A 57,671-nucleotide genomic window follows, 5' to 3' on the forward strand; every position below is an offset into this window, starting at 1 on the left:
CTGATGCTGGCGCAGGATCTCCATCCCGATCGTCCCCTGGCCGGCGATCACGTCCGGGTCGTCGAACGGATGGACGAACGTGTATCCGTGGGCCGTGCAAAGCTCCAGCGCGTGCAGGTGGGCGTCCGAGTAGCTCTCGCCGTGCAGGACGACCTCGCCCCCCAGCCCGCGCACGGCGTCCACCTTCAGCGAGGGCGTGGTCACGGGCATCACGATCGTGGCGCGGCACCCCAGCCGGCGGGCGCTGAGCGCGACCCCCTGCGCGTGGTTGCCGGCCGACGCGCAGACGACCCCGCGCTCCCGCGCCTCGGTCGACAGCAGCGCCATCTTGTTGTAGGCCCCGCGCAGCTTGAAGCTGAAGACGGGCTGCTCGTCCTCGCGCTTCAGCCACACGTCGTTGCCGATCCGCGCCGAGAGCTTCGCCGCCCGCTGGAGCGGCGTCTCCACCGCGACGTCGTACACGCGCGCCGTGAGGATCTTCTGGAGGTATCCCAGCCGGTCGAGGGGGGCGTCGATTCCGTCCACGGAGGTCGTTCGAATCCTTGTGGGGGCGGGGCAGGGCGTGGGGACGCGATCCGGCCCCTGCTTACAGCGTATCAACTGACACGCCCGTTGCCAAAAGGTTCGAGCTTCACCGGGGCTCGCCGGGGGAGTTCAGCGTCCCGTTGACGCGCGCCATGAGCTGCGAGAAGACGTCCGGGTTGTAGCCCACGGTGAAGCTGAACAGCGACGACAGGCCGACCAGCCGGATGTACCTGTCCAGCGACAGGTTGATGAACGCCTGGTCGGACAGGGCCACCGTCCCGGACAGGAAGACGAGGAAGACGAAGAACCCCCGGATCACCGCCGAGAGGTACGCGGCGCGACGGCTCGACGCATGGGCGATCTCCGGGTTGGGGATCGAGCCGAGGACCCGGTTCCCCAGCACGCCCAGGAACGCCGAGACGCAGCAAAGCATCGCCGTGTTCGTGACCGTGTGGCAGGTCGCGATCACCAGCAGGCAGCCGACCACCTCCGCCGCACCCGAGGCCGTCATCTCGCGGATGGGGTCGATGTAATCCTGCGCCGCGACCGTGATGCCGGCCGTCATCAGCAGGATCCAGACGACGAACGCCAGCAGCCCGGACGCGATCTCCAGCGGGTCCAGCGGGGGCGTCCGTCCCCCGTTCGTCCCGGCGGCCTCTCGCGCCGCCGCGCCGTCCGTCCCGGACCCGACCCCCAGCGTGGAGCTCGCCATGACCCCGCCCTCGACTCGGTGTCTCGTCCGGGAAAGCGACCCGCGGCGGCCCGGGAAATCCTAGGCGCGAGATCGAGATTCGCCGTCCCGCCGCCCCACCCGCTCCATCACCGCGAACCAACCCATCATCGCGGGGATCCCGATCAGGAAGACCCCATACAGGGAGGAGAGCGGACCGCCGAGGAAGCCCGCGCGCGCCGGCATGCCCCCTCGTCCCGTTAACCCAGCCTTGACGGCGTCGGGCCCGAAGGCGTGCAACGCCACGACGGCCAGGAGCCCGGCGACGCCGCACGTCGCCATCAGCGCCTGGATCGCCGGGTACGGCCGCGTCCGGTCGCGGCGACGCCACATCCCGAAGCCGACGGCGTTCGCCGCCAGGAAGCAGGCCGCCCACCAGGCCGCGAGCCAGGGCGCGCGCGGCGCCATGAAGATCGCGCCGACGAGCAGCCACGAGGTGCCGCCCACCAGGGCGCCGAACCACCCGCCGGTGTTCCACTGGAACTGGCCGGCGCCCGCCATCGGATGTTTCTCGGCCATGCGACCGCCTCCGGATCGATTGTGTCGCGTCGAGCCGCCGCGAAGTGTCGTCGATCCATCATCCCGCGCGGCGCGCTCCCGTTCAATCGATCCCGCGGGAGCGTCACAAAGGCGGCTTGCCCTGCCGCGCGCGGCGCTCGTTGCGTTTGTCCAGCCGCCGCCGCTGGCGCTCCTCCTTCTCGAGCTGGCGAGCCTCGGGCGTGCGCGAGTAGGGGACGCGCATGCCGGGGAGCTCGATTTCCAGGTCGGGGTCGACGCGCGGGGCGGGCGGCGGGGGGACGACCAGGGGGTCGGCGGGGGCCCCGGGGCGGGGAGGTTCCAACGCGGGGCCCCGGATGACGGGCGGCGGCGGGGCGGGGCGGATCCGGCCGGGGCCGCGTCGGAAGATGTCGCCGATCCCGGCGCCGATCCCCAGCGTCGTCTCCAGCAGCGACTCGCCGAAATCCTGGAAGCGCTCCTTGATCCGATCGCCGTCGATCCGCGGCTGGTCCAGCGTCCCCGTCAGCGGCACCTGGATCTGGGCGTTCCGAAGGACCGTCGAGACGAAGGGGATGTCCTGGTCGGGGGGGACGGCGGCGAAAGTCGCCAGCATGTCGATCCGCTTGTCGAAGTCCATCCACCCTTCCAGGCCGATCACCGCCACCTCGCCCACCGGGAGGATCAGCCCCTCCTGATAGATCGTCCGGCCCATGACGCGGACCGACACCGGGTCGCGCAGGACGAATATCGCCCTGCGTTGCAGGTTGAAGACGTCGATCAGCTGGTCGACCAGCGGGCCCGGCATGAAGCGGACCTCCTCGAACGCCACGTCCCCCTCGACCCTGGTCTTCGAGGCGTCGCCGTCCAGGTCGAAGCGGGCGTCGACGAGGTCGAACGACACCTTCCCCTCCACCCGCGTCGCCTGGTCGAGCACCGGGGCGACGTAGGAGAGGAAGCGGTGGGACACCTCGTCGTTGACGATCGCGTCGGCGAGGCTCGACCCCCTCCCCAGCGTCAGCCATCGGCCCCCCTCGTCGTCCGTCACGATCGCCGGGTCGAGCTGGAGCCGGCCGCCGTTGAGCACCGCGTCGATCGGGTCGATGACCGGTCTGCCGTCGACGGCGCGGAGCGCCAGGTTGGTCTTCTCCAGCCGCATCCCGAAGATGTCGACGAGTTCGAGGCTCAGGCCGACCTCGCCGTCGAGCGTCGATCGCTCCAGGCCCCCTTCCTCCAGCGGCGCGCGGCCCGAGAGGTTCCAGGCGTGGGGCTTGCCGTGGATCGAGGCCCGGGGCTCCACCCGCGCGGCCAGTTCACGCGAGAGGCGGTCCCAGTTCGGCGCGAGCATCCCCTTCATGTCGACCGTCGCGGCTCCCTCGGGCGCCGCGAACGTCCCCGCGCCGTCGGCCGCGCCGAACGGCGTCTCCAGCCGCAGCGCCGCCACGTCGAGCCGACGCTCCGGCACCGCGAGCCGCGAGTCGAGCGACAGCGTCATCATGCCGAGGTCCGTCCGCGACCCGTCCTTCTCGATGAGCTTCAGCTCCTGGCCCTGCGCGGTCCCGTCGAGATCCCAGGCGTCCCCGGCCTGCCTGCCGTCGCACTCCACGGCCAGCACGCCGACCACCGGGAGGTCTTCCAGCCCGTAGGCGTCCCGGATCGAGTCGAAATCTCCCGAGGCGCGGACGCGGAACCACGTCGAGCCGTTCGAGCGCAGGCCACCCGCGAGCACGTCGTCGATCGAGACGGCCGGCTCGCGCTCGTCGGCCTCCGGGGGGGCGTCGCGGCGGGTGATCTTCAGCTCGTCCTTGCCCACGTCGTACCGGGCGGCCCCGCGCCAGACATAGGGCGCCACCGCGGCGAGCCCGCCGCCCGGCCCGGCCTGGCGGCCGACCGCCAGCCGAAGGTTGCTCGCGTCGATGGCGTCGGGGCCGGCGACGACGCTGCCGGCGGCCTCCATGACCCGCTTCGCCCCCCCCAGGTCCACGACCGTCCGCGCCGACGCCACGACCCCCTCGGGGGTCTGGCGATCGACGGGGGAGGTCGTTTCCAGCTTCAATTCATCCTGGGCGCTCCGGGCGGCGAGCGAGGCTTGCCGCCAGTCGCGCGGCAGGCCCGATGGATCGGCCTCGCCGCTCACGGCCAGCTCCGCGCGGATCTCCTCGCGCGTCACCGTCTCCACGATCGGCAGCCCGGAGAGGACCAGCCCCCGGATGCCGCCGTCCCCCGCCAGATGATAGCGGCCCTCTTGCCTCGTGTAGCGGAGCCCGAGCGTCCCCGCGCCGGTGGCGTCGAACGCCCCCAGGTCCACCCAGTCGCGGACCCTGGCCCGCGCCGCGGCGAGGTCGAACGTGGCGTCGACGGTGATGCCGGCGTCCAGGTCGCCCTGCCCGCTGGCGCTCAGGAACGGCGTTCGGAGGTCGAGCCGCTCCAGCGCGATCGTGTCGGCCGAGCGGTCGAGCAGGACCGTCATCGAGGTCGGGTCGTTCCAGGCGATGGCCGTCTCCCCCTTCCGCGCCGCCAGGTCGGAAAGCTCGGCGCGGATCTCGATCCGCTGGCCGGGCCCCGCGGGCCCGTCGCCGCGGGCGTCGGCCTCGGCGGTCAGCACGACGGCGCCCTTCTCGACGGTCACGTCGTCCTGGAGGCGGAGCGTGCGGCGGAGGAGGTTGGCGAGCGTCAGGTCGACGCGCCCCTCCAACTTCGCCGAGCGGTCGGGGGCCGGCGGGAAGTCGCCCGAGGCCGTCAGGGTCGCCACCGGAGCGTCGAACGCGAACCGCTCGACGTGATACACGCCGTCGCGGCCCTCGGCCTCCCACCCCAGCTTGAGGGCGTCCTGGACGACGACGTCGCCGGAGAGCCTGGGCCCCTCGGCGGTGAACTCGCCGATGGTCGCGTCGCCGGCGGTCGTCAGCGCGCCCTCGACGACCTTGAGGTCGAGCGAGCCGGAGAACAGGCCGGAGGTCCGCAGCCCCTCCAGGTCGCCGAACGTGGGGGCGATCCGCCACGGCCAGTCCTTGCCCTTCACCGCCAGCGCCATGTTCTTCATGGGGCTGACGCCCCCCTCGACCCGGCCGAGGCTCCCGGCGATCGCCATCTCGCCGGGCGTCGCCCCCTCGCGGTCGCGCGCCAGCTTGAGGTCCCAGGAGATGGGCTCGGGGTATCGCGTCAGGTCGAGCGCGATGTCGGCGTGGTCGGCGTAAAACGGGTCGGCGACCCCCTGCTGCGTGAACCGGAGCGTCGCGTCCTCGATGCGGATCTGGATCGTGTGCTCGGGCCGGTCCTGGAGGATCGGGCGGAGGGTGTCGATCAGGTCGACGTCCCCGGTGGTCGATCGGCCGATGTCCACCGCGCCGTCGTGGAGCGTGAGCGTCCCCACGACCGGCCGGGCGAACAGGATCTGCCACAGGCTCCAGGAGAACGTCCCGGTCGGCGCCTCGACCAGCTTCCGGTCGTTCGCGTCCAGGAGGGCGGGGGCCTTGATGGTCGTCGGCCGGAACCACGACAGGCTGACGGCGTCGAACGACACCCCGCCGGGGTCGAGGATCTCGTTCGCCTTGGCCTCGATCCTCGCCTTCGCCCAGCGCGAGCTGGCGACCCAGGGGACCGCCGCGAACACCAGCGCCGGGACGACCACCGCCGCCCCGACCGCCCAGGGCCACCACCGCCGACGCCCTCGCGGACGCCCCGGAACCTCGCTCGCCATGCTCATGAAGTCCGCCCCATTCGACCCCCACGCGACGGGGCGACCGGCCCGTTCGTCCGCGTCCGTCCAATGTACCGAACGCCGCCAGCCCCCGCGCCGACGATTTTCCGCGCGCCGGCCCACGCCACGACGCGAATGGCATGCCCGGGCGGTCGCGGACGACCCGTCGGCGAGGCCACCATCTCGTTCTCCCCCCCGCGGCGCCCCGTCGAAAACACCGCGGGGAGGGCTCGTCGCGGCTGGTCCCGGAAAAATCTGGAGAACTTGCCGGAAACCTGAAATCTCCGATCCTACCCCGCGGACTGTTACGGATGATCGTGGACCCCGCTCCTTGGCATCCCGGAATCGGTAAGCACGGCGAGGAAAGGCCATCGCCGCGCGGGCTCCTGCTCGGTGGACGCACGGCCCGACTTCCGCCGACGGTAGGTGGACCTCGCCCTCCTCGCCCACGGCTCCCCCGGCGGTCCTCATGGACACGACCGCCGGGGACGATCGAAAACCCATTCGAAAACGACGAACGAAGCCAACTTGCCATGGCCGCATGGCTATTGGTGTAAGGGGGTTATGCGAAATTGTGGTGGGAAGCGCGACGACGAACGAAGCCAGGACCGGGCGGACCCGCGTCGACGCCATCCCGGGGGCGGCTACGCCGGATCGATGGCCCCCGGCCGGCTTTTCGGCCCCGGTCGGGGACCACCCGAGAGGACGAGCCTTGACCGGAGCCGGGGGCGGGTTCGACAATGAACCTTCGGCTCCGATCGCCGTCCAAGAAAGAAATCGACCCCGCCCGTGGGCCGGGGCCGGCCCTGATCTCGACCCCCGAAGGATCGCGTATGTCCGCCGCCTCCTCCTCCCCCGAGTCCACCGCGTCGCAGTCGGGCGCGCCGGGCCCCGACGCCCTCGGCCGCTTCGGCGCGTTCGGCGGTCGGTTCGTGCCCGAGACGCTGATGGACGCCCTCAACCAGCTCGCCGCGGCCTACGAGGAGGCCAAGGCCGACCCTGAATTCGTCCGCGAGCTGGAACACTACTGGCGCGACTACGTCGGCCGACCCTCGCCGCTGTACAGGGCCGAGCGCCTGACCCGGTACGCCGGCGGCGCCGACATCTACCTGAAGCGCGAGGACCTCAACCACACCGGCGCGCACAAGATCAACAACGCCATCGGCCAGGTGATGATCGCCCGCCGCATGGGCAAGAAGCGCGTCATCGCCGAGACCGGCGCGGGGCAGCACGGGGTCGCCACGGCCACCGCCTGCGCCCTGTTCGGCATCTCCTGCACCATCTACATGGGCGAGGAGGACATCCGCCGCCAGAAGCTCAACGTCTTCAACATGCGGACGATGGGCGCGACCGTCGTCCCGGTCGGCAGCGGTTCGAGGACGCTCCGCGACGCCACCAACGAGGCGTTCCGCGACTGGATGGGGTCGTCCAAGGAGACCCACTACACCATCGGCAGCGTGGTGGGGCCGCACCCGTTCCCGCTGATCGTCCGCGAGTTCCAGTCGGTCATCGGCCGCGAGGCGAGGGCGCAGATCCTGGAGAAGGCCGGGCGGCTGCCGGACGGCGTCGTGGCGTGCGTCGGCGGCGGGTCGAACGCCGCGGGGATCTTCCACCCGTTCGTCGAGGACGCCTCCGTCGAGCTGATCGGCGCCGAGGCCGGCGGCCGGAGCGGCCAGGTGGGCGAGCACGCCGCCAGCCTGACGCAGGGCCGGCCGGGCGTGCTCCACGGCAGCTTCAGCTACGTCCTCCAGGACGAGGACGGCCAGACCCAGGACGTCCACTCGATCTCCGCCGGCCTGGATTATCCCGGCGTCGGCCCCGAGCACGCCTACTGGAAGGACTGCGGCCGCGTCCGCTACGAGAGCGTCACCGACGCCGAGGCCCTCGACGCCTACGGCGTGGCCGCCCGGCACGAGGGCATCCTCCCGGCCCTGGAATCCAGCCACGCGCTGGCGCAGGGGTTCAAGGAGGCCAAGCGCCTGGGCGCGGGCAAGATCCTGATCGTCAACCTCTCCGGCCGCGGCGACAAGGACGCCTTCGAGGTCGCCCGCCTCCGGGGCGAGCCCATCAACTGACCGTACCGGACGGATGTGAGTGAGCGAGCCGGCCGACGCGGACGTCGGCCGGCGTCGCGAGGGGGTCTCGCCCGTCTCCCCCCCGCGATCTCGCCGGAGCCGACGACCAACCCACCAGACGGGCCGCCTCGCGCACCGGCCGGCACCCCCCATGAACCGCATCGACGCCCTCTTCGCCCGCCTCAAGTCCGAAGGCCGCCGCGCCCTCATGCCCTTCCTCACCGCCGGCGACCCCGACCTGGCGACCACCGCCGCCCTCATCCCCGAGCTGGCGCGACGGGGCGCGGACATGTTCGAGATCGGCGTCCCGTACTCCGACCCGGTCGCCGACGGCCCGGTCATCGCCGCCAGCTACCATCGGGCGCTCACGAAGGGCCTCCGCGTCGGCCACATCTTCCAGACGCTCCGCACCCTCCGCGCCGAGGGAGACGCCGCCGTCCGCGAGGCGCCGATGGTCTCGATGGTCTCGTACTCGATCGTCAATAAGATGGGCGTCGACCGCTACCTGGACGAGGCCGCCGCCGCCGGGCTCGACGGCCTGATCGTCCCCGATTTGCCGGTCGAGGAATCCGCCGCGCTCCAGGAGAAGGCCACCGCCCGCAACCTGAAGCTCATCCAGCTCATCACGCCCACCACCCCCCGCGACCGCGCCGTGGAGATCGCCCGGCTGACCACCGGCTTCATCTATTACGTCTCCGTCGCGGGCATCACCGGCGAGCGCAAGGCGCTGCCGGAAGACCTCAAGGAGAACGTCGCCTGGCTGCGGACCCAGACCGACCTGCCGATCTGCATCGGCTTCGGCATCGGCTCGGCCGAGCAGGTCCAGGAGCTGGCCGAGGTGGCCGACGGCCTGATCGTCGGCTCCGCGCTCGTCCGCCGCCTCGCCGACGCCGGCAACCGCCCCACCGCCGACGTCGTGAAGGAAGCCGGAGATTTCATCGGCGAGCTGGCCGGGCCGCTGCGGCCGAAGGCCTGAGCCACGCCGACGGGCGCCGGAGCCGAGATCCATGCCGACGCGATGGGCGGTCTTCCACGTCGCGAGCGGCCAGGCGTTCTTCACCGGCGCCGCCTGCCTGATCGCCGTGGCGTGCCTGTCGGCCTGGATCACGCGGCGTCGGGGCCGAATGGCCCGGAACGTCCTCATCGCTCTTGGCGGGCTGCTGGTCTTCGTGTCCGCGACGCCGCTGCCCCCCTGGCTCTACCTCCTGTTGTTGATCGCGTCACTGGCCTGGCCGGCGGTCGAGGCCCTGGGGGAGTGGGTCCCGTCCCGGCTCGTCGTCGGCGGGCGGCTCGCCTTCGCCGCCGCGTGGATGTCGGCGGCGCTCGTGGAGTTGCCGTATCACCGATTGCCGAGGCTCCCTCGACAACCCGGCCGCCCCGTGCTCGGGATCATCGGCGATTCGCTCACGGCCGGGATGGAGGACCGGGAAGCCGTCACCTGGCCGCGAATCCTCGCGGATCGTCATGGCGTCACGGTCCGCGACCATTCGGTGGCGGGGGCCGGCGTCGTCTCCGCGTCGCGACAGGCGGCCTCGGTTTCGCCCGACGAGCGGCTCGTGCTGCTGGAGATCGGCGGGAACGACATCCTGGGCGGGACCAGCCCGGCGGAGTTCGAGGCGGGGCTTGCTCGGCTGCTCGCGGAGATCCGCCGACCCGACCGCGTGGTCGTGATGCTCGAATTGCCGTTGCCGCCGACCTACAACGCCTTCGGCCTCGCCCAGCGACGCCTCGCCCGGCAATACGGCGCGATCCTGGTCCCCAGGCGGTCCCTCCTCGGCGTCCTCCTCCAAAAGGACGCGACCCTCGATTCGATCCACCTCAGCCCGGGGGGCCATCGAGAGATGGCAATCTCCGCGTGGCGCGTGCTCCGGTCCGCGTACGAGGACCAGCCGTGACGCTCGCGAGGCGCGCCGGGCGATCGTCTCCAGGCCGTGACCGCGGCCGGCACGATATTACCGGGCGACCTCGGGTCGAGCCTTCATGCGATCGACCGCCTGGTCGCAGAGGACGTCGAACCGGGCGCGGTTCTCGTAGGTCGGCCGGAACTCCTCCCGCATCGCCTTGAGCGACCGCAAGACGCCGTCGGCGTTCCCGGCCTCCAACTCGTCGACGGTCGCTCGGACGAGGGACGCGGCGGCCGACCCGTACCATTCGTTGGCGTTGAAGTGCTCCGCCCCGCCGACGAGCACGGCCATCGAGAGGCTCGACAGCAAGGCGACCGTCCCGAGGGCGACCCGGAGCCATCGCCGTCCCTGGAACTCCGACGCCAACCAGGCCAGCCAGGCCAGGGAAGGGATGCCGACCACCAGGGCGATGACGACGCGGAAATCCCCGAGCATGCGACGATCTCCTCAGGGGACGTCGCGGCCGAGCCTCAGCAGCAGGCGTTCGACGCGGTACACGACCTCCACGTCCTTGTCGCGGAGGGCCTCCTCCAGCGCGGGGACGGCGGCGGGGCCGAGGGCCTGGAGCCGGGCCTCCGCCTCCTGCCGGGCCTTCCACGAGCCGTCGCCGAGCTGCCGGACGAGGAGCTTCGCCCGGTCTTGCAGCTTGGGGTCGACCCCCCGGACGACGACCAGGGCGACTCGCGTGAACTTCGCGGGCGGCGGGAAGACGTCGAGCGTCACCGCCTCGTCGATCGCCTCGCGCGAGAGGTGCGCCAGGACGATCAACTCGCCGGGCTCGAAGAGGTCCTTGCCGTACACGTCGAGGATCAGGGCGATCACGTCCTTCCTCGCGCCGCGGCCTTCGAGCCGACGCGCCAGGGCGTCGCGGGTGAACTCGCGGTAGGACTCGTCGCCCGCCTTGAGCGGCTGCGAAAGGCCGACCGCGATCGGCGGCCCCTCGATCGGCCCGCCCCCCTTCTCGGCGGCGGCGGCCAGCCGGGCGGCGGTCGTGATGTAAAGCCGGCCCTGGTCGGTGACGCGGTAGCTGAGATTCACCGGCCCGAGGAGATCGGCCAGGAGGTCGCGGGCGGGCGCCTCGGCCGCCTTCAGGCTCGTCGGCTTGGCGAGGTCCACCTTCTCCTTGGTCAGCGTCCCCTCGTCGAACTCCAGCCCCAGCCGGGCCTCCGAGCCGACCATCCCCAGCAGCTCGCGCCTGGGGGCCGACTCCACGGCGAAGGTGAGGCGGCGGTTCAGGAACTGATCGACGCGAGCCTTCATGTCGGCGTCCCCCTCGGCGGGGAGGGGAGGGGGGGCGTCGTCGGCCTCCTTCTTCTCGGGCTTCTCGGCCTCGGCGAAGACGGCCTCGGCCTGCTTCGCCGGGTCGGCCTTCTCGTCCGGCGGCTTCTTCGCCTCGGCCTCCTTCTTCTCGGCCTCGGCGGCGGCCGAGGGCAGTTCGTCGATCCAGCCGACGCGCAGGCCGGCCTCGGTGGGGACGACCACGGCGACATCGACGAGAGGGCGGCTCGTCATGTTCTGGAGCGTGTATTCATCCGGGCCGCCGCGCAGCCGGATCGGGGCCGCGATGCTGGGCTCGGCGTCGTAGGCGAGGAAGCGCTCGAAGCGGGTCTCGTTCTTGAGGTAGAGCGCCCCGGACGCCTCGCGGAGCTTGCTGAACAGGCCGCCGTCGTCGGGGAGATAGGTCGGGGGGATGTCGGCGGGCGGCTCCGCCAGTAGGTCGGAGCCGAACCAGCGGATGCGGCCGGCGTGCTCCTTGCCGATCGGCCAGTGGGCGAGGAAGCTCCCGGCCTTCACCTTGAGATCCACGTCCACGCCGCGGGAAGGCTCGCCGAAGAACTGCGTGAACGAGACCGGCGCGATGGGGAACAGTTCGGCGGCCTGGTCGCCCTCGCGACGCGGCCGGCTGGTGCCGACGGCGCCGGGCATCGCGTTGCGGTAGATACTCGCCGTGTTGAGCGTGGTCCGGGTCGGGTCGGCGATCCAGATCGAGACGTCGCTGACCTCGACGGGGATGGACGCCGCTTCGTCGCGAGGTCGCGCGGGGGCGTCCTGGGAAACGGCCCCGGCCGGGAGGAGGGCGAGGGCGAGGACGGCGACGGCCGTCGCGGGGAAGATCGGGCGGCGAATCATCGCGAGGGCTCCGTGGCGTCGGCGCGGAAGAGGCGGGCGTCGGCGAGGATGACGCGGTCGCCCACGTCCTGCCCCGCGCCGAAGTCGACGACGATCTTGAGCCGCGAGGCCCCCGCGACCTTCAACTTGAGCGGGACCGGCGGGGCGTCCCCGCGCATGTCGGGCGCGGCGTGGATCTCCTCGTCGTCGGCGAGGACCCGGAAGTCGACGCGACCCCTGCCGCGCGCCTCGTCGTCGAAGCCGACGAGCGCCTCGAACGTGTCGTACCCGCCCCCCAACTCATAGGTGAGGACGCAACGCGAATGCACGGCGATCCCGCGATCATGGGCCCGGCCGTCCATCTTGAGCTTGCCGCCGGAGAGGCTCGCGTCGCGGCGCCAGGGGACGAGGCGGCCGAAGAACGACGCCTCCTCCACCTTGCTCGGCTCCAGGTCGGACAGGTACGTCAGCTTGCCGCCGCGGAGGCGGACCTCGCGGATCTCGGCGGCGGGGAGCTTCACCTCCTGGCCCCAGGGCGTCTCCAGCTTCCAGTCGGCCCCCTCGATCGCCTTCCAGCGGCCCGTGACGGCGACGTCGCCCAGGAGCAGGAACGTCGCCAGCACGCCGTCGTCCGACGCGGAGGGGCGGTCGGCCAGCACGATCCCCTCGACCTGGCCGACGGGGAGCGAGCGCGACCGGCCCTGATAGGTGAAGCTGAGCCGGCCGCCGTCCACCCCCTCCAGGATGCCGGAGATGGGGACGATCTCGCCGTTCTTGGCGCGGGCGAGGAGCAGATCCTCCGTGCCTCGGGCCTTGAGCCGGCGGTCGAACGAATCGGGAGTCTCCTTCCGATCCTCCAGCACGACGTGGACCCCGGCGATCCGCGAGAGCGGCACGGCCAGCGTCTGCTTCCAGGGCGTGGCGAGCTTCAGTACGTCGTCGGCCACCCCCTCGAGCTTGCCGAACAGCCTGTCGCCGCCGTCCAGGAAGACCCAGGCGTCGGGCGTCGCGGCGGCGGGGGAGTTCTCGTCGAACGCGAGCTTGGCGTCGGAGTGCCCGTCGGCCTGGAAGTTCGTCGCGGCGGACTGGCCGTCCTCGTAGGTGACGTTCACCATGAACTGCTTCTGGTGGCAGTCGGCGGGCGGCGGCTCCAGGAATGCGTCGGCCGTGGGATCGGTCCCCGAGCGGCGGAGGACCAGGGGCCAGCCCCCCGCGCCCTCGAGTTGCCACGAGGTCTGGCCCTGGTCGGTCTGGCAGTTGATCTGGATCTGTTGGATCTTCGCCGGTCGGAGGCCGGACAGGGCGATCTGGATGTCGCGGATGCCGTTCTTCTTGGCCTCGACCTTAGGCGGCGGCTTGACCGCGACCGTCCCCGGCGGGGGGGCGGCCACGTCGTCGGGCGCGGCCTGCTTCGCGGGCTCGTCCCCCTTGCCCGGCACCGGGGCACCCTGGGTGACGTCGACGTTCGGCTGGCCGACGAAGCGGGCGGCGAAGGCGGCCGCGTCGCGTTCGAATCGGATGCCCTCCAGTTCGTCGAGCGGGATCACGGCCTTCGGCTTCGCGGGCTCGGCCGGTGTCGCGGGGGCGAAGACGTCGGCGGGGAGTTCGCCGGGGCCGGCCGTGGCGGTGCCCTGGGGCTGGGCCGGCTGGGCGGGAGGCGGGGCGACGTTCGCCGGGGCCTGCATGACGACCCCCGCGGCGGGGGCCGGGGCGACCCGGATCGCGGCGACGACCGCGCCGCCGGCCGGGGCGGCCATGACCACGCCGGCGGGGGCGACGCGGGCCCTCGCCGCCGCCATGGCCGCCGCCATCTCCGGCGGGACGGAGGACGGGGCGGCGCCCATCGTGGGCGTGGGGGAACCGCCGGCGGCCGGCGGACCGCCGACGACGAGCTTCCCGTCCTCGATGGCGGTCGGCTCGCCGTGGACGACCCGGTCGAAGACCGTGCGGACGGCCGTCCCCAGCCCCGTCACCCGGTCGGCCCGGACCGTCAGGCTCTTGAAGACGACGTCGACCGGCCCCGCGCCGCTGCGGTTGGCGGCGAACAGCTTCACCCCCATCACGTCCTGCGGCTGGAGCGTCGCCTGGGCGAGATACCGGGGCTCGGCCGATCTATCGTCCGCGACCAGGAAGCGGACGACCTGGCCCTCGCGCCTCAATACCAGCCGGAACGAGTCGCCGGCGGCGGGGAAGGTCTTGCGCGGGGGGGGCCCCGGCTTCGCGGCGTTGGGGTTGCCACCGCCCATCACCACGACCCCCATGTTGTTCATCATCATGACGCGCTGCTGCATCATCATCATCTGCTGCTGCATCGGGTCCATCCCGCCGCCGGCGGACTTCTCCAGCGCGCGGTAGACGGCCGACCCGTCGGGCTCGACCACGCGGAGGAACGTGGCGTCGGGCTGGTCGGTCGACTGGAAGCCGATCGCCAGGCCGACGGCCACGCCGTCGGCGATGGCCGGCTTGGGCATGCCCGTCAGCACGACCTCGGCGGTGACGGTGAAGTCGCCGCCGAATCGGAGCTGCTGCGGCGTCTTCCACCCGGTCTCCTCGGCGCCCTGCGCGAGCGTGACGCGCAGGCCGTCGTCCTCGCGCTTGAGGGACTTCTTGTCGCCGAATCCCTCGGCGTCCAGCGTGGGCTGGTCGAGCGACTTGGCGTCGAGCGCGCGGCCGTAGTCGGCTGCCCGGACGACGCCGACGGAGACGCCGGCGGCGAGCAGGCAGCGGAGCAGCGGGGCGAGCCGGGGGAGTCCGCGGGGGGCGTGCATTGTCTTGGGGCCTCGTCGCGACGTTCGGGTCAGGGGGCCTCGGTCGGCTTGGTCGTCGCGGCCGACCGCTCCTCGGCCAGCCGGCGGTAGTAGCGTTCGAGCACCGTGCGGTACTCGGGCGGGAAGCCCTCCGACATCGATTGCAGGATGCGGTCGCGCTCGCGGGGCGTCAGCTCGGCCCAGTCCTTCTCGCCGGCTCCCGGGTCGCCGAGGGGGCCGACGCCGCCGGTGCCGCCGTGGGGGTTGGAGTCCGCCGCCGGCCGCATCGGGCGGTTGGACGCGATGCCGTTCCGGCAGCCCTGGCATTCCTTCTCCAGCTCGGCGATCAGCGCGTCGAGGTCCCGCAAGACGGCCTTCTGCGGCTTCCGCGTCGGCTCGCCGGTGATCGTCCGGGCGAGCGAGGCCGTCACGCCGTTCATCTTCTTGGCGATGGCCGACATGGTCGGCGGCCCGGCCGTCTTCTCCGGGATCGGCGCGGCCGACGTCGTGGCCGCGGCCGCCGACCCGATCGCCAGGGCGGCCCCGAGGATGCGTGCATATCGCTTCATGGCGTCATCCTTTCGTTGGGTTCACGGGCTCGTCGGACTCGTTTGCCTCGGGCGCGGGATCGGGCTCGGGCTCGTCGGCCGGCCCGCCCTCGTAGCGTTGGGACAGCTTGGACAGGGCGTCGTGGATCTCGTCCTGGGAGGATTCCAGGCCCTCGATGTCGCGGAGCAGGTCGGGCGGGATGACGGTCTCGTCGGGGCGTCCCTCGTCGACCTTCACGGTGTCGTCGTTCACGCGGGACTGGAGCAGGCGGATCATCTTGAGTTCGGCGATCAGGCGGTTCAACTCCCGCTCCCGCTCGCGAGGATCCTTCGGCAACGGCGTGCCGGGCTTGGGGGGCGTGGACGAGGGGAGCCGGCGCATGGCCTCGGCCAGGGCCAGCAGGTCTTCCTCGATCCGGCGCTCCAGCGTCACGGTGGGCTCGGACGGGTCCCCGGCCTTGAGCAGCTCGGCGGCGCGGGTCATCTCGCGGGCGATGACGCGGAGCGAGGTGGGGAGGGCGACGCCGAACTCGGTCTCCTCGGTCAGCGCGCGGAGGTGGTCCACGCGCTCGGCCAGCTCGGCCTCCCTGGGCGCCAGGCCGGCGACGATCAAGGTGGCGGCGCGCGACTTCTGGGCGACGCGAGGGGCCTGGGCCTCGGTGGTCTCGCGGATGGAGACCTGGATCTCGTGCATCTCGTGCAGCTCGGCGAGGATCCGCGACTGCAACTCCGACCGCAGCTCCGTCAGCAGCGCCTCGGCCGCCTTGCTCAGGCCGTCGTGGCCCTTGACCAGGTGCTTGAGCGCCTCGTCCTGCTTGACGGCGGCGGGGTCGGCGGCCTCCTTGTTGAGCTGGCCCTCCGCCTCGCCCATGGCGGCGGAGGCGCGGATGAGATCCTTCTGGAGCGCCACGCCCTGCGCGCCGAGGCGGGACGATGCCGAGGCCAGCGCGTCGGCCGCCTCGCGGTTGCGGGCCTGGTCCTTCTCGTGCTTCTCGAAGTCGTCCTTCGCGGCCTTCGCCTCCTCCGCGCCCCGCGACCACGCCAGTTCCCGCTTCTCCTCGCGGACGATGCGCTCCAGGCGGCTGAGGGTCTCGCGCATCTGGCGGAGGCGGGCCAACTTCATCTGGAAGTCGAGATCCTCGGCGAGCAGCAGGCGGCGGAGGTGTTCCAGCTTCGCGAGCATCTCGCGCACCTCGGTCTCCGCGCGGGCGAGCTGGGCCTCCTTCAGCAGCTTCCGCGACTCCCGCATCTGCTGGAGGATCAGCTCCTCGCGCGAGAACTTCAGCGCCAGCTTCAGCCGCGAGGCGTTCTCGGGCTCCAGGCTGCTCAGCGCCTCGGAGAGGCGGAACATCCGCTCCTCCAGCTCGGTCATCTGGGCCGCGACGTTCTCCTGGGTGAACTCGATCGTGTCGCGGTCGGAGACGCTGGGGTCGGCGCCGGCGTCCTTCTTCTCGGGCTCCGCGGGCTTGTCGGCGTCCTTCTTCTCCGGCTCGGCTTCCGGAGCGTCCTTCTCCGGCTCGGCCTTCGGGGCGTCCTTCTTTTCCGGCTCGGCCGTCGCGGCCGGCTCGTCGTCGAAGACGTCGGCGGCGTCCTGGGCGCGGGCGAGGCCCGGCGCGAGGAGCAGGAGGGCCAGGACGAGCAGGGGGAGCCGGCGTCGGTCAGGGCTTGTCATCGAAGACCTCCTGGGCACGGGTCTCGCGGGCCTTCTCGGTCCGCTGGAGGACTTTCTTCTCCATCTCGATGACCTCCGCGACCTGGTTGACGACGTCGACGAAGCTCTCCCACTGCGACATTTGTTCGAGGATGCGTCTCATCGTTGTAACAACCTCGGAGTGCCGTCGTCGAGCCTCGTCCTTCGCGGGGCCCTTCGCGCCGGCGGAGGCGAGGGCCTGGAGGGTCGCTTGGAGCTGGGGCATCGGCCCGGAGGCCAGGGCGCGGAGCGGGTCGACGACCCCCTCTTGCAGCAGCCGGTAAGACTTGGGCGAGCCGATCTGGTTGAGCTGCATCTCCAGCAGCGCGTCGGCGATCCGGCCGGCGATCTGGTCGACCTGCCGCGCGGCCGTCTGCCCGGCGCGGGCGATCGCGACGACCTGCTCGGGGGTGGCGTCCCCCTCCAGGACGGGGGTCGACTTGTCGGCGGCGTCCACGATCGCCAGGAACTTGGCCCGCTCGGCGCGCTGACGGATGAGGATCTCGTAGAAGAGTTCATCCGGGGAGACGACCGAGAAGGCCAGCACGCCCGACCGGCCGGTCTGGGCGCCCTGGGCGCAGCGGTCGTCGGCCTCTCCGGTGAAGCGGAGAAGCGTCCCGACGAAGGGGGGGGAGGCCTGCAGCGCGACGTCGTGGCGCGCCTGGTGGTCGAGCGCCGGCCGGGCGGGGTCGGGCTCGAACGGGATCGCGATGGTGGACTTGTTCGTCCGCTGCTCCGTCCTGTTCGTGTCGGCGACGGAGACGACGTAGCTCCGCTCGGACTCGATCCGGAGGGCGGCGAGGCCGAAGTCGTCGGTGGCGGCGATGGTCAGCGGGATGGTCGCCGTGGGGGTCACGCGGCCGCCGACGCCGGTCGCCCGGAGCGTCACGCGGGGCTCGCGGTCGCGCATCAGGCCGATGGTGAGGAACGTCGGCTTCGAGGCCAGCCCGGTCTCGGCCGAGGTCAGGACGATCTCGAACGTCACGGCCTCCTTGAGCGTCCATCGCGTCTGGAACGAGCGAGGGCCGACGCGTCCCAATGGCGGCGCCGCGCCGAGGTTGGCGGTGATCGCGGCGGCGGCGAGATCCTGCGTCCCCTCGAGCGTCAGCTCGACCTCGGAGTCGGGGAGGAACATCAGGCGCGAGGGGGCGTCCTCAACGTCCCGGAATTCGGGGTCGGCCGTGCCGGGCTCCCTCACGCGGATCCGGGTGCTCGCGAGCGCGGGGCGGTCGACGCGCTCGATGGTGATCGGGCCCAGCCAGTCGTCGCCGCCGGTCAGGTCGAACGCGGAGGATTCCGACGCGGGGGGGAACTCGTACTGGTAGTGGGCCGGCGAGGTCTCGATCATGTTCGCCGATCGCGCCGGGGCCTTCGGCGAGCGTTCGCGGACGGCGATCGCCCCGGGATTCGCCGAGCCTTCCGGCTTTCGACGGAGGAGCAGCGGGTCTCCCCGGCCGCCGACGGACCACCGGTCGCCCCGCTCCTCGATCAGCGGCAGGTCGCTCCTGACCTCCAGCAGCGCCCGCTCGTCCCGGGGGGCGATCAGCCGGCCTTGGGCGTCGAGGTTCATCACGGTCAGGTAGGTCGATTGCGGCCAGCGTTCGTCGGAGCCGCGGAGCCACCTGGCGAAGCTGAGTCGGGCGGCGTCGGGGGCGATCGCGGCGAAGGCGGCGGGGAGGGCCAGCGCGACGAGCCCCAGCGCGGCGTGGGCCGCGGTGCGCCGGCGGTTCCAGAGCCGCGTCCAGCCGGAGGAGCCCAGGCCCTCGGCGGCCTGGCGCACGGCCAGGTGGATCATGGCGGGGGACGCCGAGCCGGCGGGGGCTCCGAGCTGGTCCGGGAGCTGGAGGACGTCGGCGACCCGCTGGCCCAGGCCGGGGCGGAGGCGGTCGAGCGTCAGCGCGAGCGACAGGTCGTCCAGCCTCGCGGATCGCCATCGCCGCGCCGCCCGCGCGACGATCAGCGCGAGGATCGCCGCGACGGCGACGGCCAGCAACGCCCCCCGCGCGGGGAGCCCGGGGCGCAGCAGCCAGTCCAGCGTCACGAGCAGCGCGCCGATCGCGACGGTCGCGGCGAGGGCCTCCGTCAGCAGCTCCAGGGCGAGCTGGAGTCGCAGCCGGCGTCGCAGCCGGGCCAGGTCGGCGCGCAGGCGGTCGCGGGCCTCGGCCGGGTTCTCGGTGGTGGGGGTCGCGATCGACACGGCGGCTCCTCGTTCAGACCAGCCGGAAGCGTTTGCGCAGGATCCACTCGGCGGTCAGGCCGGCGACCACCAGGCCGTAGAGCAGGGGGGCGTCCCACAACTCGTCGCGCTCCTCGATCGAGCGGGAGACCTCGCGGGTGGGGATGGCGGCGTCGAGCCGGTCGACGTCCGACAGCTCGAAGACCCGGCCGCCGGTGAGTCGCGCGAGGTCGGCCAGGAGCGGGCGGTTGAGGGCCGGCTCGTCGATCTCGCGCCGCGGGGGCTCGACGCGGAACGCCGTGGTGGAGACGCGGGCCGCGCCGTCGACGAGGTCGGTGGCGGAGGCCGGGGCGACGCGCAGCGAGTACGCGCCGGCCTTCGTCGCGGGGAATTCGGCCGTCGCCAGCGCGGGGTCGTCGGGGGACTTCTCGAAGCGGATCGGCTCGGCGGGCTGGCCGGCGCCCTCCAGCTCGGCGATCAGCTCGGCCGCCTCGGCGAGCGCGGCGGGGTCGTTGTAGCGGACCGAGGCGCGGACGCGGTCGCCCACGCGATAGGCGCCCTTGTCCAGCCCGACGAGGAACGGGAACCGGCCGCCGAGCGCCTTGTTGCGGCCGACGCGGTCGACCAGCCGGGCCCAGAAGCCGTCGAAGAAGTCCTCGCCGAGGTACCGCCAGCGGTAGGTGCTGTCGAAGCCGATGAAGACGGTCCGGCCCGGCCCGTACAGCTGCGAGGCCAGCAGGACGTGCCGGCCGTGCTGGTTCGCCATCCGGGGGTCGCCGTGGCGGGCCAGGACGACCGCGCCGGGGCGGGCGCGGGTGACGGGGAAGCTCCAGTACATGCCCGGCAGGCTGGCGAGCATGGCCCGGTTGCGGATCGGGTCGGGGTTGAACTCGAAGATCGGGTCGCCGCGGCCCTCGGGCGTGAGGTCCAGCGTGTAGGTGTACTGGGAGCTGAGGCGGGCCTCGGCGTCGGTGCGGAAGAGGCCGGGGTCGCGGACGACGGGGAGGATCTTGGTCCAGCCGCCCCCCGACGCGCCGGCGTCGCCCGTCTCGAAGAGCTGCTGCGAGTAGAGCTCGCCGGCCACGAAGATCAGGCCGCCGCCGTCGCGGCCGACGAAGTTCTGGATCATCTCGGGCCATTGCGGGCCCATCGCCTGGACGTCGGGGTCGATCAGCAGGAGGGCGTCGTAGCCGGCCAGCTCCTCGTCGTTGCCCGGGAGCCGCGTGATGGGGCGGTCGCCGGGCTGGCGGAAGCCGGGGTCGGCGTGCTGGAGCCAGCCGGAGAACTCCACTTGCTGGTCGCGCATCAGCGCGTTGCGGAGGAACTGCATCTCCGGCGACGGCCCGCCGGCGACCATCAGGACGCGGATCCGCCTGCGCACCACGCGGGCGGTCGCGGTGGCCTCGTTGTCGTCCTCGGTCAGCTCGGGCCCGACGTCCTCGACCTTCGCGCGGTACTCGTAATCGCCGATCACGGCGGGCGTCACGCGGAACGACACCCGCGCGAGCGAGCCGTCCTCGCCGAGCGCCACGCGTTGCGCGCCGACGGGCTCCCATGCCCCGTCGTTGATCCGGCGCTCCAGGACGACGTTCGCCTCGGCGTCGCGGAGGCCGCGGGAGTCGACGACGACCGCGACGGTGGTGGGGTCGCGGGCGAAGACGACCGGATCGACCTGCAACTCCGCCAGGCGGACGTTGCGCGGGCCCTCGTCCCCCCCGGCGGCGATCGCGTAGATCGGGATGCGCCGGCGGACCGCGTCCTCCACGACCCGGGTGGGATCCTCCCCGGCGTTGGACCGGCCGTCGGTGGCGATCACGACGCCCGCGACCGGCTGGCCCCGGAGCGACGACAGCACGCCCCGCAGCGCGTCGCCGACGGGCGAGACGGCCCGCTTCGGCTCGACGTCGTCCAGCTTCCGCGATCGCGCCGCCTCCCCCGCGCCGGGCCTCGCGGCCGATTCCAGGTCGTGGATCAGGAGGTCGCGGCCCTTCGCCAGCGATTCTAGGTTCGCGCCCAGGGCCTTTTGGACGAGGGCCAGGCGGGGCGTCTCTCGAAGGAGGTCGACGGCCGTCTTGCCGTCCCGGGCCTCGACCCCGAGCTTGCCGGCGATCTCGGCGGCGCGGGCGGCGTCGGTGTAGGGGTCGGAGAACCGCATGCTCTCGGAATCGTCCACGATCACGGCCAGCCGCGAGGGGGATTCCTCCCGGCGGACGAAGACCAGGACGGGCTCCAGCAGCATCGTCGCCAGCGCGCCCAGGACCAGCAGCCGGATCGCGGCGAGCGCCGCGCGGCGGCTCGCGGTCAGATCCTTGCGGCCCCAGTTCGTGAGCCTCCAGACGAGCCACGCGACGGCGACCGCCGCCAGCGCGAGCCAGACGGCCGACGCCCCCTGGGGCAGCGACGCGAACTCCAGCCGCGCGTCGTCCGGCGGCGTCGCGCCCGGCGAGGGGGGCTCGATTCCCAGGAGATATTGCCAGAAGCGGTTCATGCCGCGTGCTTCCCCCGTTGCCGGTGCTTCCTCGTCCTCGTCCTCGTGCTCATCGGGATCGGCTCGCCCACGCCGCGAAGGCCGCCTCGGCGACGAGCAGCACGAGCAGGGCGGCGGCCAGGTCGCGCCAGATCTCGCGGCCGACGGGGCCGAGCGACTCCACGCCGCGGGCCTCCACCACGTCCACGTCCAGCGGCGCCATCAGCTTTCGGACCTCGCCGGGCGCGATCCGTTCCAGGCGGCTCTCGCGCGGGTCGGGATTCGCGGCGAAGACGTCCTCGCGGGTGCCGAGCGGGCCTTCCTCCCACGACAGCCGGTACGCGCCGGCGCGGCGGGTGTCGGCCACGTCGATCCGCGCCGAGGGGCCCTCGGCGTCGGTCGGGTCGTCGGGCTGCGGGACGGCCGGCAGCGAGACCGGCTCGCCCCCTTCGGGGGGCGTCAGCTGGGCGCCGGTGACCTCGTGGCTCGAATGGACGACGCGACGGATCGGCTCGCCGGCCGTGACGGTGTTGGCCGCCGACGTCGCGCGAGAGGCCCCCTTGACGGCCTCGCGGATCGCCATCACGAAGCTGGGCTCCACCGGCCAGTCGTTGCCGGCGCGGTCGGCCGTCGTCGTCCAGAGCAGGACGCGGCCGTCGCCCACGACGCGCTCGGCGACGGCGGGGGAGCGGTCCGGGTCGTTCCAGCGGGCGAGCGTCCGGACGTCGTCGGCCTTGTCGCCGGAGATCCCGGCCGCCTCGTCCACGGTGGCGATCCAGCGCACCGGGACGCGCTCGAATGCCGACGCCTTCAGCTCCAGCAGCCGTTCCAGCGGCGAGGGCCGCGCGGGCTCGATCGCCAGGCCGCGGAAGGCCTGGTCGGAGGTGGCCTTGAACGGGAAGGGGAGCAGGGGGGCGTCGGCGGCGAAGAAGAGGTCGTTGTACAGGCCCAGGTCGGTCCGGGCGCCGGGGAAGATCATCAGGCCCATCCCCTCGCGGACCAGCCTCCGCAGGCGGTCGGCCTGCTCGGGGGTCGGGGCGGCGACGTTCGCCAGGACGAGGACGTCGGGCGTCTCCAGCCGGGGGGAGGCGAAGTCGTCGTGGTCGGTCAGCACCTCCACCCGCCACGCCTCCGCCGCGCCGACGCCGATCGACAGGGGGGCGGCGAGGAAGTCGACCTCGGAGGCGAACGGCTCGGTGGAGGGCTCGCCGTCGACCAGCCGAATCAGCAGCGAGTCCTTCACCGCGACGGCCGCCCAGCGGCGGGAGTCGGCGGGGAGCTCGTCGTCCGCGAGCTGCAACGAGAACTCGCGAGGCCCGGCGCCGGCGAACGCCACGGAGAGGGGGGCGCGGACGGTCTCGCCCGGCCTGATCTCCGGGAGCGTCACCTCGGTCGGCTTGTCGTCCACGCGGAGGACGGCCTTCGCGCCCGCCAGGGCGCGCGGCGAGTCGTTGCGGATCACGGCCTCCCAGGCGGAAGGCGCGCCGGCGAGGATCGTCCGCTCGAGCGGGACGAGCGACTCGATCGCCACGTTCGAGGTCGCCTCCGAGCCGACGTCGACCACGCGGACGACGACCTCCTCGTCGGCCCATCGCCGGGCCATCTCGGCGACGTCGGCGTCCCAGCCGGCGCGGCGGAGGTCGGTGACGATCGTGAGGCGGCGGGTCGGGTAGGTGCAGGACTTCAGCACGTCGTCGACCCCCGCGAGGACCGCCGGCCAGGCGGCGTGGGTCGCGGATTGCGTCACGCCCGAGACGGCCGCGGCCAGCTCCTCGCGGCGGGACGCCTCGACGTCGTGGATCACCGGCGCGTTCGGGGAGGAGGCGGTCGCGACCGTGCAGCGGTCGCGCGCCGGCGTGGCGCCCAGCAGCGCGCCGGCCACTTGCAGCGCCTTCTGGAAGGCGGGGCCGTCCTCCCCGGCGTAGCCCATGCTCAGGGAGTCGTCGATCAGCACGACCTCGCTCGATCGCCCGCCGCCGCCGACCCAGCGCTCCAGGCCGGTCGGGCTCAGGACGGGGCGGGCCAGGGCGAGGAACAGCAGCACGGGCAGGGCGACCCGGAGCAGGAGCAGCAGGAGTTCCTCGAGCTGGATCCGCCGCCGGTTGCGCTGGACCGTCAGCTTGAGGTACTTCATGGGGGCCCATTCCACGCGGCGGAACCGGCGACGGTTCAGCAGGTGGATGATGATGGGGATCGCGCCGAGGAGGGCGCCCCAGATCAGCAGCGGGCTCAGAAATGTCATGGCGCGGCGGTCGCCCCCATGGTGGCCTGGGTTCGCGTCAACGGCGGCGGTCGACCCGGCCGGATTCCAGCCGGGCGTGGAGGAATCGGCTCAGGGCGTCGGCGAGCGGCTCGTCGGTCAGGAAGCGGACGTGGTCGTAGCCGCGCGACCCGCTGGCCTTGCGCACCTCGGCCAGGAAGTCGTCCATGGCCGCCCGGTACGACCGCTGGAAGGCGCGGGGCTCGGCGAAGAGCTCCTCGTCCCCCTCCATGTCCGCGAACAGCGTCGGGCCGTCGAAAGGGAGGTCCAGCTCGTCGCGGTCGAGCACCTGCATGAGCAGCACTTCGTGCCCGCCGAAGCGGAGCCGGTCCAGGCCCTGGTAGAGCGAGTCCAGGTCGGTCAGCAGGTCGGAGACGATGACGATCATGTTGCGGCGGCGGAACTGGTCGCCCAGGCTTCGCAGGAGGCCGCCGAGCTCGGTCTTCCGCCCCGGGCGGCAGGCCTGGAGCATCCCCGCGAGGAGCTGCACCTGGGCCTGGGTGGCGCGCGGGGGGACGTTGGTGGTCGCCTTCTCGTCGAACAGCACCAGGCCGACGGGGTCCTGCTGCCGCGTGAGCAACATGGACAGGGCGACGACCAGCGTGGAGGCGTAGTCGAACTTGCTGAGCGCCGCGCGGTCTCCCTTGTAGTTCATCGACGCGCTGGCGTCGACGAGGAAGGTCGCGCGGACGTTGCTCTCCTCCTCGTACTGCTTGATATAGTGGCGGTCGGAGCGGGCGAAGACGCGCCAGTCGAGGCGGCGGAGGTCCTCGCCGGGGGTGTACTCGCGGTACTCGGCGAACTCGACGTTGAAGCCGTGGAACGGGCTGCGGTGCAGGCCGCTGATGGCGCCCTCGACCAGCCGTCGCGACCGCAGGGCCAGGTCGGAGATCCGGGCGACCGCGTCAGGATCGGAATACGGCCGTGGCGGCGGCATCGGGCGCTCCCTTCCGGACGGGGACCTCGTCGAGCAGCCGCGCGACGACGGCGTCGCTGGTCTGGCCGTCGGCCTGGGCGTTGTAGTTGACGACGATCCGGTGCCGCAGCACCTGCGGGGCGACGGCCCGGATGTCGTCGATCGCGACGCTCGGGCGGCCGGCGAGCGCCGCCCTGGCCTTGGCCGCCAGGACCAGCGACTGCCCCGCGCGGGGGCCGGCGCCCCACGAGACGTACTCGTCGACGAACGCCGGGCCGCCGTGCCTCGCCCCCCGGGTGGCCCGGACGAGGTCCATCGCGTAGTCGATGCCGTGGTCCGAGATCGGCACCCGGCGCACCAGGCGCTGGAACTTGCGGATCCGCTCGCCGTCGACGACCGGCTTGATCTCGTCCTCCTGGACCCCGGTGGTCATCCGGTAGATCCGGCGCTCCTCGTCGGGGCTGGGATAGTCGATGAAGACCTTGAACAGGAAGCGGTCGAGCTGGGCTTCCGGCAGGGGGTAGGTCCCCTCCTGCTCGATCGGGTTCTGGGTCGCCAGGACGAAGAACGGGTCGGGCAGCGCGTGGCGGCGTCCGCCGGCGGTCACCTGCCGCTCCTGCATCGCCTCCAGGAGCGCGGCCTGGGTCTTGGGGGGCGTGCGGTTGATCTCGTCGGCCAGGATCAGGTTCGCGAAGATCGGCCCGTGGACGAACCGAAGCTCCCGCGCCCCGGACTGGCGGTCCTCGTGCAGGACCTCCGTGCCGGTGATGTCGCTGGGCATCAGGTCGGGCGTGAACTGGATGCGGTTGAACTCCAGCGAGAGCGAGTCGGCCAGCGCGTGGACCATCAGGGTCTTCGCCAGGCCGGGGACCCCCTCCAGGATGCAGTGGCCGCGGGCGAACACGGCCATCAACAGCTGCTCGATCACCTCGTCCTGGCCGACGATGCGCAGGGCGATCTGGCGGCGGAGTTCGTCGTGGATGGTCCGGAGCTCTTCCAGCTCGGAGAGATCGGGCTCGTCGACGGCGGTGCTCAAGGGCTCGTCCTTTCTCTCGATCAGCGCTGGAAGACGGGGAGGAACTTGAACGGCAGCTGGAGGATGACGGCGGCGATCGAGGTCCCGTACACCTGGCCGATGCCGTCGCCGTTCCAGGAGCCGTCGGGCTGCTGCTGGGCCAGCAGCTGGTCTCGGGCCTTGGGGAAGTACTCGTCCCAGTATTCGTCGCCGGCCATGTAGAAGCCCTGGGCGGCGTAGAGGTGGGCGTAGTAGTCGTGCCCTCCCCCCTTGCTCCAGCCCTCGGAGGCGCGGAACTGGTCCCAGACGTACTTCAGGCAGTCCGTGGCGATGGGGCCGTCGAACTGGCCCGCGTTGTAGAGGGTGGCGACCGCCGCGGCGGAGATCGCCAGCCGGGGGCCGGTGGCGCTCGCGAGCGAGTACTGGATGCCCCCCTCCGGCGTGCGGCACTTGTCCAGGTAGCGCACGGCCTCCTCGATGACCGATCGCGGCACCAGGAATCCCGAGTTCTGCGCCGCGCGGAGCGCCTGGACCTGGGTGACGGTGACCGAGCCCTCGTCGCCGCCGCCGGGGGTGTAGGTCCAGCCGCCGGCGCCGCTCTGCCCCTGGCTGGTGAGGGTCACGGCCTTGCGGATCACGGTCTGGACCTGCTTCCGCAGCGACTCCTTGGTGATCATCCCGTAGACGCTGGCGAGGAACAGCAGCGCGAAGCCGTGGCCGTGCATCGGGATGCCGCCGTCCTCGCCGGGGCCGGTGATCAGGCCGGACTCGGTCCCGCAGCGCACCAGGTACTCGACGGCCCCCTGGACGTTCCGCGAGTACTTCCCGCGCGTGGGGCCGTCGCCGTGGGCCAGCAGCGCCGTGCCGGCGAGGCCCGTCATCGCGACGGGATACGTCTGGCCGCCGCCGGTGATCCACGAGCCGTCGTCGGCCTGCTGCGCCGCGAGGAAGTCCAGGCCCTTCACCACGGCGCTGATCGCTTCCGGCGTGACGTGCTTGGGCAGGACCTCCTCGGCCGCCGGGGCCGACGGGGCGAGCCAGGGCCAGCCCCCCCCGACCGCGAGCGCCGGCGCGGCGGCGCCCGCGAGCCTCAGGAAGTGGCGACGCGACGGGGCGGTCACGGCTTGGCCCCCGCGACGGGCGTGATCGCGAACCGGACCGACAGCTCCACCTGGATGGGCACGGCCTGGAACTTCGGGGACGTCAGACGCTCGCGCTGCTCGTCGGCGTCGCCCGACTGATCCTGGAAGTTGTAGATGTAGACCCGCTGCTGGGGCTGGGCGTCGGCGTTCTCGCGGACGGACTGGACGGCGCCAAGCTCCACGCCGTTGAGCCGGGCCAGGCGCTCGGCCTTGGCGCGGGCGTCGGCGGCGGCCTTCGCGAAGGCCTCCTCGCGGATCTTGTCGTAATCCTCGACGACGAAGCGGACCAGGCTGGAGTTCGTCGAGATGTCGTAGCGATAGGCCGTGTAGGGGTCGACCCGCGGGCCGACCTGGGCGCCGGCGTCCTGGGCGACGTCGATCAGCCGGCCGACGAGCTGGAGGACCGCCTCCTCCTCCATCGACTCGATGCCCGACACCTTCACGACGAGCTTGCGGGAGAGCTGGACCTCGGTCCTGGTCTTGGCCCGCGCCCCCATGTCCATGCCCATGTAGGGGTTGAAGGCGGCGCCCTTCTGGCTGACGGCCGGCCCTCGCTCCTCGATCGCGACGTCGGGGAGCTTCAGCGCGGCGAAGGCGTCGCGCACGCGCTTGACGGCGTCGCGGAACTTCACGATGGCGTCGCCTGTCAGCTCGGCCGTCGCGGAGACGTCCAGGTCGATCTCCGCGGCCGTCGGCTTCGCGCGGGCGCTCCCCTTGCCGACGACGCTCAATCCTTCGTCGCGGACGCCCTGGGCGGCGACGGGGCGGGGAGAGGTCGCCGCGAGGGCGAGCGCCAGGGCCAGCACGAGGCCGGGGCCGGGGCCGTTCCCGAATGCGCGGGGGGGGCTCATCGCGGGGCGTTCTCCTTGGGGTTCGCCGGCGCGTCGTCCGGCCGCCGGGGGTACGCGGTGATCGCGCGGTTGGAGACGATCAGGACCCGATCCGGGGTCGTGATCAGGTCGGCCGAGTCGACGCCGAGGTCGTCGCCGCGGAAGATCCGGCGGACGGTCCCGTCGGCCGGGTCGAGTTCGAACACCCCGCGCGGGGTGGCCTGCCAGACGCCGTCGGGGCGGGCGATCACGTTCCCGCGATAGCTCCCGCCGGGGAGGCGGACGGCCCATCGCAGCTCGCGGGTCTCCGCGTCGAGCGCCGACAGCTCCTCGCCCCCGAGGTAGATCGTCCGGCCTTCCACGGCGGCGATCCTCGCCGCCTTGCCGATGGGGCGCCGCCAGGAGACGGCCATCCGGTCGGGGTCGATCGCGTAGACGCGGCTCGACTTCGCCCCCTTGAAGATCAGCGCGCCGTCGCGGTCGACCGGGGCCTCGCCGGCGGCCTGGGGCTCCTGCTGCTGGTTGCCGTAGGAGAAGTAACGCTCGGTCTCCAGCGGGGCGGTCTCGTAGCCGTACCCCCATTCGAGCGCGCCCGAGTCGGCGTCGAGCCGCGCGAGGATCCCGGCGTGGGTGTCGACGTAGAGCGAGCCGGCCCGGAGCAGCAGCCGGACCTGGGCCTTCGACTCGCGGCGGTTGGAGTAGTAGACGTGCTGCTCGGCCTGGCGCGAGACGGCGACCTCGGATTTCCACAGCAATCGGCCGTCCTCCGGCCGCAGGGCCAGGACCCATTGCTGCGGCAGCGGCTGGCCCTGCTGGGACTTCGCCGGGACGAACAGCGCGTCGTCGGCGAGCAGGGGGGGGCCGGTCGGCTCGTAGCCGGCGAGGTCGGGGAGCTCGGCCAGCTTCCAGAGGACCTCGCCGTCCTCGGCGTTCCGGCATTCGAGCTGGTAGGCGGCGGAATAATTCTGGTCCTTCGGGTCGCGCGAGACGGTCCACAGCCGCTTGCCCCGCGCGAGGATCGCGTAGCGCTCGGGGTCGAGCATCTGGCCCATGGGCTGCGAGGCGAACCGCCGGAGGTCGTGGAACGACCCGGTGCGCCAGAGGAGCTTGCCCGTCTCCAGATCCAGGGCCAGGATGCGGCCGAGGAAGTTGAGGTAGAGCCTCCCGCCGTCGACGCTCGCCGCCGGCGCGGCCGACGACAGCGCCCCGGCGCGCCACTGGTTCAGCTCGATCGTCCCCATGCCGGCCTCGATCGTCTCGGCGATCAGGAACCGCCAGGCCGGGGCGACGCCCTCGGCCGGGGCGATCGGGCCGGCGTCCGGGGCCGCGGCGGCGACGGCCGGCGATTCGGGCGAGCGGCCGGCCTCGAGGATTCGTCGGAGCGCCTCGGGGGCCGACTCCGTCCGGCCGGCGACGTCGACGGACTCGTCGCGGTGACGGTCCTCGATCTCCTCCCGCAGCTCGGCGAACTCCGCTCGCCGGCCGGCGCGGGCGAGGGCGACGGCCGCCTTGACCGCCAGCGGGGCGGGGGGGAGGTCGACGTCGTTCCGCTTCAGCACGGCGAGCCAGCAATCGGCCGCGCGGTCGAACCGGCCTTCCTGGAAGTAGAGATCCCCCAGCCGGTCGGCCGCCTTCGCGCCGACGGTCGTGGTGAAGTAGGCCGAGAAGAGCCGTTCCAGGTTGGCCTTCTCGGCGTCCCCCTGGGCCTGGTCGAACAGCTTCTGGGCCTCGGCGTCGTGGAACAGCCGATAGGCGGACTGCCCCTCGGGGGGCAGCGCGGAGAGGACCTCTCGGCGCTTGCGGGCGACGGGTATGATGAAGCCGTCGGCGCCGTCGACGAACCGCCGGGCCTGGTCCTCGTTGATCGAGTAGAGGGCCTTGAAGGCCCGCTCCCAGGCGCCCCGCTCGCGGAAGCGGTCGAAGTCCTCCAGGGCCTCCTTGACCTCGGTCGTGGCCGGGGGCATCTGGAACGGCCTGGCGGGGTCGTCGTTGGAGACCTTGTCGGGATCCGTCGGCCGGGCGTCCTGCCCCCGGGCGACCGGAAACGAGGCCAGGCAGGCGAGGGCGAGCGGGAGTGCGATTCCGAGCCAGATCCGCATGCCGCCTCCGTGGAGTAGACTGGTCATCGGCGCCGCGCCGACCGCGAACGGCTTAAGGAATTGGGAGACCGCGGCGAGAGGCTGGCCGCGACGATAGACAGTTGTAGTGGCCATGAGGCTCGCGTGCAAGGCTCCACTTATCGCCGTACCGAAATTAATCGAGAAGACCGCGCATGATCCGACTCGGACTCTGCTGTGCGTTCCGCGACGAGCCGATCAAGTTCCGAACGGCCACGGCGGCGGCGCTATCGCGACTGGACCGGGCCGAGGCGGATTCGCGGCTCTCGGCCCTCTGCCTCGCGAACGCCGACGCCCTGCTCGCGGCGTTGCGATATTGCGCGGCGTCGGGGATCGGCTGCTTCCGGGTCAACAGCCAGGTGTTGCCGCTGAAGACGCAGCCGACGTTCGCCTACGACGTCGCGGCGCTGGGCGACGCCGAGGCGATCGTCGCCCGCTTCCGCGCCTGCGGCGAATTCGCGCGGTCCAGGAACCTTCGGACCTGCTTCCACCCCGACCAGTTCGTGGTGCTCAACTCGCGACGCCCGGAGGTGGTCGCCGCGTCGGTCCGCGAGCTGGAGTATCAGGCCGAGGTCGCCGAGTGGATCGGCGCCGACGTGATCAACATCCACGGCGGCGGGGCCTTCGGCGACAAGATCACGGCGCTGGCCGATTTCGCCAGGGCGCTCGACCTCCTCTCGCCACGAGCCCGGTCGCGTCTGACGGTCGAGAACGACGACCGCGTCTACACGCCGTCGGACCTGCTCCCGATCTGCCGATCGGCCGGGATCCCGCTCGTGTACGACGCCCATCACCATCGCTGCAACCCCGACGGCCTCACCGTCGAGGAGGCCACCGCCGCGGCCCTGGAGACCTGGGACCGCGAGCCCATGTTCCACATCTCCAGCCCCATCGCCGGCTGGGACGGACCCCGCCCCGAACGCCATCACGACTTCATCGACCCCGCCGACTTCCCCGACTGCTGGCGCGATCTCGACGCCACCGTCGAGGTGGAGGCCAAGGCGAAGGAGGTCGCCGTGGCGCGGCTCTTGCTCGACCTGGAGGCCGCGGCGGCGGGCCGATCCGACGAGTGACCGCGGTGGGAATAAAAAGTGCGTGCCGTCGGGGGCGACCACGATTCGCCCTCCGTCCCCCACGGCGGCCGAGGTAGGACGACATGAAGCGACTCCGCCGACTCGCCTCCTGGTGCCTTTACGCGTCCTGCCTCGCGGGCGTGGCCGACGCCTGCCCGGTCTGCGACACCGACACGGGCAGGAAGGTGCGCGCCGGGATCTTCGGCGAGGACTTCGGCCCGAACCTCGTGGTGACGCTGGCGCCGTTCCCGATCGTGCTGGGCGTCGCGGCGGCCCTGCACTTCGGGCTCTCGTCGCGGGGGACGACGGGCGAGGCCCATCGACCGATCGAGGGAGGCGGGGGATGACCGAGGCAACGAATCGCGGGCCGCTCGTCTCGGCCGGGACGCTGATCGGAGCGGGCCTGGGGGGCTTCCTCGACGGGATCGTGCTCCACCAGATCACGCAGGTCCACAACCTGTTGTCGGGCAAGTACCCCCCCACGACGCTGGTGAATGTCGAGATCAACATGTTCTGGGACGGCCTCTTCCACGCCCTCTGCTGGGTCATGACCGCCCTGGGCCTGGCGCTCCTCTGGCGCGCCGGCGGGCGGGCCGACGTCCCCTGGTCGAGCCGGACCTTCGTCGGTTCGCTGTTCCTGGGCTGGGGCGTCTTCAACCTCGTCGAGGGGGTCGTCGACCACCACGTCCTCAAGATCCACAACGTCGTCCAGAGGCTCGGCGAATCGGCGTGGGATTACGGATTCCTCGCGGTGGGCGGCCTCGGCATGATCGCTATCGGATGGGCCCTGATCCGATCCGGCCGAAACGACGCGGAGCCTCGCGGCCGGTCGCCTGTCGTGGGGTGACGCCGTCCGGGCTCGCTAGCCCCCCTTGGCCTTCGTGCCGGCGCGGCCGGCGGATCGGTATTCGAGCGGGGTCAGGCCGATGGTCCGGCGGAACTGGCGGGCGAAGGCGCTCTGGTCGGAGTAGCCGCAGGCCAGCGCGATCTCGGCGACGGGGCGGTCGGTGCCGCGGAGGAGTCCCGAGGCGGCGTCCATCCTCAGCTTGAGGAGCAACTGCCCGGTGGATAGGCGGAACAGCCGGCGGATGCGTCGGTCGAACTGGTATCCCGAGAGGCCGGACGCCGCGGCGAGCGACGCCAGCGTCAGGCGCTCGTCGGGGTGGTCGCGGGCGTGCTGGACGGCCTGGGCGACCTCCTCGTAGCCCTCGTCGCGCTCGGAGGGGGGATGGAGATCGCGCGACGAGCCGACGAGCCCCACGATCCGCCCCTCCGGCCCCCACAGGGGGAGCTTGTTCGTGAGGCACCAGCCCTGATCGCGGCCGGGGTAGATGTGCAGTTCAAGCTGGTCGACGACCGCCGCGCCGGCGCGGAGCACGGCCTCGTCCTGCTCGCGATAGGAGCGGCCGAGCGGGCCGGGGAAGACCTCCTCCGCGGTCTTGCCGAGGATCGCGCGCTTGTCGCGCTCGCCGCAGCGCTCCGCGAGCGTCCGATTCACCACGACGTACTCGGCCCGCTGGTTCTTCACGAAATAGACCAGGTCGTCGAGGCGATCGAACAACTCCTCGCCGGTGAACGGCGAGGCGAGCGAGCCGAACAGATCCGACACGGCCGACTCCGCCATGGGATGCTCCACGTTCCGGGCGACGATCACGCGCGGCCGTCGCCCCATTATGCGCGGAATCGAGTCGAGGAGGCGTGAAGCGCCAAGATCGCCGAGGGCCGCCGCGATAGGATGGAGCCCTTGTTCGACGACCGAACGCGGGGGGGTAGGCCGATGCGACAGCGATGGTTGGGCGTGTTCCCGGCGATGACGACGCAATTCCACGAGGACCAGTCGCTCGACGCGGCGGGGACCGGCCGGCACGTCGAGGCGATGGTGGAGTCGGGCGTCGGCGGCCTCGTGATGTGCGGCTCCCTGGGCGAGAACCAGGCGATGGAGCCCGACGAGAAGGTGGAGGTCGTCCGGACCGCCGTCCGCGCCGCGGGGGGCAAGGTGCCGGTGGTCGTCGGGATCGCCGAGACCTCGACCGCGAAGGCCGTCCGCGCGGCTCGCGACTTCGCCAGGGCGGGCGCCGCCGGCTTCATGATCATGCCGCCGATGGTCTACCGCCCGGACAACGCCGAGGCCGACGCCTTCTTCCGGACCGTCGGCGCGGCGACCGACCTCCCGTGGATGCTGTACAACAACCCGATCGCCTACACCGTCGACATAACCCCGACGCGGCTCGCCGAGTTCGCCGACATACCCAACCTCATCGCCGTGAAGGAAAGCTCGTCCGACCCCCGGCGGATCATCGAGATCCGCCTGCTGCTCGGCGACCGCTTCGATCTGTTCGTCGGCGTCGACGACCTCATCCTCGAGTCTTCCGTCCACGGCCTCGACGGCTGGGTCGCCGGCTCCGGGATCGCGTTCCCGGCCGAGAACCAACGGCTCTGGGACCTCCTGCAAGCCGGCCGCTGGGACGAGGCCCGCGCGCTCTACCGATGGTTCTCGCCGCTGATGAAGCTGGACACCCACCCCAAGTTCGTCCAGTACATCAAGCTGATGACGCAAGAGGCCGGCCTGGGTACGGAGTGGGTCCGCGAGCCCCGCAAGCCTCTGGCGGGCGAGGAGCGCGAACGCATCCTGGCGATCATCCGACGCGGGATCGAGACTCGCCCGAAGGGCTGAGGAGGCGCGATGCGACGCATCCAGGTGATCGACACCCACACCGGCGGCGAGCCGACCCGCGTCGTGGTCGGCCGCGGCCCCGACCTGGGCGACGGCCCGCTATCGGCCCGCCGCGACCTGTTCCGCGAGCGGTTCGACCGGTTCCGATCGGCCGTCGTGAACGAGCCCCGCGGCTCCGATGTCCTCGTCGGCGCGCTGATCGTCCCGCCGCATGAGCCGGGGTGCGTGGCCGGCGCGATCTTCTTCAACAACGTCGGCGTCCTGGGCATGTGCGGGCACGGGACGATCGGCCTGGCGGTCGCGCTGGCCTACCTGGGGAGGATCGGGCCGGGCCGCTACAGGCTCGATACCCCCGTCGGCGTCGTGGGTTTCGAGTACCACGGCGGGGCGCGCGTCTCGGTCGAGAACGTGCCGAGCTATCGATATCGCCGGGACGTGAGCGTGGACGTCCGGGGAGACGGCCCGGTCGTTGGGGACGTGGCCTGGGGGGGCAACTGGTTCTTCCTCGCGCCGGTCGGGGCTCCGATCGTCCTGGACGACGTGGCCGCGCTGACCGCGCGGGCCGCGAGTATCCGCGAGGCGCTGGAGGCGTCCGGCGTCACCGGTGCCGACGGGGCGGAGATCGACCACGTGGAGCTAATGGGGCCGCCGGCGGACACGAACAACCACGCGCGGAACTTCGTCCTCTGCCCCGGCATGGCCTACGACCGGAGTCCCTGCGGCACCGGCACCAGCGCCAAGCTCGCCTGCCTCGCGGCCGACGGCAAGCTCGCGCCGGGCGAGGCGTGGCGGCAGGAGAGCGTGGTCGGCAGCGTCTTCGAGGGTTCGTACCGGCCGGGCGAGGGGGGGCGGATTCATCCCGTCATCGCCGGGGAGGCGTACGTCACCGGGGAGGCGACGCTGCTGATCGACCCCGCGGATCCGTTCGGGGAAGGGCTCCTGCCATGAGCGAGACCAGGCGGGCGGTGGTCGTCGGCGGCGGGGTCGTCGGGGCGTGCTGCGCGTACTACCTGGCCAGGGCGGGGCGGTCGGTCACGCTGATCGACGCGGCCGGGTTCGGCTCGGGCTGCTCGCGCGCCAACTGCGGCTACATCTGCCCGAGCCACGCCCTGCCGCTCGCCGCGCCGGGGGCGCTGCGGACGATCCTGCGCGTCATGGCCCGCCGGAACTCGCCGATCCGCCTCAAGCCGGGCGTCCTCCTGCGAAATCCCGGGTGGTTCCTCGCGTTCGCCCGCCGGTGCAACGAGCCGGACATGCTATCCGCCGGCGCGGCGATCTCGGCGCTGCTGCGGTCGTCGCGATCCCTCTACGACGACTTGATCCGCGACGAGGGCATCGACTGCGACTGGCGGACCGACGGCCTGCTGTTCGTCTTCCGGTCGCCGTCGGTGATGCATCATTACGCGGAGGTCGACCGCCTCCTGAGCGAGCGGTTCGAGATGCCGGCGCGCCGGATCGAGCCGGCCGAACTGGCCGAGATGGAGCCCGCGCTCCGCCCGGGACTGGCCGGGGCATGGCTTTACGAGCGCGACGCCCACCTACGCCCGGATCGGCTGATGGCCGAGATGCGGCGGGTGCTCGCGGGGCTCGGCGTGACGATCCATGAACACCGCGCGGCGACGGGGATCGTCCGCGAAGGGAGCCGGGCGACCGCCGTCCGGACGGCCGTCGGCGACATCCCGGCCGACGATGTGATCGTCGCCGCCGGGGCGTGGACTCCGACGCTGGCGCGCGAGATCGGCTGCCGCGTCCCGATCCAGCCGGGCAAGGGGTACTCGTTGACGTATCGCGAGGTCGAGGACCCGCCCCGTCTGCCGATGATCTTCGAGGAGGACCGCGTGGCCGCGACCCCGTTCCGCGACGGGTTCCGCGTCGGCTCGATGATGGAGTTCGCCGGCCGCGACGCCTCGATCAATCGCAAACGCCTGGGGGTCCTGACGGAGACCTCGGCCCGCTACCTCAGGACCCGGCCGATCGGCGAGCCCGAGGAGGAATGGGCCGGCTGGCGGCCCATGACGCCCGACGGCCTGCCGATCATCGGGCCGAGTCCGACGCTGGGCAACGTCGTCGTCGCGGCGGGCCACAACATGCTGGGGATGTCGATGGCCACCGCGACGGGAAGGCTCGCGGCCGAGGTCGCGACCGGGGCGACGCCTCATCTCGACCCCGCGCCATACTCGGCCGAACGGTTCGGCGGCCGTCGCGGGCGCTGAGGCTTACTGGTCCACCTCGACCCCCATGACGGCGCGGAAGGCGTGCTTCGGCTCGGCGTCGCGGTCGAAGAGGAGGGGGTGCTCCGTGCGTCGCCAGGGGAAGTAGTTCAGCCAGCTCCGGCCGTCGTGCAGGTTCCAGAAGGTCACGCGGTCGATGGATGCGGAACGGTCGACGAACAGGCTGAAGAGCCGGGCGTACTGCTCGGCCTGCCTCTCCAACAACTCAGGCGGGCATCCGTCGGCGAGGGCATCCTTCCTGGCGATCTCCGCGCGTCGACTCGGGTCGGCCCCCCACCAGGGCGCGCTCGGCACGACGCCCAGGTCTAGTTCGGAGACGATCGTCGGGAGCCCCTCGGCGTCCAGCGCGTCGATGAGGGCCTCGATGTCGCGGAAGGGGACGCGGTCGACCTCCCAGTGCCCCTGGATCCCGACGGCGTCGATCGGGGCCTTCCGCTCCCGCAGCTCGCGGACAAGGCGCAGGAGCGCCTCGCGCTTGCGGGGCGACTCGACCCCGTAGTCGTTGTAGACGAGCCGGGCGTCGGGGTCGGCCTCGCGGGCCCATTCGAACGCCCTGGCGATGAAATCGGGCCCGACGATGGTCGTCCAGCCCGAGGGCCGGAGATACGGCCCCGAGTCGTCCAGCGCCTCGTTGACGACGTCCCACGAGGCGATCCGGCCGCGATAGCGCGCGACCACCGTCTTGACGTGCGTCTCCAGCCGGGAGAGGACCAGCTCGCGCGAGGCCGGCCCGTCGCCGTCGCGGAAGAACCAGCGCGGGGTCGTATCGTCCTTCGCCCAGAGCAGGGTGTGGCCGTGGACCTGGAGGCCGTTCCGCTCGGCGAAGTCGACCAGGGCGTCGGCCTCGTCGAAGCGGAACACCCCCTCGCGGGGCTGGATCGCCCGCATCTTCATGGAGTTCTCGGCGGTCACGCCCCCGAACTGCTCCAGGATCAGCCGGTGCTCCGCCTCCGAGTAGTCGTCCGGGACCCGGCCGCCGAGGGCGACCCCGACGACGAAGTTCGGGCCGAACTTCGCCCGCAGGGACGCCGGCTCGTCCGCGCCGAGGGCCGCCAACGCGAGGGCCAGCGTCAGGTGGATCATCCCGCTCATCGTTCCCCCTCTCAGCCGCGGAAGTAGACGTAGGCGAACAGGATCCCGGCCAGCACCACGGCCGAGGCGACCACGTCGGTCCAGTCCCAGCTCGCCCGGGTGCGGGCGCGGTCCTCGTCCGTCGCGGTCGCGAAGGTCAGGCCGCGGATGCGCTCGTAATCGGGCGCGGGGGTCAGGTAGCTGACGACCACCAGGACCGTCGCGGAGACGATCGCGATGAGGACGCTGAAGTACTGGAAGTAGATGTTGTTCACGATCCATAGGAACGACCCCGGCGCGTAGCCGTTCTCGTACCCCTTCAGGCCCAGCGTGACGGGCGTGTCCACGAGCATGCGGAAGGCGCCCATCAGGAAGCCGATGGTCATCGCCCAGAAGCAGCCGCGGCCGTTGAGCCGCTTGAACGTCACGCCCATGAAGAAGACCACGAAGATCGGCGGCGCCAGGTAGCCCTGCACGGCTTGCAGGTAGTTGTACAGCCCGCGCGCGCCCTGGATCACCGGCAGCCACGCCAGCGCGATGACCACCGTGCCGGCGGTCGCGATCTGGCCCACGCGGACGACCCGCGCCTGCGACGCCTGGGGCCGCCACTTCTGGTACAGGTCTACTGTGAACAGCGTGGAGCAGGCGTTGAAGACGCCGGCCAGCGAGCTCATCAGGGCCGACAGCAGCCCCGCCACCACCAGCCCCCGCAGCCCCGTCGGCAGCAGGTGCTTCACCAGCAGCGGGAAGACCGCCTGGGCCTCGCGCGGGACGGGCTGGCCGTCGGCCGTGACCATCGCCTCCAGCCCCGGCACCTTGCCGCTCTTGGCCAGCGCGAAGCCGATCATGCCCGGGACGAGGAACAGGTAGACCGGGAGCAGCTTCAGGAAACCCGCGAAGATGCTCCCGCGCCGCGCCGTCCTCTGGTCGGGCGCGCCAAGGGTCCGCTGGACGATGTACTGGTCGGTGCACCAGTACCAAAGGCCGATGATCGGGGCGCAGAACAGCATGCCGAGCCAGGGGTAGTCCCCGTTGAAGTACCACGCCTGCCGGACCACCCGGCCCGCGGCGTCCGTCTCCAGGACCGGGGCCCACGTCCCCTCCACCCCGGCCGGGATCAGGGGACGCCAGAGGTTGAACATGTCCGACCCGCAGAGCCGCCGCAGCTCGCCCCATCCGCCCAGGGTGTAGAGGCCGTAGATCGTCAGCGCCGCGGAGCCCAGGATCAGGACGACCGTCTGCACGGCGTCGTTGTACGCCACCGCCCGCATGCCCCCCAGGACGGTGTACAGGCCGGTCAGCAGGATCACCAGGATCGACCCGAGCCAGAAGCTGTCGATCACCACCCCGCCCAGGTCCAGGCTGACTTCCGGCAGCAGGGTGGCGAAGACCACGCCCCCCGCGAAGACCCCCACGGCGATCTTCGACACGATGAACATCACGATCGACACGACCGACAGGACGTATCGCGAGGCGGGCGAGAACCGGCGCTCCAGGAACTCCGGCATCGTGAAGACCATCGAGCGGCTGTAGAAGGGCACGAAGACCCAGGCCAGCACCAGCACGCACCAGGCGTGCAGCTCGTAGTGCGCCATCGCCACGCCGTCGGCCGCCCCCGACCCGGCCAGGCCGACGACGTGCTCCGATCCCACGTTGGAGGCGAAGATCGACGCCCCCACCACCCACCAGGAGAGGTTGCGCCCCGCCAGGAAGTAGTCGTCGGCCGTCTCCTTCCCCTTGCGGATGACCCACAAGGCCACGGCGAGCAGGAGTCCGAAGTACGTGCCGACCACCAGCCAGTCGAGGCCGGTGAGGGTCGAGGCGGAGTGGGCTTGCGCGATCAGCATCGGGAGGGATTCCGCTAAAGGGTGATGATGGGTCAGAGTATCAACGCGGGCGTCCCCGCCCGTTCGGCCAGCCGGCGAAGCTCGACAAGCGACGCGGCCTCCAGCAGGACCACGACCGTCCCGCCGCAACCGCCGCCGCTGGCCCTCGCCCCGTAAAAGCCGCGTCCGGGGCCCATGCCGCGGACGGCCTCGACCATCGCGTCGGTCTCCGGCGAGCCCAGGCCGATCGAGCCGTATCCCAGGTGCGACTGGTACATCAACTCCCCCACGACCCGGAGCGTCCCGGCCCGGTCGGCGCCCCAGGCGCGGAGCAGTCGCTCGGCCAGGTCGCCGCGGTGGTTCTCGCCGACGGCGAACTCGGTGCCCGCCCGAGCGGGGTAGCGACGATCGGGGTCCACGTCCGACCTCGGGTCTTCGAGCCAACCGAATCGGGCGAGGAACTCCGCGCCGGTGATCCAGCCGGGCAGGTCGTCGGCCGTGACGCCGCCGACGACCGATGGCGGCAGCTCCGCGAGGTGGTCGATCCGCCGCCCGAGGGCCACTTCCAGCATCCGCTTGCCCATAAAGGCGGCCGTCCGCGCCGTGGCGTATTCCGGGCCCGAGACCGCGTGCCTCACGCCGCTGGGCCAGCCGGCGACGATCGCCCCCTCGGGGAGCGGGACCGGTTCGCGGAGCACGTCGGGGCGGCAGAGGATCGGCAGGAGCGAGCCGGGGACGCCGTGCGCGGCGGCGAGTTGGTCCATCAGCCCGCAGGGGGCGCCGACGACCTCGTTCTCGGCCAGCTGCGCCAGCCTCGCCAGCGCGGTCCCCTCGAACCGGCGGCCCGAGCCCGCCTCGAGCGCCCGGAGCGTCGCCACCTCCAGCGCCGCGCTGCTGCTCACCCCCATCGACGTCGGCACGTCGGTCTTGATCTCGATGGACAGGCCGCCTTCGGGCCGCCACCCCATGGCGCGGCCGAAGAGGAACAGGCATCCTAGCGGGTAGCGGGCCCAGCGCGGGGCGTCGTGGGCGTCCAGCCAGGCGACCAGCGGCGCGACCTCGCCGGACGGGGGGACCAATTCGTCGGGGTCCGGCGAGGGGAGTTCCACGACGCCCTCCTGGTCGCTCGCGACGCGCAGGCGGGGCTGGGCGGTCGGCGTGATCGCGACGCGGGTCGTCGCGCGGATGGGGGTCTGGAGGACGAGCGAGCCGCTGTAGTCGGCCACGCCTCCCAGGAAGTCGAGCCGGCCGGGGGCCTCGCCCAGCCAGGGGGGAGGGGTCATCGGAGGAGTTCCTCCATCAGCCGGGCCAGGATCGGCCGGACCTGGGCCGCGAGGGCGGGGTTGGCGTAGCCCATCCACGAGACCGGCGACGTCGTGTCGAGCGGGGCGTCGAGGGGCCGGCCGTCGGGCTGCTCCACCACGCCGCCGGCTTCTTGCAGGAGCATCGCCGCGCAGATGTCGTAGGGGTGGCAGACCAGGGCGGACTCGATCCCGAGCTTGCGGTGGGCCATGGGGCGCAGGTCCCCGATCATGCGATCGTGGCCGACGAGAAGCTCGTGGAGCTGGCCGCCAGTCGAGAGGTACTGGTCTTCGAACACAACCGGAGAGCCCCCGCCGCCAGGCCCGTGCAACTCGCGCCAAAGCCGCTCCTCGACCTGCGCCAGCAGCGCCTTGCCCTCGGGGAAGAACCGGGCGAGGGCGGCGAAGCCGTGGCGGAAGTCGGTCGCGCGGGAGGGGCGGAGCGAGATCGGCCGACGGGCGCCGTCGCGGATGTCCACCCGTTCGGCGACCAGCCCCGAGGGGCCTCGGCCCCGGATGCCGCTGACCTGGTCGGACGCCCATTGCTTGCTGGTCGGCAGCTCGGTCATCGCCGCGACCCGGACGTCCGCCAGTGTCGCCGACCCTCCCCTCCGCGGCGCCAGCGCCGCGAGCACCCACGCGGACCTCTTGTCATACATCAGCCCGCGCGTCCCGTCGATGGGGTCGAGGATGCACGTGAACGCCGCGCGGTCGACGGGAGTCCCGGCGGGGAAGGTGGGGACGTGGTCCTCCACCCCTTCCATCACCAGCTCGACGGGGAGGTCGGCGGGCCAGTTCGCTTCGAACCAGGCGATGACGGCCGACTCGCTGATCTTGTCGATGCGGTAGATGGTGTCGGCGGCGGTGACCTCGGCGACCTCGGCCAGCTCCTCCGCGGCGTGAGAGTCGCGCGCCGCGAGGACCGCGTCCCGGATGCGATCCTGGAGCCCGCACAGGAGGCCTCGCGCCCGATCCTCGTCCGCGTTCGTCATCGAGCCATCCTTTTATAATGGGGGCCGCCCGCCGCCTGAAGCTCGGCGGCCTTCTCGTTGGGGTCGGACTCGTTGGTCATGGAACCGCCGCCGATCTCTGGGCCGGCGAGGTACTTCATCGTGTCGGGCTTCCGCAACGGGGGATGGAACTCGACGTGGAACGGGAAGGTGGAATGGTCCTCCCCGTCCGTCGGGGCCTGGTGGATCGCCATCACGTAGGGCATCGGCATTCGCCAGAGGTTGTCGTATCGCGTGGCGACCTCGCGGATCATCAGCCCGAGCGCCCCCCGCTCCGAGGGCGAGAGGTCGGCCAGCGACGCGACCTGGCGACGGGGGAGGATGAAGACCTCGTAGGCGTACCGGGCGAACCAGGGGACGCACGCCAGGAAATGATCGTTGGCGGCGATCACGCGCGGGCCGGCTTCCTCGCGGGCCCGGACCTCCTGGCCCAGGTATTCCCCCGTCCGATCGAAGTGTCGGCGGGCGGCGGCGGCCTCGCGTTCGACGTGGCCGTAGATCAGGCCGCCGGCGTAGATCTGGCAGTGGGGATGCGGGTTCGACGTGCCGACCAGGGCGCCCTTGTTCTCGAAGACGAGGACGTGATCGACCTCGGGCCGGGCGGCCAGCGCGGCGTGGCGCTCGGCCCAGAGGTCCACGACGGCGGCGGCCTCGGCGTCGGTCAGGTCGACGAACGTCTTGCCGTGGTCGGGGTGGTAGCAGACGACCTCGGCCGTGCCGCGCGCGTCTCGCGTGCGATACAGTTCGTCGCCGCCGGAGACCGACGGGGCGTCGGGCCCGAAGCAGGGGAGGTCATTGGTGAACCAGTACGCGCCGGAGTAGGGCGGGTTCTCGCCGCGGAGGCGCCTGTTGCCGGGGCAGAGGGCGCAGGTCGGGTCGTGGGAGGGCGGGTCGACGTCGGCCGGCTTGTGGGTCTCGCCGATCCACGGGCGGCCGCCGCGGTGGGGCGTGAAGAGGATCCACTCCTCCCGCAAGGGGTGCCAGCGCTGCTCCCAGGCGACGCGGGGTTCGGCGGGCATGGCCTTGGCGTTCTCCATGGGGTCGGGCGCGGGCGCGGGGACTGGTCACGAACATACGGCGTGGGTGACTTGGATTCGAGGCCGCGTCCGCGCGGAAAAACGTCGATTCCGCGCGGGAGACCGGTCATGATGGCCGTGGGAGGGGTCGCCGCCATGAGCACGCCGCGGATCGCCCTGTTGATCGAGACCTCGCGCGGCTACGGCCGGCAATTGCTGCGGGGGATCGTGCGCTACGCGCGGCTGCACGGCCCCTGGGGGTTTTACGTCACGCCGGGGGACTTCCTCCAGGCCGTCCCCCGGATGCGGTCGTGGGGGGGCACCGGGATCATCGCGAGGGTGGAGACCCCGGCGGTGGCCCGGGCGGTGCTGGCGTCCGGGGTGCCGACGATCGTCCTGGGGCTGTCGGACGAGCAGTTGCGGCCGGAGAGCCCGCTGTCCCGTCTCGACGAGGTCGTTTCCGACTCCCACGCCGCGGGCCGGATGGCGGCCGATCACCTGCTGGAGCGAGGGTTCCGGCATTACGCCTACGTCGGGTCGCGAGGCCGGGTCTGGTCGGGGAGGCGGCAGGAGGGCTTCACCTCCCGGCTGCGCGAGGCCCGCTTCGAGCCCCACGTCTACGTCCAGCCGAGGGCCCGTCGGGTCGCGGCCGACTGGGAGCGCGAGCAGCCCGCGCTGGCCGGATGGCTGGAGGGGCTCCCCCGGCCGGTCGGCGTCATGGCCTGCAACGACGAGCGGGGACGCGAGGTCCTGGTCGCCTGCCTCCACGCCGGGCTGAGGGTCCCGGAGGAGGTCGCCGTGGTGGGGGTGGACGACGATGAACTGCTGTGCGAGCTGGCCGATCCGCCCCTCTCCAGCGTGGTCCTGAACGCCGAGGCCGGCGGCTACCGCGCCGCGGCCCTGCTCGACCGGATGATGCGAGGCGAGCGGCCCGAGCCCCGACGCATCCTGGTGGAGCCGCTGCATGTTCGGGCCCGTCGTTCCACCGAGATCGTCGCCCTCGACGACCCGGAGGTCGCGGCGGCGCTCCACTTCATCCACGACCGCGGCACGGAGGCGATCGGCGTCCCGGACGTCGTCGCGGCGGTGATGATCTCGCGGCGGGCGCTGGAGCAGCGGTTCCGCGCGGCGACCGGCCGGACGGTCCATGACGAGATCAGGCGGGTGCGGCTGGAGCGGGCGTGCCGCCTCCTGATCGAGACCAATCTCCCCGTCGCCAGCGTCGCCGACGCCTCGGGATTCGGCCGCGTGAGCTACCTCGCCCAGTCGTTCCGCCAGGCGTTCGGCGTCACCCCGGCCCGCTACCGTCGCCGCATGCGCGACGGCGTCGCGGACCCGCCGGTCGTCCCCTGAGCGCCCGTCGCGATTGGCTTCGTTCGCGCGCCGCGGTTTCACGCGATGTCGTCTCAAGGCAATGGCTCCCCGTGAGTTGCGGCGGATTCTCGTTGGCTTTGTTCGTCGTTTTCGAAGAGGTTTTCTTGCGTCCTCGGGGCCACGGGCACGGGCCGATCCGGGGATGGCGCGGCCAAGCGAGCGTGTCGTCTCATTGGTCCGAGCCGCTCCCGGACTTGCATGGATCGGTCATCGTCGCGACACGCGCCGCTCCCCGTTCCCCCCTTGCCCGGAAACGGCGCTCCGGGCGGCGATTTCGATGCGACCGAATTTTCAAGGAGCGGCACGATCATCCGACTCCTTGATGATCACGTCGGGCCGCGTCGTGATTTCATGTCTTCCGAAAATTGTCGCGGAATTCGCCCCGGCCCCCCGCCGCCTCGCGACGCGGGGGGCGTGGCTCGGATCACCGGCCCGCCGGCTTGAGGCGGAAGATGGTGAACGAGTGGGGGGGGAAGGCGTGGCGGAAGGTCTTCGAGGCGGCGATCGACTCGCGCCTCGGTGCGACTTTCGTCGGCTCGTCGACCGTGTTGACGGCGCCGGGGTCGCCGGAGAGGACCAGGATGGTCGCCTCGGGGGCCACGGCGGCCACGCCGGCGATGTCGATGTCGGCCGAGATCGGGGCGCGGCCGGCGTTGACGACCTTCAACAGCACGGCGTTGTCGGATTCGTCCAGGGTGGCCGTCGCCACCATGGGAGGCGGAGCGGGCTCGGGCTGGTGGGTCGCGTCGGTCACGAGCTGGCCGTCGATGTATCCGCGGACGCGGTGTCCGGAGACCTCCAGGCGCAGGTCGTACCAGCGGCCCGTCTCCACCCGGAAGGGGGACGGGTCGCCGTACGGGGCGCGACGCCCGCCGTCGGCGGCCTCGGGCTGGGTCCTGGAGTTCTCCCAGCCGCCGACGTTCCACCATCGGTAATGGTCGTCGTCGGCGGCATGCCAGATGATCAGGAAGCCCTCGCGGCCCTTCAGCTTGCGGGCGCGGACGTTGATGACGTAGTCGGTCCAGGCGCGATCGCCGAGGAACGCCCACGTCTCCGAGTCCCAGGCGCCCGGCCGGATCGCGCCGTCCTGGGCCTTCCACGGTGCGCCGACCGAGCGATACGCGCGGACCTCGCTCGCTTGCGCCGGGCCGAGGAGTTCGCGGCCGTCGGGGGCGGTGACGGAGAGGTCGGCGTACTCGACGTCCGTACGCCACGCGCCGAGGCCGACCGCCCCGGCGGGGCTCTCGGCCAAGGAGTCGGCCGGCGGCGGGTCGAGCGCGACCGGCAGCACGACGTCGCCGGCGTTCTGGGCGAGCATGGCCTGGGCGTGGTAGCTGGGGGAGCCGTAGCTCCGGAGGGCGTCGTAGCCGATCAGGTTTGTGCGCCACTGCCAGCCGCGGGGGTAGCCCCTGGCCGGGTCGGCCGGGCTGACGTTCGCCAGCAGGGGGGCGTAGCACTGCATGACGACGGCGTCCGAGTTGCGCTCCAGGCCCATGGCGAAGGCGGCGTCGCTCAGGGCGGCGTTCAGGGTGGGGGTGGGCTCGCCGTCGTGCGCGGCCCACTCGCCGACGATGGTCTGGATGCCGTCGGGCTGGCGGCCGTCGAACCCGCCCCCCTCGAACTTCAGCGGAGGCGCGTCGGCGGGCCGGGGGTCGTAGAGGTCGGTCATGCGGAACAGCTGGCGAGGGCTTCGGTAGAAATGGTCGTCATAGAGGTCGGGCTTGAAGCCGGTGACGGGGGCGCTGGCGATGATCTTCAGGTGGGGATAGCGCTCGCGGATCGCGGCGGCCATCTGGGTGAAGCGGCCGTCGTAGCCGCCGGACTTGTCGAACCAGTCCTCGTTGCCGATTTCGACGTAGCGGAGCGGGAAGGGCTCCGGGAAGCCGTCCTCGGCGCGTTTGCGTCCCCATTCGCTGTCGGCCGGGCCGGCGACGTATTCGATCTGTTCGAGGGCCTCCTGGGTGTAGAGGGCCATCTCGGGCGTGCCCGCCTTGACGTAATCCCCGTTGAGGACGTATCCCGCGAACAGGCCCAGCACCGGCTCGGCGCCGAGCTGCTTGCACCACAGGAGGAATTCCGGCATGCCGAGGCCGTCGGACGAGCGATAGCCCCAGCATCCCATGTGTCCCGGCCGGCGGTCGGGGGGGCCGATCGTCTCCTTCCATCGGAAGCGGTCGGAGAACCGATTGCCCTCCAGGTAGTTGCCGCCGGGGAGCCGGATGAACCTGGGCCGCAGGCCCGCCATCAGCTCCATCAGGTCGGGCCGCAGGCCGTCGGGGACGCCCTGGTAGGTCGGCGGGAAGAGGGAGACGAACGAGAACCAGGCCCGCCCCGGCCCCTTCGCCGAGAGGACGAACCGGGCCTCGGCCGTCGTCGGCGCGTCGGCGCCGGTCGTCAGCGTGACGGTGTACTTTCTCCAGGTCTCCGAGGCCGGCGCGGCGTCGGCCCTGGCGACCACCACGTCGCCGGCGTCGACGACGAGCGAAGCGGTCACGGGCCCGGCGAAGCCTTCCCCGCCCCTGGCGTAAAACGTCGCCGTGTAGGTGGTGTTGGGCCGGACGGGGATTCCCCAGTAGCCGTCGTTGGCGACCCCGGCCTCGGCTCGGTCGGGGAGGTCGAGGCGCAGGCTGACCGGGAGCGCCGGGTTGACCGGGGCGTCGCGGTCGAGGGCCACCTTGCCCGGACCGACGACGGACCAGTGGATCGGCGCGCCGTCCCTGATCGGCCCCGGGTCCTGGAACGTGCGATTCTGGATCAGCTCGGCGAGGAGGCCGCCGTCGTAGGCGTGGTTGATCTCCTCGGTCATGAGCCCGTACAGCATCGGGGAGACCCGGACGCCCGGATTCGCCGCGTCCACGCGGATCGTCGCCGCCGGCGCCTCCGCCCGCGCGTCCCCGCCGGTCGGCCACGCCGCCGCGACGAGCCCGAGGCCGAGCCCCAGGGAGGTCGCCCGCGAACGAAACGTTGATCGCATGATGATATGCTCCCGGCGAGTTTCGATCTTCCGGCCGCGCCACGTCGCGCGGCGTCGTCTCACAAGGCGACGATAGGCGGACGGGGGGGCGGTAGACAGGCCGGGACGCGCAAAAAAAGGACGAGATCGCGCAGGGGGCGTGGTCAAGCGACGATGTGCGGCACGCCGTGGCGCGGCATGTTCGGGTCTCGGCTGACGAGCGTGAGCCCCTCGCATCGCGCCTGAGCGATGAGGATCCGGTCGAAGGGATCGCGGTGGACGAGGGGGAGCGAGGCGACGGCCAGGGCATGCTGGATCGTGATCGAAAGCGGCACGAACCGATTGGCGGCGAGCGCGGCCGGGAGGTCCTCCGGCGCGTCCAATTTCCCTATCGTTTTTTTTATGACGATCTCCCAAACGACGGCCGCGCTGACGTAAACAACGGACGAGCCGTCCTGGATCGCCTCCTTCGCGGCGTCGGAGAGGAGGTTGGGATCGTCCAGCCACCGGAGGAAGACATGGGTGTCGAGGAGTAGCCGCATCCCGGCGGGATCCCGAATGCGTCGGCCAGGTCGTCGGGTAGCGAGTCGAAATCCTCGGCCATGCGGACTTGGCCTTTCCACTGGCCGCCGACGCGGGGCGAGGCGTCGGGCTGGATCGGGACCAGACGCACCAAGGGCCTCCCCTCGCTGGCAATCACGACTTCCTCCCCGCGGAGGGCCTGCTCGACCAGCAGCGACAGGCGACTTCGCGCTTCGTCGATGTTCGCGATTTCCATGGGACCTCCTAGGCTTTAGTTAAGTGTAGCCCGGCCGCGCGAGTACGCCAAGGATGCCCGCGTCGCCGTCGGCCGCGACGGTCGCGAGGAGTGCGGCGATTTTAGCGGACGCGCGGGTCGCGATTCGGTGGAATGACGGCCGGGGGGGGCTGGCCCCGGTGATACAATCCCCTTCAGGCCGCACAGCTTACCGAGACGCACCGAGGGCACGATGAGCCAGGACGCCCGATCGACGCCGACGACCGCGCGCGACGACAACCCGGTGTTGCAGTTCGTGGGGTTCCGCCTGGGCGACGAGGACTACGCGATCGCCATCACGAAGATCCAGGAGATCATCCTGATGAAGCCGATCACGCGGCTCCCGCAGGCGCCCCCGTACATCGAGGGGCTCATCAACCTGCGCGGGGCGGTGATCCCGGTCGTCAACCTGCGGAAGCGGTTCGACCTGCCCCCGCGCGAGATCGACGACGAGACGCGGACGATCGTGGTGAACGTCCACGACAAGACGGTCGGCTGCGTCGTCGACGCGGTGACGCGCGTGATGCGCATCAATCGCGACCAGATCCAGGCGTCGCCGCTGGCGTCGGCCGGCGAGTCGTGCCGGTACGTCTCGGGCCTGGCCCGGCTGGACGAACGGCTGCTCATCATGCTGGACGTGGAGAAGCTGCTCCATCTCGACGACGCGACGGCCGTCACCGCGTCGTGACGCCGCGGCCCTACCTCCGTTCAAGCCCCCGTCGACATCCATCTCGAGGCGAGGTCCCGGACGATCATGAGCCCCACGCCCCACGACCCCGAGGCCAGCACCCCCCAGGAACGGCCGGAGCGCAAGCGGCCCTCCAGGAGCCGCCGCGCGATGGCGACCGCGGCCGACGTCGACGACCGCGAGGCCGGCGGGGCCGGCGGGGTCGATCCGCGCCTGTTCCAATGGATCGTCGAGAGCGCGCCGGTCAACATGTTCTTCGCGGATCTCGACCGCAAGATCCGGTACATCAGCCCCAGCGGCCGCGCGTCGCTGGAGCGGATGCGGGCCCACCTGCCGATCCGGGGGGGCCGGGTGATCGGCGAGTCGATCGAGATCTTCGACGGCGACGCGGTGTGCCGGCTCGGGGACTCGGCCGACTTCGGCCCCGAGTCGCGGACGATCCGGATCGGCCCGGATACGATCGAGCTGGACGTGGCGCCGGTGCTGGACGACGCGGGGCGGACGCGGGGCGGGACGTTCACCTGGGAGGTGGTCACGGAGCGCGAGAAGGAGCGTCGGCGCGAGATCGAGGAGCGGGAGGACGCCACGGCGACCGTCCGTCTGCTGACCGCGCTGGGGGGCGCGACGACGGCCGTCGAGGCGGCCGGGGTGGCGCTGCGGACGGTCTGCGAGGCGTTCGGCTGGTCGTACGGCTCGTACTGGGAGGTCGACCCCGCCGACAACAGCCTGCGCTGGGCGGCCGACACCGGCACGGTCGACGAGGAGTTCCGCCGGACCAGCGCCGTCTCGCGGTTCCGCGAGGGGGAGGGGCTCAACGGCCAGGCGTGGCGGTCGCGCGAGCTGATCTTCGTGCCGGACCTCGGCGAGATGGTCGGCTGCTCGCGGGCGCCATCGGCGAAGCGGAACGGGATGAAGTCGGGCATCTGCTTCCCGATCGTCCTCGACGGCCGGGTCGTGGGCACGATGGACTTCTTCACCCGAGAGGTGATCCACCCGTCGCCCTCGCGGCTGGAGGCGCTGCGGATGGTGGGCCGGCAGGTGTCCGAGGCGGTGGAGCGCGTCGACCGCCGGGCGAAGCTCGACCACGCCAAGCGCGACCTGGAGGAGAAGGTGGGCCGGCTGATGGCCGCCGCGCGGGCCGCGGCGTCGGGCGACCTGAACGTGGCGATCGACGTCCGCGGCGAGGACGACCTGGGGCGGCTCGGCGGCGCGCTGGCGGAGATGATCGGGGATCTGAAGGAGGTCATCGGCCAGGTGGTGGAGTCGGCCGGGCAGTTCGCCGAGGGGGCGCGGGTGGTGGCCGAGAGCGCCAGCTACCTGAGCGAGTCGGCCCAGAACCAGGCGGCGACGGTGGAGGAGATGTCGGCCTCGGTGCACCAGCTCTCGCAGGCGATCGGCGACATCGACCGCAACGCGGCGTCGGCCGCGGGGCTGGCCGAGGACACGTCGCGGCTGGCCCGCGAGGGGGGGGAGTCGGTCGAGCAGGCGGTGGAGGCGATGGTCCTGATCAAGAAGTCGAGCGAGCAGGTCAGCGACATCATCCAGGTGATCGGCGAGATCGCCGGCCAGACGAACCTCCTGGCGCTGAACGCGGCGATCGAGGCGGCCCGCGCTGGCGAGCACGGCCTGGGCTTCGCCGTCGTGGCCGACGAGGTCCGCAAGCTGGCCGAGCGCTCCAGCGCCGCGGCCAAGGAGATCACGTCGCTGATCAAGGAGTCGACCCGCCGCGTGGCCGACGGCGCGTCGCTGTCGGAGAAGGCGGGCGAGGCGCTGTCGCGAATCGTCCGGGGGGTGGAGGAGACGGCGGTCGGCATCGGCAAGATCGCCGCCGCGGCGCGCGAGCAGGCCGAGTCGTCGGCCGAGGTCGGCAAGGCGATCCAGGACGTCTCCACCCTCACCGAGACCAACGCCTCCAGCGCCGAGGAGCTGTCCGCCAGCGCCGAGCAGCTGGGCGCGCAGGCGGCGTCGCTCAAGCAGGCCGTCTCGCGGTTCCGGGTTTGACGCCGTCCGACCGGGGGGCGACCGCCGTGCACCTCATCGAGCTGACCGAGGACGAGTTCGCCCGCTTCCGAGAGCTGGTCTACCGCGCCAGCGGGATCCGGGTCGCGGAGAGCAAGCGCGTCCTGATGTCGAACCGGATCCGCCGGCGGTTGCGCGAGACGGGGATCGAGGGCTACTCGCGCTACTACGATTTCCTCCGATCCCCGGCCGGCAAGCCCGAGATGCAGCCGTTCCTGGACGTGGTGACCACCAACGAGACCTACTTCTTCCGCGATGAGGCCCACTATCGCTGGCTGGCCGACGAGTTCATCCCCGAGGCCGTACGCGAGGCCCGCGCCGGGCGGCGGCCCCGGTCGCTGCGGCTCTGGTCGGCCGCGTGCAGCACCGGCGAGGAGCCCTATTCGATGGCGCTGAAGCTCGCGGCGAGGCGCGTGGACCTGGCCGGCTGGCGGCTGGAGATTTTGGGGACCGACCTGAGCGCCACGGCCCTCGCCGCCGCCGAGGCCGCCGTCTACGACGAGCGGGCCATGCACCTCGTCGGCCCGGGAGACCGCCGCGCCTTCTTCGACGAGGGGCCCCCGGGGCGATGGACCGTCCGCCCCGAGGTCCGGGCGCCGGCGAGGTTCCGCCTGCACAACCTCATGGAGCGGATGACCGGAGAGCCGTTCGACTGCGTGTTCCTCAAGAACGTGCTCATCTACTTCGACGCGGCCAGCAAGCGGAAGGTCGTCGAGACGGTGACGGCCGCGATGGCGAGGGGCGGACTGCTGGTGCTCGGCCCGACCGAGGGGGTCCACGGGATGCTCGACGGGCTGGAGAAGGTCAAGACCTGGCTCTATCGCAAGGGGGGCTGAGGGCCGGCATGGCGGACTTCAACCTGGCCGAACTCCTGCCGTATTACCTCGACGAGACCGACGAGAACATCGCGGCCCTCAACGAGGACCTCCTGCGCCTGGAGCGAGATCCCGCCGACGCGCGGGCTCTCGCCGAGGCGTTCCGGATGTTCCACAGCATCAAGGGGGCCTCCATCGTCATGGGCTTCGAGTCGGTCAACCGGCTCACCCACGTCCTGGAGAGCCTGTTCGAGCAGCTCCGGGCCAGGACGCGAGTCCTGGACCGGCCGATCCTCGAGCTGACGTTCCGCTGCCTGGACGAGCTGCGCGACTACCATCGCGAGCTGAGGTCCGAGGGGAAGAGCGCCCGCGACCTGGCCGGCCTGATCACCGAGGTCGACGCCGCCCTGGCCGGCGCGTCGACGCCGGTCGCGGCCGCCTCCCCCGAACCGCCTCCGGCGCCGAAGGTCGTCGCCCCGCCCCGGACCGCCACGGAGCCGATCGACGCGCGGGGCGCCGCGCGCGTGGTGGTCCGGTTCGAGCCCGGCCTGCAACTCGCGGACATGAAGGCGCGCCTGGTGGCCGAGCGGCTGGCGAGCAAGGGCCGCGTCGTCGCCTCCGACCCGCCGCTGGACCGGCTCGACGAGGCCGAGCGCATCGAGACGTTCGTCGTCTGGGTCGCCGACGCGGAGGACGTCGACGCGCTGCGATCCCTGGCCAACGTCGACGGCGCGGAAAGCGTGACCATCGATCCCCCCGCCGCCGAGGCCGAGGTCGAGGCCGGAGCCGAGGTCGAGGCCGTGGGGCCGATCCTCGCGGAGCCGATCGCGCCGGCCGGGCCCGAGCCGACGGCGCCCCCCGCCGCCAGGGCCGGGGCCGGCAGGCGGGCGAAGGTGGTCGAGACGATCCGCGTGGACAGCGAGCGGCTCGACGACCTGATGAACCTGGCCGGCGAGCTGGTCATCAACAAGGCGCGATTCGTCGACGTGGCGCGGGGGCTCGACGACGCCCTGCGCGGGAACGACGCCCGAGGCCTGGCCGCCGACACCGAGGAGCGGCTGGAGACGATCCTCCGCGGGCTCGACCGGGTCACGGCCGCGGCGGGGGGCGGCTCCGACGCGGCGGTCGACCGCTGGGCGGGGAGCGTCCGCCGGCTCCGCGAGGACTTCCGCGCGATCCGGGGCGAGCTGGACCGGCTCCGCCTGGGCCGCGATCGCCTCAAGGCGCTGGGGGAGGCCATCCACAGCCTCGGCCGCGTGGCCGACGGGCTCCAGAAGGGGGTCCTGGAGACCCGCATGGTCCCGATTGGCCCTCTGTTCGAGCGCTTCCGCCGCGTGATCCGCGACCTGAGCGTCGCCTCCGGCAAGGAGGTCGCCCTGCGGATCGAGGGCGAGAAGACCGAGCTGGACAAGCGGATGATCGACGAGCTGTCCGACCCTCTCATCCACATGGTGCGCAACTCGGTCGACCACGGCCTGGAGCCGCCGGAGGCGCGCGAGGCCGCCGGCAAGCCCCGCGTGGGGACGGTCTCGCTCCAGGCGTCGCACCGGGGCAACCGCGTCGTCGTCACGGTGGCCGACGACGGCCGCGGCATCGACTGCGAGCGGCTGCGGTCCAAGATCGTCTCGCGGGGGCTCGTCGGGCGGGACGAGGCCGCCGCGATGACCGACCGCGAGCTGATCCCCTTCATCTGGCACCCCGGCCTCAGCACGGCCGAGGCCGTCACGGAGATCTCCGGCCGCGGCGTCGGCATGGACATCGTCAAGGAACGCATCGACAACCTCAGCGGGGGCGTGGACGTGCGCTCGACCCCAGGCGTCGGAACCGTCTTCACGATCCGCCTGCCGCTCACGCTGGCGATCATGTCCAGCCTGCTCGTGCGGATCTACGACGAGGCCTACGCCCTGCCGCTCGACCACATCGAGGAGATCGTGGAAATCCGGGGCGACCGCGTCGCCCGCGTCCGCGGGAGGCCGACGATCGAGATCCGCGGCCGGTTCATCGGCCTGGCGACGCTCGGTGACGTCTTCCGGTGGGGGGGCGGCGCGCACCCGTCGTCGCCGTCACCGCCGCGGTTCGGCGACGCCTCGGAGCGGCTCCGCGTGGTCGTCGTCCGCGACGGCGACGCGTCGGTGGGCCTCGTGGTCGACGAGCTGATCGGCATGCAGGAAGTGGTCCTCAAGTCGCTGGAGCGGAACTATCGCCCGGTCGCCGGGCTCTCCGGCGCGAGCATCCTGGGCGACGGCAGCGTCTCGCTCATCCTCGACGTCGACGCCCTCATCGGCGCGGCGTCTTCCCGCCGGGGGGCCCTGGCATGAACACGCTGGGCGAAGATCGCGGTCGGATGCTCCGGACGATCCTGGCCATGGGATCCGAGGGGGCCTCCCGCGCCCTCTCGCGATGGCTGGGGATGGACGTCCGCCTGACGCTGGGCGAGGTGGAGCTGGTCGACCTGGCGACCGCCGCCGGCGCGCTCGGCCCGCCGGAGTCGCTCGTCGCGGCCTGCGCGATGGGCCTGACGGGGGGCCTGGGGGGGGCGATGCTCCTCTGCTTCGAGGACCGCGACGGGCTGGCCCTGGCCGACCTGCTCCTGCGCCGGCCGGTCGGCACCGCGACGGAGTGGGGCGAGGTGGAGCGGTCGGCCGCGATGGAGACGGCGAACATCGTCGCCTGCGCGTACCTCAACGCCCTGGCGGCCCACCTGCCGACGGGGGAGGGGGCCGGCCTGGCGCCGACCCCGCCCACGTTCCTCCACGAGTTCGCCGGCTGCCTCATCGAGTTCGCCGTGATGGGCCAGGCGGCCGAGCTCGACCGCGTGCTCCTGGCGGGGACCACGTTCGAGGTGGTCGGGTCGGGCGACCTGGGCTGGACGCTGCTGTTCGTCCCGGACGCGCCGGCGCTCGCCTCGCTGTCCGCGGCGCTCGGCGGCCCCGCCTGATCGATCGGGAGGATCGTCATGCCGAACGACCCCGCCGCCCCCGAGGTCACCGTCGCGATCGGCCGATGGGCCGTGGTCGCGGCGCCGGCGCGCGTGCGCACCCTGCTCGGATCGTGCGTCGGCGTGGCGCTCCACGACCGGGCTGCGAGGGTCGGCGGGCTGGCCCACGTCGTCCTGCCCGACTCCCGGGGGGACCTCGATCAGCCCGGCAAGTACGCCGACACCGCCATCCCCGCCCTGATCGCCGACATCGAGCGCGTCATCCGGGGCAAGGCGTCCGGGCGGCTGGTCGCCAAGCTGGCGGGGGGGGCGAGCATGTTCGCGACCGGCGCCGAGAACCCGGCGCGGAACATCGGGCGGCTGAACCAGGACGCGGTCGAGGCGATCCTCGCGGCCCTGCGGATCCCGATCCTGGCCCGGGACCTTGGCGGAGAGGGGGGGCGGAACATGACCCTCGACCCGGCGACGGGCAAGGTCTGGATCCGGTCCCCCGGCGGTCAGGGCCGCGAGATCTAGCCGGGGCTAAACTGGTGGTAGACTGGAATAGCCCCGGTGGGGCGGTGGGGGGCGTGATGAAGCGGCTCTTGATCGTCGACGACGCCCTGTTCATGCGGCGGCTCATCGCCGGCGTGGCGATGGAGGCCGGCTGGGAAGTGGCCGGCGAGGCGGCCGACGGCGCGCGGGCCGTCGCGATGCACGCCGAGCTTCGGCCGGACCTGACCACGATGGACCTCGTGATGCCCGTCATGGGGGGCCTGGAGGCCCTGGCGCGGATCCGCGAGGCCGACCCCGACGCCAGGGTCGTCGTCATCACGGCCGTCGACCAGAAGCAATCGGTGCTCGACGCGATCCGCCTTGGCGCGGTCGACTTCATCGTCAAGCCCTTCGACCGCGACCGCGTGGTCTCTCTGCTGCGCAAGGCCGCCGAGCGCGAGGAGCCTCCCACCGATGGCTGAGATCGCCCCGCGCCTCGTCCGCGTCCTGGTGGTCGACGACTCGGCCCTGATGCGCCGACTCCTCTCCGACGTCCTGAACTCCTCCGGGCGCATCGAGGTCGTCGGCGTGGCGCGGGACGGCCGCGAGGCGGTCGCCCAGACGGCGAAGCTCCGGCCCGACGTCGTGACGCTGGACGTCGCGATGCCCGACGTCTCCGGCCTGGACGCGCTCCCCGCCATCCTGGCCGTCCACGAATCCCCCGTCGTCATGGTCAGCGCCCTCACGCAAGAGGGGGCCGACGTGACCCTGAAGGCGCTGGAGCTGGGCGCGGTCGACTTCCATCCCAAGCCGGCGAGCGGACAACTCGCCGACATGCGGGCCGAAGGGGAGCGGCTCGTCGCCAAGATCCTCGACGCCGCGCAGGGGCGCGTCATGCGCCCGCGCCGGGCCACGTCGGCGGCCCCTCCCGCCTCGTCGCGCGGCTTGGCCGTCCCGCCGGGGGGGGCGGCCGGGTGCGTCGCGATCGGGATCTCGACCGGCGGGCCGCAGGCGCTCGCGGCGGTGCTGCCGCTGATCCGTCCCCCCACGCCGCCGATCGTGATCGTCCAGCACATGCCCGCGCAGTTCACCGGGGTCTTCGCCAAGCGGCTGGACCGCTCATCGGCACTGGACGTGAAGGAGGCGGCCGACGGCGACCTCGTCGAGCCCAACCGCGTGCTGATCGCGCCCGGGGGCCGCCACCTGACGGTCGTCGGCCGCGCGGGGAACGTCCGCGCCGCGATCTCGTCGCCCGACGACCCGCCGGTCAGCGGCCACAGGCCCTCGGTCGACGTCCTGTTCCGCTCGGTCGCCCGCGCGTTCGGCCCCGCGGCCGTCGGCGTCGTCATGACCGGCATGGGGCGCGACGGCGTCAACGGCTGCGGCGCCATCCTGGAAGCCGGCGGGGTCACGCTCGGCCAGGACGAGGCCACGTCGGTCGTCTACGGCATGAACAAGGCCGCCTTCCTCGCGGGCGCCGTCCAGCTCCAGTTCGCCCTGGACGACCTGCCCGAGCTGATCCAGGCCCTGTCGGCCCCGCGCCGGGGGTGACGCCGGCTCAGAACGGCTGGCCGCCGTCGATGGGCTGCTCGATGTTCGACATGTTGTCGAACAGGGTGAGGTTCTTGAGGAAGACGAGCTTCGCCGTGTCGGTGCGTCCGGCTCGGTTCTTGGCGACGATGACCTCGGCGACGCCGGGCTGGTCGTTGGGGTCGTAGTAGTCGGGGCGGTGCAGCAGCAGGACCATGTCGGCGTCCTGCTCGATGGCGCCCGACTCGCGGAGGTCGGCCATGCGGGGCCGGCGGTCCTCGCGGTTCTCGACCGCCCGGTTGAGCTGCGACAGCGCGACGACCGGGACATGGAGTTCGCGGGCCATCATCTTCAGCCGGCGGCTGATCTTGGCGATCTGCTCCTGGCGGCTGTCGCGCGATTCGTCGGCGTCGATGAGCTGGATGTAGTCGATCATGATCAGGCCCAGGCCGTGCCGCATCTTCAGCCGGCGGGCCGTGGCCAGGATCTGGAGCATAGTCCGCGACGGCGTGTCGTCGATGTGGATGGGCGCCGAGGCGATCTCGCCGTAGGCCTTGCCCAGCTTGCTCATCTCGCGGTAGTCCATCCCCCGCCCGGTGCGCAGCTTGTTCGAGTCGACCCTCGCCTGGGCGCTCAGGAGTCGTTCGCCCAGCTCCAGCCGGCCCATTTCCAGGCTCACGACCAGGGTGGGGACCTGGTTGTTCACGGCCGCGTGGGCGCAGATGTTGAGGGCGAACGCCGTCTTGCCCATCGCCGGGCGGGCGGCCACGATGATGAGCTGCTCGGGCTGGAAGCCGGTCGTGATGTCGTCGACGTCGAAGAAGCCGGTGCCGACGCCGGTGACGACGTGGGTCTCCTCGGTCCGCTTGGTGATGCGGTCCATGGCCTCGGACAGCACGCCCTTCAGCTCGTGGACCTGGCCCTTGATCTGGTCCTCGGCGATGGCGAAGACCTTGCGCTCGGCCGTCTCCAGGAGCTGCTGCGAGGTGTAGAGGTTCGAGTAGCCGTCGCGGATGATCTCGGTCGCGCTCTGGATGAGCTGCCGGCTGACCGACTTCTGGCGGACGATCTCGGCGTGGTAGCGGGCGTTGGCCGCGTGCGGGACGCTGTTCGCGATCTCCGCCAGCCCGTCGTCGCCGCCGACCTGCTCGAGCTGACCCTTGCGGTCGAGTTCGTCGCCGAGAGTAACCGCGTCGATCGCCTTGCCGTCGTTGTACAGCTCGGTGACCGTGCGATAGATGAGCTGATGCGAGTCGCGATAGAAGTCGTCCGCGGTCAGGAAGGTGACGATGTCGTGGAGGACGTCGTTGTCCAGGAGGATGCCGCCCAGGACGCTGCGCTCGGCCTCGAGGTTCTGCGGCGGCAGGCGGTCCGCCAGCGTGGAGGAATCGGCGCGGCCGTAACCGCCTTGCCCGAATCCACCTTCCTTGCCCACGCTATTGCTGTACCCCGGGACGGTCGCCATGATCCGATCCACTCCTTCGGAAGCCCGGCCCGCGCGCCGCGGCCATGCGGCGCGCGAGGACGCGAGCGGTCAATTGCCTGAACGATTGTATCGGCCGCCCCGGCCGCCGACTATCGCAAAAAGCCGCGCCCCGGGGACCGGCGGGGAGGGTTGTGGCGGGCCGGCGAGATGGTCCGGCGAGGGAGTTGGAGGGGGGGAAATGCAAGAGGCCGGGCCCCCGAGATGGGGACTCCGGCCTGGATGCGGGGCGTCCGTCGCGACGCCGGTCGGAGGGAGACCGGCCTCAGGAGGCGGCTTCCTCGGTGTGGGTGGGGACGACCCAGAGCTTCACCTCGGTGTCGACGTCCTGGCCCAGGTGGAGCTTGATGGTGTAGAGGCCCAGTTCCTTCAGGGGGCCTTCGATCCGGACGTTCTCGGTCGAGATCGCGAAGCCCTCGGCGCCGAGAGCGGCGGCGATCTGGTCGGCGTTGACCGAGCCGTAGAGGTGGCCTTCCTCGTTGGCGTTGGCCTCGATCGTCAGCGAGCGCTGGGCGATCTGGGCGGCCAGGGCCATGAGGTCGGCGCGGCGGGCGGCTTCCAGGGCGCGGAGGCGTTCGCGGTGCTTCTCGACGATCCGAAGGTTGTGGGGCGTCGCGAAGGTGGCGAGGCCCTGGGGCAGCAGGTAGTTGCGGGCGTAGCCGGGCTTGACCTTCACGAGGTCGCCGGGGGAGCCGAGGTGGGGCACCGTGTTGGTCAGCAGGATGCTGAGCTGCCCGTTCTTGGCGCGGAGCGGGTGATTCTTGCGGCGCTCGACGCCGGGCTGGCGGGGCGGCCCGACGGGGGCGGTGGTCTTCGCGCCGGCGGTCTTCGCCTTGGCCTTGTTCTTGTTCTTGGACTGGGTCGTCTTCGCCATTTCGATTATCGCTTTCGATCCTGGGGCGAGCGCCGGGGCGTGGGGGGCGTCGGCCGTCCTCCCCCATCCTCTCGGTCGC

The 57,671-nt window shown here is 72.0% G+C and carries 45 protein-coding genes and 1 pseudogene (1 of these 46 only partly in view); 18 read left to right on the top strand and 28 right to left on the bottom strand.

Annotated features, from left to right (window positions below; all coding sequences use genetic code 11):
• The 4 genes from ilvA to WG209_RS05780 all read right to left on the bottom strand — a co-directional run.
• Positions 1-525, bottom strand: the 5' portion of a protein-coding gene (gene ilvA / locus WG209_RS05765; protein WP_337174061.1) for a threonine ammonia-lyase, biosynthetic. Its footprint begins 1,011 nt before the window's first position; only the first 525 of its 1,536 coding nucleotides appear in the window; it begins with the start codon at positions 523-525; its stop codon lies beyond the left edge, outside the window.
• A gap of 106 nt (positions 526-631) precedes the next feature.
• Complete coding sequence (locus WG209_RS05770; RefSeq protein WP_337174062.1) at positions 632-1,237, bottom strand: hypothetical protein; 606 nt, start codon at positions 1,235-1,237, stop codon at positions 632-634.
• 60 nt (positions 1,238-1,297) lie between these two features.
• On the bottom strand, positions 1,298-1,774 hold the full coding sequence (locus tag WG209_RS05775) for a hypothetical protein (protein WP_337174063.1): 477 nt from the start codon (positions 1,772-1,774) through the stop codon (positions 1,298-1,300).
• Between the two features lie 103 nt (positions 1,775-1,877).
• Positions 1,878-5,456, bottom strand: a complete 3,579-nt coding sequence (locus WG209_RS05780; RefSeq protein ID WP_337174064.1) for a hypothetical protein — start codon at positions 5,454-5,456, stop codon at positions 1,878-1,880.
• A gap of 827 nt (positions 5,457-6,283) precedes the next feature.
• On the opposite strand from WG209_RS05780, the gene trpB reads away from it, so the two are divergent.
• The 3 genes from trpB to WG209_RS05795 all read left to right on the top strand — a co-directional run bounded on the left by trpB (position 6,284) and on the right by WG209_RS05795 (position 9,420).
• Entirely contained in the window at positions 6,284-7,525 is a 1,242-nt protein-coding gene (gene trpB / locus WG209_RS05785) for a tryptophan synthase subunit beta (protein WP_337174065.1), read from the top strand.
• A gap of 151 nt (positions 7,526-7,676) precedes the next feature.
• Positions 7,677-8,501, top strand: a complete 825-nt coding sequence (gene trpA, locus WG209_RS05790) for a tryptophan synthase subunit alpha (RefSeq protein ID WP_337174066.1) — start codon at positions 7,677-7,679, stop codon at positions 8,499-8,501.
• Positions 8,502-8,532: 31 nt separating this feature from the next.
• A complete protein-coding gene (locus tag WG209_RS05795; RefSeq protein WP_337174067.1) occupies positions 8,533-9,420 on the top strand; it encodes a GDSL-type esterase/lipase family protein in 888 nt (295 codons plus the stop codon).
• A 57-nt stretch (positions 9,421-9,477) separates the two neighbouring features.
• Here the strand turns inward: WG209_RS05795 and WG209_RS05800 are convergent, their stop codons facing one another.
• Genes WG209_RS05800 through WG209_RS05860 form a run of 13 tightly spaced genes read right to left on the bottom strand, consistent with a single transcriptional unit; the run spans position 9,478 to position 29,428 of the window.
• Positions 9,478-9,864 carry a hypothetical protein gene (locus tag WG209_RS05800; RefSeq protein ID WP_337174068.1) on the bottom strand — a complete coding sequence of 129 codons (387 nt, stop codon included), beginning with the start codon at positions 9,862-9,864 and terminating at the stop codon, positions 9,478-9,480.
• Between the two features lie 12 nt (positions 9,865-9,876).
• On the bottom strand, positions 9,877-11,559 hold the full coding sequence (locus WG209_RS05805; RefSeq protein ID WP_337174069.1) for a hypothetical protein: 1,683 nt from the start codon (positions 11,557-11,559) through the stop codon (positions 9,877-9,879).
• Positions 11,556-14,306 carry an NPCBM/NEW2 domain-containing protein gene (locus WG209_RS05810; protein WP_337174070.1) on the bottom strand — a complete coding sequence of 917 codons (2,751 nt, stop codon included), beginning with the start codon at positions 14,304-14,306 and terminating at the stop codon, positions 11,556-11,558. Before WG209_RS05810 ends, WG209_RS05805 begins: the two co-directional genes overlap by 4 nt.
• 29 nt (positions 14,307-14,335) lie before the next feature.
• Entirely contained in the window at positions 14,336-14,854 is a 519-nt protein-coding gene (locus WG209_RS05815) for a hypothetical protein (protein ID WP_337174071.1), read from the bottom strand.
• A 4-nt stretch (positions 14,855-14,858) separates the two neighbouring features.
• Positions 14,859-16,505 (bottom strand): DUF4175 domain-containing protein, encoded by a 1,647-nt coding sequence (locus WG209_RS05820; protein WP_337174072.1) that lies wholly within the window; start codon positions 16,503-16,505, stop codon positions 14,859-14,861.
• Entirely contained in the window at positions 16,492-18,720 is a 2,229-nt protein-coding gene (locus WG209_RS05825) for a hypothetical protein (RefSeq protein ID WP_337174073.1), read from the bottom strand. Before WG209_RS05825 ends, WG209_RS05820 begins: the two co-directional genes overlap by 14 nt.
• A 13-nt stretch (positions 18,721-18,733) precedes the next feature.
• A complete protein-coding gene (locus WG209_RS05830) occupies positions 18,734-21,187 on the bottom strand; it encodes a VWA domain-containing protein (protein WP_337174074.1) in 2,454 nt (817 codons plus the stop codon).
• Positions 21,188-21,236: 49 nt separating this feature from the next.
• Entirely contained in the window at positions 21,237-23,408 is a 2,172-nt protein-coding gene (locus WG209_RS05835) for a BatA domain-containing protein (protein ID WP_337174075.1), read from the bottom strand.
• Between the two features lie 37 nt (positions 23,409-23,445).
• On the bottom strand, positions 23,446-24,363 hold the full coding sequence (locus WG209_RS05840; RefSeq protein WP_337174076.1) for a DUF58 domain-containing protein: 918 nt from the start codon (positions 24,361-24,363) through the stop codon (positions 23,446-23,448).
• Entirely contained in the window at positions 24,332-25,342 is a 1,011-nt protein-coding gene (locus WG209_RS05845; protein ID WP_337174148.1) for an AAA family ATPase, read from the bottom strand. Before WG209_RS05845 ends, WG209_RS05840 begins: the two co-directional genes overlap by 32 nt.
• 56 nt (positions 25,343-25,398) lie before the next feature.
• Complete coding sequence (locus tag WG209_RS05850) at positions 25,399-26,478, bottom strand: prenyltransferase/squalene oxidase repeat-containing protein (RefSeq protein WP_337174077.1); 1,080 nt, start codon at positions 26,476-26,478, stop codon at positions 25,399-25,401.
• The gene (locus tag WG209_RS05855; RefSeq protein ID WP_337174078.1) at positions 26,475-27,350 is read right to left on the bottom strand and encodes an SIMPL domain-containing protein; all 876 of its coding nucleotides are present in this window, start codon (positions 27,348-27,350) and stop codon (positions 26,475-26,477) included. The genes WG209_RS05850 and WG209_RS05855 overlap by 4 nt, the downstream gene beginning before the upstream one ends.
• Positions 27,347-29,428 carry a PQQ-binding-like beta-propeller repeat protein gene (locus tag WG209_RS05860; RefSeq protein ID WP_337174079.1) on the bottom strand — a complete coding sequence of 694 codons (2,082 nt, stop codon included), beginning with the start codon at positions 29,426-29,428 and terminating at the stop codon, positions 27,347-27,349. Before WG209_RS05860 ends, WG209_RS05855 begins: the two co-directional genes overlap by 4 nt.
• A gap of 173 nt (positions 29,429-29,601) precedes the next feature.
• Here WG209_RS05860 and uvsE point away from each other — a divergent pair, with 173 nt between their 5' ends.
• The 3 genes from uvsE (at position 29,602) to WG209_RS05875 (ending at position 31,366) form a co-directional block, all read left to right on the top strand.
• The gene (uvsE, locus tag WG209_RS05865) at positions 29,602-30,519 is read left to right on the top strand and encodes a UV DNA damage repair endonuclease UvsE (protein WP_337174080.1); all 918 of its coding nucleotides are present in this window, start codon (positions 29,602-29,604) and stop codon (positions 30,517-30,519) included.
• A gap of 83 nt (positions 30,520-30,602) precedes the next feature.
• Positions 30,603-30,866: a hypothetical protein gene (locus tag WG209_RS05870; protein ID WP_337174081.1), complete on the top strand. Its 264-nt coding sequence runs from the start codon at positions 30,603-30,605 to the stop codon at positions 30,864-30,866.
• Positions 30,863-31,366, top strand: coding sequence for a DUF2243 domain-containing protein (locus tag WG209_RS05875; RefSeq protein ID WP_337174082.1), 504 nt, complete (start codon positions 30,863-30,865; stop codon positions 31,364-31,366). Before WG209_RS05870 ends, WG209_RS05875 begins: the two co-directional genes overlap by 4 nt.
• Positions 31,367-31,381: 15 nt before the next feature.
• On the opposite strand, the gene WG209_RS05880 is transcribed toward WG209_RS05875, so the two are convergent.
• The gene (locus tag WG209_RS05880; protein WP_337174083.1) at positions 31,382-32,173 is read right to left on the bottom strand and encodes an AraC family transcriptional regulator; all 792 of its coding nucleotides are present in this window, start codon (positions 32,171-32,173) and stop codon (positions 31,382-31,384) included.
• A 123-nt stretch (positions 32,174-32,296) separates the two neighbouring features.
• Between WG209_RS05880 and WG209_RS05885 the strand changes: the two genes are divergently transcribed.
• From WG209_RS05885 to WG209_RS05895, 3 genes are read left to right on the top strand one after another with little or no spacing between them, the layout of a single operon-like run.
• On the top strand, positions 32,297-33,193 hold the full coding sequence (locus WG209_RS05885; RefSeq protein ID WP_337174084.1) for a dihydrodipicolinate synthase family protein: 897 nt from the start codon (positions 32,297-32,299) through the stop codon (positions 33,191-33,193).
• A 9-nt stretch (positions 33,194-33,202) separates the two neighbouring features.
• Complete coding sequence (locus WG209_RS05890; protein ID WP_337174085.1) at positions 33,203-34,141, top strand: proline racemase family protein; 939 nt, start codon at positions 33,203-33,205, stop codon at positions 34,139-34,141.
• A complete protein-coding gene (locus WG209_RS05895; RefSeq protein WP_337174086.1) occupies positions 34,138-35,406 on the top strand; it encodes an FAD-dependent oxidoreductase in 1,269 nt (422 codons plus the stop codon). Before WG209_RS05890 ends, WG209_RS05895 begins: the two co-directional genes overlap by 4 nt.
• A gap of 3 nt (positions 35,407-35,409) precedes the next feature.
• Here WG209_RS05895 and WG209_RS05900 read toward each other — a convergent pair whose 3' ends face one another.
• Genes WG209_RS05900 through galT form a run of 5 tightly spaced genes read right to left on the bottom strand, consistent with a single transcriptional unit; the run spans position 35,410 to position 41,651 of the window.
• On the bottom strand, positions 35,410-36,516 hold the full coding sequence (locus WG209_RS05900) for an endo-1,4-beta-xylanase (protein ID WP_337174087.1): 1,107 nt from the start codon (positions 36,514-36,516) through the stop codon (positions 35,410-35,412).
• Positions 36,517-36,527: 11 nt separating this feature from the next.
• Complete coding sequence (locus WG209_RS05905) at positions 36,528-38,342, bottom strand: sodium:solute symporter (RefSeq protein ID WP_337174088.1); 1,815 nt, start codon at positions 38,340-38,342, stop codon at positions 36,528-36,530.
• A gap of 32 nt (positions 38,343-38,374) precedes the next feature.
• Positions 38,375-39,604 carry a hypothetical protein gene (locus tag WG209_RS05910; protein ID WP_337174089.1) on the bottom strand — a complete coding sequence of 410 codons (1,230 nt, stop codon included), beginning with the start codon at positions 39,602-39,604 and terminating at the stop codon, positions 38,375-38,377.
• Entirely contained in the window at positions 39,601-40,614 is a 1,014-nt protein-coding gene (locus tag WG209_RS05915; protein ID WP_337174090.1) for a hypothetical protein, read from the bottom strand. Before WG209_RS05915 ends, WG209_RS05910 begins: the two co-directional genes overlap by 4 nt.
• Complete coding sequence (gene galT / locus WG209_RS05920) at positions 40,611-41,651, bottom strand: galactose-1-phosphate uridylyltransferase (protein WP_337174091.1); 1,041 nt, start codon at positions 41,649-41,651, stop codon at positions 40,611-40,613. The genes WG209_RS05915 and galT overlap by 4 nt, the downstream gene beginning before the upstream one ends.
• Positions 41,652-41,777: 126 nt before the next feature.
• Between galT and WG209_RS05925 the strand changes: the two genes are divergently transcribed.
• Entirely contained in the window at positions 41,778-43,001 is a 1,224-nt protein-coding gene (locus WG209_RS05925) for a XylR family transcriptional regulator (RefSeq protein ID WP_337174092.1), read from the top strand.
• Between the two features lie 445 nt (positions 43,002-43,446).
• On the opposite strand, the gene WG209_RS05930 is transcribed toward WG209_RS05925, so the two are convergent.
• From WG209_RS05930 to WG209_RS05940, 3 genes and pseudogenes are all read right to left on the bottom strand, one after another.
• Positions 43,447-45,996: an alpha-L-arabinofuranosidase C-terminal domain-containing protein gene (locus tag WG209_RS05930; RefSeq protein WP_337174093.1), complete on the bottom strand. Its 2,550-nt coding sequence runs from the start codon at positions 45,994-45,996 to the stop codon at positions 43,447-43,449.
• Positions 45,997-46,139: 143 nt separating this feature from the next.
• A complete protein-coding gene (locus WG209_RS05935) occupies positions 46,140-46,517 on the bottom strand; it encodes a type II toxin-antitoxin system VapC family toxin (RefSeq protein ID WP_337174094.1) in 378 nt (125 codons plus the stop codon).
• A 122-nt stretch (positions 46,518-46,639) separates the two neighbouring features.
• Positions 46,640-46,753 (bottom strand): annotated as a pseudogene (locus tag WG209_RS05940) (type II toxin-antitoxin system prevent-host-death family antitoxin); the annotation flags it as partial.
• A gap of 211 nt (positions 46,754-46,964) precedes the next feature.
• On the opposite strand from WG209_RS05940, the gene WG209_RS05945 reads away from it, so the two are divergent.
• The 8 genes from WG209_RS05945 to WG209_RS05980 all read left to right on the top strand — a co-directional run bounded on the left by WG209_RS05945 (position 46,965) and on the right by WG209_RS05980 (position 55,256).
• On the top strand, positions 46,965-47,459 hold the full coding sequence (locus tag WG209_RS05945) for a chemotaxis protein CheW (protein ID WP_337174095.1): 495 nt from the start codon (positions 46,965-46,967) through the stop codon (positions 47,457-47,459).
• Between the two features lie 66 nt (positions 47,460-47,525).
• On the top strand, positions 47,526-49,460 hold the full coding sequence (locus WG209_RS05950) for a methyl-accepting chemotaxis protein (protein ID WP_337174096.1): 1,935 nt from the start codon (positions 47,526-47,528) through the stop codon (positions 49,458-49,460).
• 26 nt (positions 49,461-49,486) lie between these two features.
• Positions 49,487-50,314 carry a protein-glutamate O-methyltransferase CheR gene (locus tag WG209_RS05955; protein ID WP_337174097.1) on the top strand — a complete coding sequence of 276 codons (828 nt, stop codon included), beginning with the start codon at positions 49,487-49,489 and terminating at the stop codon, positions 50,312-50,314.
• A gap of 8 nt (positions 50,315-50,322) precedes the next feature.
• On the top strand, positions 50,323-52,611 hold the full coding sequence (locus tag WG209_RS05960; protein ID WP_337174098.1) for a chemotaxis protein CheW: 2,289 nt from the start codon (positions 50,323-50,325) through the stop codon (positions 52,609-52,611).
• Positions 52,608-53,231 (top strand): chemotaxis protein CheC, encoded by a 624-nt coding sequence (locus WG209_RS05965; protein WP_337174099.1) that lies wholly within the window; start codon positions 52,608-52,610, stop codon positions 53,229-53,231. The genes WG209_RS05960 and WG209_RS05965 overlap by 4 nt, the downstream gene beginning before the upstream one ends.
• An 18-nt stretch (positions 53,232-53,249) precedes the next feature.
• On the top strand, positions 53,250-53,747 hold the full coding sequence (locus WG209_RS05970; RefSeq protein WP_337174100.1) for a chemotaxis protein CheD: 498 nt from the start codon (positions 53,250-53,252) through the stop codon (positions 53,745-53,747).
• Positions 53,748-53,803: 56 nt separating this feature from the next.
• Positions 53,804-54,187: a response regulator gene (locus WG209_RS05975; protein WP_337174101.1), complete on the top strand. Its 384-nt coding sequence runs from the start codon at positions 53,804-53,806 to the stop codon at positions 54,185-54,187.
• Positions 54,180-55,256 carry a chemotaxis response regulator protein-glutamate methylesterase gene (locus WG209_RS05980; RefSeq protein ID WP_337174102.1) on the top strand — a complete coding sequence of 359 codons (1,077 nt, stop codon included), beginning with the start codon at positions 54,180-54,182 and terminating at the stop codon, positions 55,254-55,256. The genes WG209_RS05975 and WG209_RS05980 overlap by 8 nt, the downstream gene beginning before the upstream one ends.
• A gap of 7 nt (positions 55,257-55,263) precedes the next feature.
• Here the strand turns inward: WG209_RS05980 and dnaB are convergent, their stop codons facing one another.
• Together dnaB and rplI are read right to left on the bottom strand one after the other, a co-directional pair.
• Positions 55,264-56,700 carry a replicative DNA helicase gene (gene dnaB / locus WG209_RS05985; RefSeq protein ID WP_337174103.1) on the bottom strand — a complete coding sequence of 479 codons (1,437 nt, stop codon included), beginning with the start codon at positions 56,698-56,700 and terminating at the stop codon, positions 55,264-55,266.
• A 283-nt stretch (positions 56,701-56,983) separates the two neighbouring features.
• On the bottom strand, positions 56,984-57,592 hold the full coding sequence (gene rplI, locus WG209_RS05990) for a 50S ribosomal protein L9 (protein WP_337174104.1): 609 nt from the start codon (positions 57,590-57,592) through the stop codon (positions 56,984-56,986).
• Between the last annotated feature and the right edge of the window lie 79 nt (positions 57,593-57,671).

The organism is Paludisphaera sp. (assembly GCF_037189885.1).
GTDB lineage: Bacteria > Planctomycetota > Planctomycetia > Isosphaerales > Isosphaeraceae > Paludisphaera.

Bases quoted from the DNA above. Each gene is read 5' to 3' on its own strand.
- WG209_RS05950 (WP_337174096.1), top strand. From the start codon at position 47,526: ATGAGCCCCACGCCCCACGACCCCGAGGCCAGCACCCCCCAGGAACGG.
- WG209_RS05860 (WP_337174079.1), bottom strand. From the start codon at position 29,428: ATGCGGATCTGGCTCGGAATCGCACTCCCGCTCGCCCTCGCCTGCCTG.
- WG209_RS05815 (WP_337174071.1), bottom strand. From the start codon at position 14,854: ATGAAGCGATATGCACGCATCCTCGGGGCCGCCCTGGCGATCGGGTCG.
- WG209_RS05975 (WP_337174101.1), top strand. From the start codon at position 53,804: ATGAAGCGGCTCTTGATCGTCGACGACGCCCTGTTCATGCGGCGGCTC.
- WG209_RS05945 (WP_337174095.1), top strand. From the start codon at position 46,965: ATGAGCCAGGACGCCCGATCGACGCCGACGACCGCGCGCGACGACAAC.
- WG209_RS05960 (WP_337174098.1), top strand. From the start codon at position 50,323: ATGGCGGACTTCAACCTGGCCGAACTCCTGCCGTATTACCTCGACGAG.
- WG209_RS05835 (WP_337174075.1), bottom strand. From the start codon at position 23,408: ATGACATTTCTGAGCCCGCTGCTGATCTGGGGCGCCCTCCTCGGCGCG.
- WG209_RS05905 (WP_337174088.1), bottom strand. From the start codon at position 38,342: ATGCTGATCGCGCAAGCCCACTCCGCCTCGACCCTCACCGGCCTCGAC.
- WG209_RS05795 (WP_337174067.1), top strand. From the start codon at position 8,533: ATGCCGACGCGATGGGCGGTCTTCCACGTCGCGAGCGGCCAGGCGTTC.
- WG209_RS05910 (WP_337174089.1), bottom strand. From the start codon at position 39,604: ATGACCCCTCCCCCCTGGCTGGGCGAGGCCCCCGGCCGGCTCGACTTC.
- WG209_RS05970 (WP_337174100.1), top strand. From the start codon at position 53,250: ATGCCGAACGACCCCGCCGCCCCCGAGGTCACCGTCGCGATCGGCCGA.
- WG209_RS05780 (WP_337174064.1), bottom strand. From the start codon at position 5,456: ATGAGCATGGCGAGCGAGGTTCCGGGGCGTCCGCGAGGGCGTCGGCGG.
- dnaB (WP_337174103.1), bottom strand. From the start codon at position 56,700: ATGGCGACCGTCCCGGGGTACAGCAATAGCGTGGGCAAGGAAGGTGGA.
- rplI (WP_337174104.1), bottom strand. From the start codon at position 57,592: ATGGCGAAGACGACCCAGTCCAAGAACAAGAACAAGGCCAAGGCGAAG.
- WG209_RS05900 (WP_337174087.1), bottom strand. From the start codon at position 36,516: ATGAGCGGGATGATCCACCTGACGCTGGCCCTCGCGTTGGCGGCCCTC.
- WG209_RS05820 (WP_337174072.1), bottom strand. From the start codon at position 16,505: ATGACAAGCCCTGACCGACGCCGGCTCCCCCTGCTCGTCCTGGCCCTC.
- WG209_RS05770 (WP_337174062.1), bottom strand. From the start codon at position 1,237: ATGGCGAGCTCCACGCTGGGGGTCGGGTCCGGGACGGACGGCGCGGCG.
- WG209_RS05830 (WP_337174074.1), bottom strand. From the start codon at position 21,187: ATGAACCGCTTCTGGCAATATCTCCTGGGAATCGAGCCCCCCTCGCCG.
- WG209_RS05800 (WP_337174068.1), bottom strand. From the start codon at position 9,864: ATGCTCGGGGATTTCCGCGTCGTCATCGCCCTGGTGGTCGGCATCCCT.
- WG209_RS05980 (WP_337174102.1), top strand. From the start codon at position 54,180: ATGGCTGAGATCGCCCCGCGCCTCGTCCGCGTCCTGGTGGTCGACGAC.
- WG209_RS05895 (WP_337174086.1), top strand. From the start codon at position 34,138: ATGAGCGAGACCAGGCGGGCGGTGGTCGTCGGCGGCGGGGTCGTCGGG.
- uvsE (WP_337174080.1), top strand. From the start codon at position 29,602: ATGATCCGACTCGGACTCTGCTGTGCGTTCCGCGACGAGCCGATCAAG.
- WG209_RS05925 (WP_337174092.1), top strand. From the start codon at position 41,778: ATGATGGCCGTGGGAGGGGTCGCCGCCATGAGCACGCCGCGGATCGCC.
- WG209_RS05965 (WP_337174099.1), top strand. From the start codon at position 52,608: ATGAACACGCTGGGCGAAGATCGCGGTCGGATGCTCCGGACGATCCTG.
- trpA (WP_337174066.1), top strand. From the start codon at position 7,677: ATGAACCGCATCGACGCCCTCTTCGCCCGCCTCAAGTCCGAAGGCCGC.
- trpB (WP_337174065.1), top strand. From the start codon at position 6,284: ATGTCCGCCGCCTCCTCCTCCCCCGAGTCCACCGCGTCGCAGTCGGGC.
- WG209_RS05885 (WP_337174084.1), top strand. From the start codon at position 32,297: ATGCGACAGCGATGGTTGGGCGTGTTCCCGGCGATGACGACGCAATTC.
- WG209_RS05805 (WP_337174069.1), bottom strand. From the start codon at position 11,559: ATGATTCGCCGCCCGATCTTCCCCGCGACGGCCGTCGCCGTCCTCGCC.
- WG209_RS05930 (WP_337174093.1), bottom strand. From the start codon at position 45,996: ATGCGATCAACGTTTCGTTCGCGGGCGACCTCCCTGGGGCTCGGCCTC.
- WG209_RS05870 (WP_337174081.1), top strand. From the start codon at position 30,603: ATGAAGCGACTCCGCCGACTCGCCTCCTGGTGCCTTTACGCGTCCTGC.
- WG209_RS05915 (WP_337174090.1), bottom strand. From the start codon at position 40,614: ATGACGAACGCGGACGAGGATCGGGCGCGAGGCCTCCTGTGCGGGCTC.
- WG209_RS05935 (WP_337174094.1), bottom strand. From the start codon at position 46,517: ATGCGGCTACTCCTCGACACCCATGTCTTCCTCCGGTGGCTGGACGAT.
- WG209_RS05775 (WP_337174063.1), bottom strand. From the start codon at position 1,774: ATGGCCGAGAAACATCCGATGGCGGGCGCCGGCCAGTTCCAGTGGAAC.
- WG209_RS05840 (WP_337174076.1), bottom strand. From the start codon at position 24,363: ATGCCGCCGCCACGGCCGTATTCCGATCCTGACGCGGTCGCCCGGATC.
- WG209_RS05890 (WP_337174085.1), top strand. From the start codon at position 33,203: ATGCGACGCATCCAGGTGATCGACACCCACACCGGCGGCGAGCCGACC.
- WG209_RS05810 (WP_337174070.1), bottom strand. From the start codon at position 14,306: ATGCACGCCCCCCGCGGACTCCCCCGGCTCGCCCCGCTGCTCCGCTGC.
- WG209_RS05855 (WP_337174078.1), bottom strand. From the start codon at position 27,350: ATGAGCCCCCCCCGCGCATTCGGGAACGGCCCCGGCCCCGGCCTCGTG.
- WG209_RS05875 (WP_337174082.1), top strand. From the start codon at position 30,863: ATGACCGAGGCAACGAATCGCGGGCCGCTCGTCTCGGCCGGGACGCTG.
- galT (WP_337174091.1), bottom strand. From the start codon at position 41,651: ATGCCCGCCGAACCCCGCGTCGCCTGGGAGCAGCGCTGGCACCCCTTG.